At 70.7% G+C, this 54,899-nt stretch carries 58 protein-coding genes and 1 riboswitch; of the genes, 37 read left to right on the forward strand and 21 right to left on the reverse strand.

Going from position 1 to position 54,899, the window contains the following annotated elements; genetic code table 11:
- Positions 1-121: 121 nt before the first annotated feature.
- Positions 122-1,057, reverse strand: coding sequence for a metal ABC transporter solute-binding protein, Zn/Mn family (locus QM595_RS06990; RefSeq protein ID WP_415170816.1), 936 nt, complete (start codon positions 1,055-1,057; stop codon positions 122-124).
- A gap of 152 nt (positions 1,058-1,209) precedes the next feature.
- On the opposite strand from QM595_RS06990, the gene QM595_RS06995 reads away from it, so the two are divergent.
- Positions 1,210-1,503: an ArsR/SmtB family transcription factor gene (locus QM595_RS06995; RefSeq protein ID WP_415170817.1), complete on the forward strand. Its 294-nt coding sequence runs from the start codon at positions 1,210-1,212 to the stop codon at positions 1,501-1,503.
- A complete protein-coding gene (locus QM595_RS07000; RefSeq protein WP_415170818.1) occupies positions 1,500-1,820 on the forward strand; it encodes a hypothetical protein in 321 nt (106 codons plus the stop codon). The genes QM595_RS06995 and QM595_RS07000 overlap by 4 nt, the downstream gene beginning before the upstream one ends.
- 4 nt (positions 1,821-1,824) lie before the next feature.
- On the opposite strand, the gene QM595_RS07005 is transcribed toward QM595_RS07000, so the two are convergent.
- The 7 genes from QM595_RS07005 to QM595_RS07035 all read right to left on the reverse strand — a co-directional run bounded on the left by QM595_RS07005 (position 1,825) and on the right by QM595_RS07035 (position 5,055).
- Positions 1,825-2,595, reverse strand: coding sequence for a class I SAM-dependent methyltransferase (locus tag QM595_RS07005; RefSeq protein ID WP_415170819.1), 771 nt, complete (start codon positions 2,593-2,595; stop codon positions 1,825-1,827).
- A 61-nt stretch (positions 2,596-2,656) separates the two neighbouring features.
- The gene (locus tag QM595_RS07010; protein ID WP_415170820.1) at positions 2,657-2,938 is read right to left on the reverse strand and encodes an HU family DNA-binding protein; all 282 of its coding nucleotides are present in this window, start codon (positions 2,936-2,938) and stop codon (positions 2,657-2,659) included.
- A 153-nt stretch (positions 2,939-3,091) separates the two neighbouring features.
- Positions 3,092-3,214, reverse strand: coding sequence for a type B 50S ribosomal protein L36 (gene ykgO / locus QM595_RS07015; protein ID WP_345262226.1), 123 nt, complete (start codon positions 3,212-3,214; stop codon positions 3,092-3,094).
- An 8-nt stretch (positions 3,215-3,222) separates the two neighbouring features.
- A complete protein-coding gene (gene rpsR / locus QM595_RS07020) occupies positions 3,223-3,453 on the reverse strand; it encodes a 30S ribosomal protein S18 (RefSeq protein WP_415170821.1) in 231 nt (76 codons plus the stop codon).
- Positions 3,454-3,465: 12 nt separating this feature from the next.
- The gene (gene rpmF, locus QM595_RS07025) at positions 3,466-3,642 is read right to left on the reverse strand and encodes a 50S ribosomal protein L32 (RefSeq protein WP_415170822.1); all 177 of its coding nucleotides are present in this window, start codon (positions 3,640-3,642) and stop codon (positions 3,466-3,468) included.
- A gap of 52 nt (positions 3,643-3,694) precedes the next feature.
- Complete coding sequence (locus QM595_RS07030; protein WP_415170823.1) at positions 3,695-4,795, reverse strand: CobW family GTP-binding protein; 1,101 nt, start codon at positions 4,793-4,795, stop codon at positions 3,695-3,697.
- Complete coding sequence (locus QM595_RS07035) at positions 4,792-5,055, reverse strand: type B 50S ribosomal protein L31 (RefSeq protein WP_415170824.1); 264 nt, start codon at positions 5,053-5,055, stop codon at positions 4,792-4,794. The genes QM595_RS07030 and QM595_RS07035 overlap by 4 nt, the downstream gene beginning before the upstream one ends.
- 69 nt (positions 5,056-5,124) lie before the next feature.
- On the opposite strand from QM595_RS07035, the gene rpmB reads away from it, so the two are divergent.
- From rpmB to proB, 18 genes are all read left to right on the forward strand, one after another.
- Entirely contained in the window at positions 5,125-5,361 is a 237-nt protein-coding gene (gene rpmB, locus QM595_RS07040; protein WP_415170825.1) for a 50S ribosomal protein L28, read from the forward strand.
- The gene (gene rpmG / locus QM595_RS07045) at positions 5,361-5,531 is read left to right on the forward strand and encodes a 50S ribosomal protein L33 (protein WP_415170826.1); all 171 of its coding nucleotides are present in this window, start codon (positions 5,361-5,363) and stop codon (positions 5,529-5,531) included. The genes rpmB and rpmG overlap by 1 nt, the downstream gene beginning before the upstream one ends.
- Entirely contained in the window at positions 5,531-5,836 is a 306-nt protein-coding gene (gene rpsN / locus QM595_RS07050) for a 30S ribosomal protein S14 (RefSeq protein WP_415170827.1), read from the forward strand. Before rpmG ends, rpsN begins: the two co-directional genes overlap by 1 nt.
- Positions 5,837-5,902: 66 nt before the next feature.
- The gene (locus QM595_RS07055) at positions 5,903-7,855 is read left to right on the forward strand and encodes a TIGR03960 family B12-binding radical SAM protein (protein ID WP_415170828.1); all 1,953 of its coding nucleotides are present in this window, start codon (positions 5,903-5,905) and stop codon (positions 7,853-7,855) included.
- A 154-nt stretch (positions 7,856-8,009) separates the two neighbouring features.
- A complete protein-coding gene (locus QM595_RS07060) occupies positions 8,010-8,639 on the forward strand; it encodes a GntR family transcriptional regulator (RefSeq protein ID WP_415170829.1) in 630 nt (209 codons plus the stop codon).
- Between the two features lie 88 nt (positions 8,640-8,727).
- A complete protein-coding gene (locus tag QM595_RS07065) occupies positions 8,728-9,369 on the forward strand; it encodes a fumarylacetoacetate hydrolase family protein (protein ID WP_415170830.1) in 642 nt (213 codons plus the stop codon).
- Positions 9,366-10,271: a polysaccharide deacetylase family protein gene (locus QM595_RS07070; RefSeq protein ID WP_415170831.1), complete on the forward strand. Its 906-nt coding sequence runs from the start codon at positions 9,366-9,368 to the stop codon at positions 10,269-10,271. Before QM595_RS07065 ends, QM595_RS07070 begins: the two co-directional genes overlap by 4 nt.
- The gene (locus QM595_RS07075; protein ID WP_415170832.1) at positions 10,268-11,035 is read left to right on the forward strand and encodes a hypothetical protein; all 768 of its coding nucleotides are present in this window, start codon (positions 10,268-10,270) and stop codon (positions 11,033-11,035) included. Before QM595_RS07070 ends, QM595_RS07075 begins: the two co-directional genes overlap by 4 nt.
- Complete coding sequence (locus QM595_RS07080) at positions 11,032-12,297, forward strand: flavin-dependent oxidoreductase (RefSeq protein WP_415170833.1); 1,266 nt, start codon at positions 11,032-11,034, stop codon at positions 12,295-12,297. Before QM595_RS07075 ends, QM595_RS07080 begins: the two co-directional genes overlap by 4 nt.
- A complete protein-coding gene (locus QM595_RS07085) occupies positions 12,294-13,073 on the forward strand; it encodes an ABC transporter ATP-binding protein (RefSeq protein WP_415170834.1) in 780 nt (259 codons plus the stop codon). The genes QM595_RS07080 and QM595_RS07085 overlap by 4 nt, the downstream gene beginning before the upstream one ends.
- Entirely contained in the window at positions 13,070-13,888 is an 819-nt protein-coding gene (locus QM595_RS07090; protein WP_415170835.1) for an ABC transporter permease, read from the forward strand. The genes QM595_RS07085 and QM595_RS07090 overlap by 4 nt, the downstream gene beginning before the upstream one ends.
- A 154-nt stretch (positions 13,889-14,042) precedes the next feature.
- Positions 14,043-15,095 carry an ABC transporter substrate-binding protein gene (locus tag QM595_RS07095; protein WP_415170836.1) on the forward strand — a complete coding sequence of 351 codons (1,053 nt, stop codon included), beginning with the start codon at positions 14,043-14,045 and terminating at the stop codon, positions 15,093-15,095.
- A 24-nt stretch (positions 15,096-15,119) separates the two neighbouring features.
- Entirely contained in the window at positions 15,120-15,821 is a 702-nt protein-coding gene (locus tag QM595_RS07100; protein WP_415170837.1) for a TIGR03936 family radical SAM-associated protein, read from the forward strand.
- 362 nt (positions 15,822-16,183) lie between these two features.
- On the forward strand, positions 16,184-19,198 hold the full coding sequence (locus QM595_RS07105) for a translation initiation factor IF-2 N-terminal domain-containing protein (RefSeq protein WP_415170838.1): 3,015 nt from the start codon (positions 16,184-16,186) through the stop codon (positions 19,196-19,198).
- Between the two features lie 179 nt (positions 19,199-19,377).
- The gene (gene rplU / locus QM595_RS07110) at positions 19,378-19,680 is read left to right on the forward strand and encodes a 50S ribosomal protein L21 (RefSeq protein WP_415170839.1); all 303 of its coding nucleotides are present in this window, start codon (positions 19,378-19,380) and stop codon (positions 19,678-19,680) included.
- Between the two features lie 37 nt (positions 19,681-19,717).
- Entirely contained in the window at positions 19,718-19,975 is a 258-nt protein-coding gene (rpmA, locus tag QM595_RS07115) for a 50S ribosomal protein L27 (RefSeq protein ID WP_415170840.1), read from the forward strand.
- An 87-nt stretch (positions 19,976-20,062) separates the two neighbouring features.
- A complete protein-coding gene (obgE, locus tag QM595_RS07120; protein ID WP_415170841.1) occupies positions 20,063-21,604 on the forward strand; it encodes a GTPase ObgE in 1,542 nt (513 codons plus the stop codon).
- A complete protein-coding gene (gene proB / locus QM595_RS07125; protein WP_415170842.1) occupies positions 21,601-22,710 on the forward strand; it encodes a glutamate 5-kinase in 1,110 nt (369 codons plus the stop codon). The genes obgE and proB overlap by 4 nt, the downstream gene beginning before the upstream one ends.
- 29 nt (positions 22,711-22,739) lie before the next feature.
- Here the strand turns inward: proB and QM595_RS07130 are convergent, their stop codons facing one another.
- The 4 genes from QM595_RS07130 to QM595_RS07145 all read right to left on the reverse strand — a co-directional run bounded on the left by QM595_RS07130 (position 22,740) and on the right by QM595_RS07145 (position 27,010).
- Positions 22,740-23,225 carry an ABC transporter permease gene (locus tag QM595_RS07130; protein ID WP_415170843.1) on the reverse strand — a complete coding sequence of 162 codons (486 nt, stop codon included), beginning with the start codon at positions 23,223-23,225 and terminating at the stop codon, positions 22,740-22,742.
- Between the two features lie 196 nt (positions 23,226-23,421).
- Positions 23,422-25,917: a hypothetical protein gene (locus tag QM595_RS07135; RefSeq protein WP_415170844.1), complete on the reverse strand. Its 2,496-nt coding sequence runs from the start codon at positions 25,915-25,917 to the stop codon at positions 23,422-23,424.
- 38 nt (positions 25,918-25,955) lie between these two features.
- Complete coding sequence (locus QM595_RS07140) at positions 25,956-26,660, reverse strand: ABC transporter ATP-binding protein (RefSeq protein ID WP_415170845.1); 705 nt, start codon at positions 26,658-26,660, stop codon at positions 25,956-25,958.
- The gene (locus QM595_RS07145; RefSeq protein WP_415170846.1) at positions 26,654-27,010 is read right to left on the reverse strand and encodes a hypothetical protein; all 357 of its coding nucleotides are present in this window, start codon (positions 27,008-27,010) and stop codon (positions 26,654-26,656) included. The genes QM595_RS07140 and QM595_RS07145 overlap by 7 nt, the downstream gene beginning before the upstream one ends.
- Positions 27,011-27,203: 193 nt before the next feature.
- Here QM595_RS07145 and QM595_RS07150 point away from each other — a divergent pair, with 193 nt between their 5' ends.
- The 3 genes from QM595_RS07150 (at position 27,204) to QM595_RS07160 (ending at position 29,389) form a co-directional block, all read left to right on the forward strand.
- Positions 27,204-27,698, forward strand: coding sequence for a peptidase inhibitor family I36 protein (locus QM595_RS07150; RefSeq protein WP_415170847.1), 495 nt, complete (start codon positions 27,204-27,206; stop codon positions 27,696-27,698).
- Between the two features lie 67 nt (positions 27,699-27,765).
- The gene (locus QM595_RS07155) at positions 27,766-28,281 is read left to right on the forward strand and encodes an RNA polymerase sigma factor (protein ID WP_415170848.1); all 516 of its coding nucleotides are present in this window, start codon (positions 27,766-27,768) and stop codon (positions 28,279-28,281) included.
- Positions 28,265-29,389, forward strand: coding sequence for a hypothetical protein (locus QM595_RS07160; RefSeq protein WP_415170849.1), 1,125 nt, complete (start codon positions 28,265-28,267; stop codon positions 29,387-29,389). Before QM595_RS07155 ends, QM595_RS07160 begins: the two co-directional genes overlap by 17 nt.
- A gap of 122 nt (positions 29,390-29,511) precedes the next feature.
- On the opposite strand, the gene QM595_RS07165 is transcribed toward QM595_RS07160, so the two are convergent.
- Together QM595_RS07165 and QM595_RS07170 are read right to left on the reverse strand one after the other, a co-directional pair.
- On the reverse strand, positions 29,512-29,913 hold the full coding sequence (locus QM595_RS07165; protein ID WP_415170850.1) for a type II toxin-antitoxin system VapC family toxin: 402 nt from the start codon (positions 29,911-29,913) through the stop codon (positions 29,512-29,514).
- Positions 29,910-30,164 (reverse strand): FitA-like ribbon-helix-helix domain-containing protein, encoded by a 255-nt coding sequence (locus tag QM595_RS07170; RefSeq protein WP_415170851.1) that lies wholly within the window; start codon positions 30,162-30,164, stop codon positions 29,910-29,912. Before QM595_RS07170 ends, QM595_RS07165 begins: the two co-directional genes overlap by 4 nt.
- 67 nt (positions 30,165-30,231) lie before the next feature.
- On the opposite strand from QM595_RS07170, the gene QM595_RS07175 reads away from it, so the two are divergent.
- From QM595_RS07175 to QM595_RS07205, 7 genes are all read left to right on the forward strand, one after another.
- The gene (locus tag QM595_RS07175) at positions 30,232-30,855 is read left to right on the forward strand and encodes a nucleotidyltransferase domain-containing protein (RefSeq protein WP_415170852.1); all 624 of its coding nucleotides are present in this window, start codon (positions 30,232-30,234) and stop codon (positions 30,853-30,855) included.
- A 136-nt stretch (positions 30,856-30,991) separates the two neighbouring features.
- Positions 30,992-32,203 carry an inorganic phosphate transporter gene (locus QM595_RS07180; RefSeq protein ID WP_415170853.1) on the forward strand — a complete coding sequence of 404 codons (1,212 nt, stop codon included), beginning with the start codon at positions 30,992-30,994 and terminating at the stop codon, positions 32,201-32,203.
- A gap of 67 nt (positions 32,204-32,270) precedes the next feature.
- Positions 32,271-32,585 carry a hypothetical protein gene (locus QM595_RS07185; RefSeq protein WP_415170854.1) on the forward strand — a complete coding sequence of 105 codons (315 nt, stop codon included), beginning with the start codon at positions 32,271-32,273 and terminating at the stop codon, positions 32,583-32,585.
- Entirely contained in the window at positions 32,585-32,890 is a 306-nt protein-coding gene (locus tag QM595_RS07190; RefSeq protein WP_415170855.1) for a DUF3349 domain-containing protein, read from the forward strand. Before QM595_RS07185 ends, QM595_RS07190 begins: the two co-directional genes overlap by 1 nt.
- Positions 32,891-33,138: 248 nt before the next feature.
- Entirely contained in the window at positions 33,139-34,314 is a 1,176-nt protein-coding gene (locus QM595_RS07195; RefSeq protein WP_415170856.1) for a cysteine desulfurase family protein, read from the forward strand.
- A gap of 199 nt (positions 34,315-34,513) precedes the next feature.
- A complete protein-coding gene (gene mnmA / locus QM595_RS07200; protein WP_415170857.1) occupies positions 34,514-35,611 on the forward strand; it encodes a tRNA 2-thiouridine(34) synthase MnmA in 1,098 nt (365 codons plus the stop codon).
- Positions 35,608-36,585, forward strand: coding sequence for a methionine synthase (locus tag QM595_RS07205; protein ID WP_415170858.1), 978 nt, complete (start codon positions 35,608-35,610; stop codon positions 36,583-36,585). The genes mnmA and QM595_RS07205 overlap by 4 nt, the downstream gene beginning before the upstream one ends.
- On the opposite strand, the gene QM595_RS07210 is transcribed toward QM595_RS07205, so the two are convergent.
- From QM595_RS07210 to QM595_RS07220, 3 genes are all read right to left on the reverse strand, one after another.
- Positions 36,586-38,226 (reverse strand): MFS transporter, encoded by a 1,641-nt coding sequence (locus QM595_RS07210; RefSeq protein WP_415170859.1) that lies wholly within the window; start codon positions 38,224-38,226, stop codon positions 36,586-36,588. It abuts the gene before it with no gap.
- The gene (locus tag QM595_RS07215) at positions 38,223-38,846 is read right to left on the reverse strand and encodes a TetR/AcrR family transcriptional regulator (protein ID WP_415170860.1); all 624 of its coding nucleotides are present in this window, start codon (positions 38,844-38,846) and stop codon (positions 38,223-38,225) included. Before QM595_RS07215 ends, QM595_RS07210 begins: the two co-directional genes overlap by 4 nt.
- 162 nt (positions 38,847-39,008) lie before the next feature.
- Positions 39,009-39,275, reverse strand: a complete 267-nt coding sequence (locus tag QM595_RS07220) for a MerR family transcriptional regulator (RefSeq protein ID WP_415170861.1) — start codon at positions 39,273-39,275, stop codon at positions 39,009-39,011.
- A 95-nt stretch (positions 39,276-39,370) separates the two neighbouring features.
- Here QM595_RS07220 and QM595_RS07225 point away from each other — a divergent pair, with 95 nt between their 5' ends.
- The 6 genes from QM595_RS07225 (at position 39,371) to QM595_RS07250 (ending at position 47,444) form a co-directional block, all read left to right on the forward strand.
- Entirely contained in the window at positions 39,371-39,817 is a 447-nt protein-coding gene (locus tag QM595_RS07225; protein ID WP_415170862.1) for an Hsp20/alpha crystallin family protein, read from the forward strand.
- Between the two features lie 68 nt (positions 39,818-39,885).
- Positions 39,886-42,168 (forward strand): NAD-dependent DNA ligase LigA, encoded by a 2,283-nt coding sequence (gene ligA, locus QM595_RS07230; protein ID WP_415170863.1) that lies wholly within the window; start codon positions 39,886-39,888, stop codon positions 42,166-42,168.
- 75 nt (positions 42,169-42,243) lie between these two features.
- Positions 42,244-42,543, forward strand: a complete 300-nt coding sequence (gatC, locus tag QM595_RS07235) for an Asp-tRNA(Asn)/Glu-tRNA(Gln) amidotransferase subunit GatC (RefSeq protein WP_415170864.1) — start codon at positions 42,244-42,246, stop codon at positions 42,541-42,543.
- Positions 42,540-44,048, forward strand: coding sequence for an Asp-tRNA(Asn)/Glu-tRNA(Gln) amidotransferase subunit GatA (gene gatA / locus QM595_RS07240; protein WP_415170865.1), 1,509 nt, complete (start codon positions 42,540-42,542; stop codon positions 44,046-44,048). The genes gatC and gatA overlap by 4 nt, the downstream gene beginning before the upstream one ends.
- Positions 44,045-45,541 carry an Asp-tRNA(Asn)/Glu-tRNA(Gln) amidotransferase subunit GatB gene (gene gatB, locus QM595_RS07245; protein ID WP_415170866.1) on the forward strand — a complete coding sequence of 499 codons (1,497 nt, stop codon included), beginning with the start codon at positions 44,045-44,047 and terminating at the stop codon, positions 45,539-45,541. The genes gatA and gatB overlap by 4 nt, the downstream gene beginning before the upstream one ends.
- 129 nt (positions 45,542-45,670) lie before the next feature.
- Positions 45,671-45,794, forward strand: a riboswitch (cobalamin riboswitch).
- 69 nt (positions 45,795-45,863) lie between these two features.
- A complete protein-coding gene (locus QM595_RS07250) occupies positions 45,864-47,444 on the forward strand; it encodes a prenyltransferase/squalene oxidase repeat-containing protein (RefSeq protein WP_415170867.1) in 1,581 nt (526 codons plus the stop codon).
- 88 nt (positions 47,445-47,532) lie between these two features.
- Here the strand turns inward: QM595_RS07250 and QM595_RS07255 are convergent, their stop codons facing one another.
- The 4 genes from QM595_RS07255 to QM595_RS07270 form a co-directional block, all read right to left on the reverse strand.
- A complete protein-coding gene (locus QM595_RS07255; protein WP_415170868.1) occupies positions 47,533-48,462 on the reverse strand; it encodes an alpha/beta fold hydrolase in 930 nt (309 codons plus the stop codon).
- Between the two features lie 66 nt (positions 48,463-48,528).
- The gene (locus QM595_RS07260) at positions 48,529-49,374 is read right to left on the reverse strand and encodes an EamA family transporter (protein ID WP_415170869.1); all 846 of its coding nucleotides are present in this window, start codon (positions 49,372-49,374) and stop codon (positions 48,529-48,531) included.
- A gap of 73 nt (positions 49,375-49,447) precedes the next feature.
- Positions 49,448-51,991 (reverse strand): glycoside hydrolase family 65 protein, encoded by a 2,544-nt coding sequence (locus QM595_RS07265; protein WP_415170870.1) that lies wholly within the window; start codon positions 51,989-51,991, stop codon positions 49,448-49,450.
- An 8-nt stretch (positions 51,992-51,999) separates the two neighbouring features.
- Positions 52,000-52,695, reverse strand: coding sequence for an HAD family hydrolase (locus QM595_RS07270; RefSeq protein WP_415170871.1), 696 nt, complete (start codon positions 52,693-52,695; stop codon positions 52,000-52,002).
- Between the two features lie 222 nt (positions 52,696-52,917).
- On the opposite strand from QM595_RS07270, the gene ilvD reads away from it, so the two are divergent.
- Positions 52,918-54,765 carry a dihydroxy-acid dehydratase gene (ilvD, locus tag QM595_RS07275; RefSeq protein ID WP_415170872.1) on the forward strand — a complete coding sequence of 616 codons (1,848 nt, stop codon included), beginning with the start codon at positions 52,918-52,920 and terminating at the stop codon, positions 54,763-54,765.
- Positions 54,766-54,899 lie beyond the last annotated feature (134 nt).

The raw sequence follows: 54,899 nt of genomic DNA on the forward strand, positions 1-54,899 counted from the left end.
GGTCCCGACCCGGCGGGGCTCTCCCACGAGGTCGCCCCCGGCCCACAAGGTGCGCTCACCGTGACTGACCCGAGCCCCGCGGAGCTCGAGGACTGGGTTCACGCTGTCTTCATTCCGGAGCTCACTTCGCCAGTGCGGCGCCGAGGGCGTCGACGTTCTGCTGCATCCAGCCAACGTAGTCCAAGCCGTCGGGCAATGTCTCGGTGACGGGTACGACGGGGATGCCGGCGTCCGAGGCGGCCTTCTCGACCTTCTCGGTGATCGGGCCGGAGGTCTGCTCGTTGTAGACCAGCGCGGCGACCTCCTTGTTGGTGTAGAGGTCGAGGGTCTCCTTGAGCACGGCGGCCGACACGTCGTCACCCTCCTCGATCGCCTCGCTGAACTCCTCGGGGGTCTTGTTGACCAGGCCGGCGGCCTCGGTGAGGTAGAGCGGCACCGGCTCGGTGATGCCGATGGCCTCGCCGTCGTACTTGCTCTTGAGGTCGGCCTCGGCGGAGACGACCTGGTCCACCATGGACTTGAACGTCGAGGCGTTGGCGGTGAACGTGTCGGCCTCGTCGGGCGCGAGGGTGCCGAGCTGGGCGGCGATCTCGTCGGCCACCTTCTCGGCGGTGGGCAGGTCGTACCAGACGTGCTCGTTGAGCTCGCCGTCCTCGGGGGCGGTCTTGCCGGAGATGTCGACGGCGTTGAGGACGGTCGCCGAGGAGTCGTGGGCGTCGAGCAGCTGGTCCATGAAGTCGTCGTAGCCGCCGCCGTTCTCGATGACCAGCTGGGCCTTGGTGAGGATCAGCGCGTTGGAGGCGCTGGCCTCGAAGGAGTGCGGGTCCTGGTCGGGGCTGCTGATGATCGAGGTCACCTCGACCGCGTCGCCGCCGACCTGCTCGGCGATGTCGCCCCACACGTTGGTGGAGGCCACCACGACGATCGGCTCGCCGGTGGCCGCGGTCGAGGTGGAGGTCTCGGCGCCGGTGCCGTCACTGTCGGAGCCGCAGCCGGCCAGGGCGGCCGTGGCAAGCCCGAGCGCCAGCGCGGCGAGGGAGGCTCGTGTCTTCGTCATCTGAGGTGTGTTCCTGTTCTGCTCCGCCGGGCGGGACTGGGGCTCGGCACCTTCTCGGGGTCTTCAACAGAATGATAACGGGAACGGTTCTCAAACAACGAATGGGGGCCGACTCGCTTGACATGCAGACTTTCTTATATAAGACTTCTTGCATGAATGAGGAGCCGGTCGACTATCGCCCGGTCACCGAATTCTTCGGGGCTCTCGCATCGCCAGTGCGGGCAGCCATCGTGCATCTGCTCACCGATCGACCACGCAACGTCTCGGAGCTCGGCGAGGCGCTCGGCGTCTCCCAGCCGCTGGTCTCTCAGCACCTCAGGGTGTTGCGAGAGACCGGGCTGGTGACGGCGCAGCGCACCGGCCGCAGCACCACCTACGAACTGACCGACGACCACATCGCGCACGTCTTCCTCGACGCGCTCATCCACACTCAGGAGAAGTCATGACCACCACGCACAGCGCCGCCGAGGCGCACCACCACACCCACGGCCCGGGCTGCGGCCACCTGACCGTCGTCCACGGCAACCACGTCGACTATGTCCACGACGGCCACCTGCACCACGAGCACGACGGCCACTACGACGAGTGTGACGCCTGCTCGTGTGAGCACTGCGCCGACAACTGTGCGCTGTGCGCCTGCGACGACTGCGCGTGCCCGACCTGCAACCACGGCGTCTGCGCCTGCGAGCACTGTGGCGGCGAGCCGTGCACCTCGTGCGTGTGCGCCGACTGCACCTGCGCGACCTGCGCGCACGCCGCCTGATCAGCTACGGAATCCGGCGGGCGGAGACCAGGAGGTACTCCGCCGCCGCGGTGACCCGGCCAGTGGCGTCGGCATAGCCGGCGAGATGCTCCTCGACGGCGTCCATCATCGCCTCGCCCTCCGGGCCGGCGGCCGCGATCGCCGCAATGTGGGCGGGGGAGACGCGGGCCAGCCAGTGCCGTCCCGCGGCGGCGGTGGGGAACGCCCACGGCAGCGCGCGTCGCTCGATCTCCAGGTCGAGGAAGCGCGGTCCCAGCAGCTCGCGCAGGAATGACGCCGAGCCCCAGCGGCCGGGTCGGGGGCCGGGCCCGGGATCCGGCAGGTACGCCGTCATCGCCGCCGTCATCCCGGCCATATAGCCGTCGTCGGTCCAGGCCGTGAGAACGAGCCGCCCGGCTGGGGTCAGCACCCGGGCCACCTCGGCCATGGCCGCCTCGGGATCCGGCGCGAAGATCAACCCGAAGGACGAGGTCACCAGGTCCTGGGAGGCATCCTCGAACGGCTGCTCGGCGAGCTCCGCGACCCGCCACTCGACGTCGTGACCGGCGTCGCCGGTCGCCGCCTCGCCGAGCCGCACCATCCCCGGCGCCGCGTCAGTGGCGGCCGTCCGCCAGCCGGAGTCGGCCAGCCGCAGCGCGACGCTGCCGGTCCCGGCCGCGACGTCGAGCGCGAACCGTCCCCGACCGGGGCCGGCCGCGGCGACGATCGCCGCCGCGGCCGGCTCCAGGCGCCGGGCGAGAGCCGGGTAGTCGCCCAGCTCCCAGAGGTTGCTCACGACCGCCCTCCTCGCTGCGCTCGTGGTCGGCGTGCTGCCCTCGGTTCGCTCGCAAGTTCGCTCACGACGTCGCCGTCAGCGCCGCCTTCAGCGCGCTGGCCGGCTTGAACGCCACCGTGGTGCTGGGACCGATCTCCATCGGCTCGCCCGTCTGCGGGTTGCGGCCGCTGCGGGCGGCCCGGGTCCGCGTCTCGAAGGTGCCGAAGCCGGGCAGCGACACCTTCTCGCCCTTGCCGAGCGCGTCGGCGACGGCGCTCAGCGCCGCGTCCACGGCCGCCGTCGCGGCGGCGGTGTCGAGGTCGGTCCCGGCGGCCACGGCCGCGACGAGGTCACGCTTGTTCATTCTGATCGCTCCTGAGGAGTGGTGGTGAGGAGCCCGGCCGGACGGCCGGACCCACGAGTCAGCGGCGGACGCGCAGCCATTTCGTGATCGCGCCGCCGGACGAGGGGCAGTTCGGGACCTCTCGAGGGGCAGTTCGGGACCTCTCGGCGGGGCTCAGCCCTGGCGGGCCTTGAGACGCGGGTTCTGTTTGTTGATCACGTAGAGGCGGCCGCGGCGGCGCACCACCTGCGAGCCGGGCTGGTTCTTCAGTGACCGGAGCGAGTTGCGGACCTTCATGGCGACTCCTAGTGGCTGGTGTAGGGGAGGAGGGCGAGCTCGCGGGCGTTCTTGACCGCCCGGGTGACGGCGCGCTGCTGCTGCGGCGTCAGGCCGGTGACCCGCCGCGAGCGGATCTTGCCGCGGTCGGAGATGAACTTGCGGAGCAGGTCCACGTCCTTGTAGTCGACGTGGGTGACGTCGGGCGCCAGCAGCGGCTTGCGGCGCTTGCGGAACGGCTGGACGGGCTTCTTGGGCACGATCGGGTCCTCTCAGCGTCGGCGGGACGGGTCGACATAGCCACGCTCGACGGCCCGGAGCAGCCGGCGCGGCACCTTGTAGGACTCGCCGTCGAGGGTGATCGGCACCAGGTCCTCGGCAACGGCCTTCCAGGCCGATCGCCGGTGGCGGGTGTTGCTGCGTGAGAGGCGTCGCTTGGGGACGGCCATGTGAGTCTCCTCGGGTTGGTGGGCGGGTGGGTGGGTCCAGTGATTAGTCGGCTCAGGCGACCCGGTCGATCGGGCCGAGCCAGGGCTCCAGGCCGTCCCAGGACTCGTCCCAGATCCGGCCGCGGTCGGCGAGCTCGGCGTCGGTGAGCAGGCAGCGCTCGAAGGCGTCGGTCACCTCGGCAGGGGTGTCGTCGAGGCCGATCACCACGATGCGGGTCAGCGGCGGCTCGCCCCGTCCCCAGTGCTGGGTGGTGCCGACGCTGGCCTGGCCGCCGGCGCCGTCCCAGACGCAGATGTCGTCGGGCCGGGTCGGCAGCCAGAAGCAGCCCCGTGAGCGGCGCGGGCCGCCGCCGAGGGTGCCGAGCTCGTCCTGGAAGCGGGCGGGGTGGAACGCCCGCTCGGAGCGCAGGTCCAGTCGCCAGGCGCCGGGCAGGGCCAGCGGGGGCAGCGGCTCGCGTCGTACCTCCGCGACCCAGGCCTCCACGGCCTGGTGGCGGTGTACGCCGGCCACCAGCCCGGCCGCGTCGAGCAGCGCCGGATCGGTGACGACCGGGACCCGGGGGCGGGCCAGCGCGGCGAGCAGGGCGTGCTCGTCCTCGTCCGGCTCCTCGGTGAGGCAGACCACGTCGGCGTACTCCACCATCGCGCAGGCGACCTCGGCGACGCCGCGGCGGTCGTCCTCGGAGGTCTCCAGACCGCGCTCGTCGACCAGGTCGTCACCGAGCAGGTCCTCGGCGACGTGGGCGCCGTCGAGCGCGGCGACCACGGCCGCGATCGACACGTGCGGCGCGTTGCGCGGCGCCCAGGCGAGCACCCGGCAGACCTGGACCGCCTCGGCGGCGAGCGGCAGCCCGGCCACGATGGCGCCCCAGCGCTGCTGGGCGGCCAGCCGCTCGAGGGTCGGCACGATGTCCTCACGGACGGCGCAGGCGACACAGGCGTGCGCCAGGTCGACCTCCTCCCGCTCGATCACCCCGGTCAGGTCGCTGACGATCCGGGTCAGCACCTGGCGCCCGGGGTCGATGGTGTGCCGGACGGAGACCGCGTCGGGCAGGCCGAGCTGCAGCGAGAGCGTGGTCGACCCCAGCGCGTCGTCGCTGACGCCGGTGACCAGCAGCACCGGCGTGCGCCGGCGCCCCAGTTGGCGGCTCATCGGTCGCTCCCGTAGCGCCGCCGGAACTTCTCCACGCGTCCCTCGGTGTCGACCACCCGGCCTCGGCCGGTCCAGAACGGGTGGCTGGCGCTGGAGACGTCGACGTCGACGACCGGGTAGCTCTCGCCGTCCTCCCAGGTGACCTGCTCGTGGCCGGGGGAGAGTCGCTCGACGATCGTCGAGCGGGTGAGGAAGAGGGCGCCGGCGGACCGATCACGGAAGACGACGGGGCCGTAGGCGGGGTGGATGCCGTGCTGCATCGGTGGGCTCCTCGCGGATGGCTGGTGTAGGATGTAGATAACGATTCTCATTCTATACACAAGGAAGCCATGTCTCGCATCTGCCAGGTCACCGGGACCACGCCGTCCTTCGGCAACTCGGTGTCCCACTCGCACCGGCGCACCAAGCGCCGCTTCGACGTCAACGTCCAGTCCAAGCGCTACTGGGTGCCCTCGCTGGGTCGCCACGTCACCCTGACGGTGAGCGCCCGAGGCATCAAGACCATCGACCGTCGCGGCATCGAGGCGGTCGTCGCGGACCTGCTCGGCCGAGGGGTCAGGCTCTGATGGCCAAGCGAGGCAACGAGCTGCGTCCGATCGTGAAGCTGCGCTCCACCGCCGGGACCGGGTTCACCTATGTCACCCGCAAGAACCGTCGCAACGACCCCGACCGGCTCCGGCTGCGCAAGTACGACCCCGTCGTACGCCGCCACGTCGAGTTCCGGGAGGAGCGCTGATGGCCAAGAAGAGCAAGATCGTCGCCAACGAGCGCCGCAAGGCCATGGTCGAGCGCTACCGCGAGCGTCGCGAGGTGCTGCGGGCCGCCGGCAAGGACGCCGGGCTGTCGCTGGAGGAGCGGATGGCCGCCGCCCGGGCGCTGTCGCGGTTGCCGCGCGACTCCGCGCCGGCACGGGTGCGCAACCGGGACCAGGTCGACGGCCGTCCCCGGGGCTATGTCGGCAAGGTCGGGCTGTCGCGGATCAGCTTCCGGGGCGCCGCCCACCGGGGCGAGCTGCCGGGGATCACCAAGTCCAGCTGGTAGCCGCGGCGGCCGGCTCCGTCACGCCAGATCGGCCGGGTGGCCACACCCCGTCTAGACTTGGTCGCCATGTCAGGGGAGTCGGTGTTCTCGCGCCTCGAGCCGCACTTGGGGCGGGTCTCGAAGCCGATCCAGTACGTCGGGGGAGAGCTCAACTCGACCGTCAAGGACTGGGACTCGGCGGACGTGCGGTGGGCGCTGATGTACCCCGACGCCTACGAGGTCGGCCTGCCCAACCAGGGCGTCGCGATCCTCTACGAGATCCTCAACGAGCGCGACGGCCTGCTCGCCGAGCGCACCTACTCGGTGTGGCCCGACCTCGAGGCGATCATGCGCGAGGAGGGCATCCCGCAGTTCACCGTGGACGGCCACCGCCCGGTGCGCGACTTCGACGTCTTCGGCGTCTCCTTCTCCACCGAGCTCGGCTACACCAACCTGCTCAACGCCCTCGACCTGGCCGGCATCCCGCTGCACACCGAGGACCGCGGCGAGGAGGACCCGATCGTGGTCGCCGGCGGCCACGCCGCCTTCAACCCCGAGCCGATCGCCGACTTCGTCGACGCCGCCGTGCTCGGCGACGGCGAGGAGGTGGTGCTCGCCATCTCCGAGGTGGTCCGCGAGTGGAAGGCCGAGGGTCGCCCCGCCGGCGCCATGGCGAGCGGCCGGGACGAGCTGCTGCGCCGGCTAGCGGTGAGCGGCGGCGTCTACGTGCCGCGCTTCTACGACGTCGGCTACGGCCCCGACGGTGCCGTCGAGGCGGTGGTGCCCAACCTCCCCGACATCCCATGGCGGGTGCGCAAGCACACCCTGATGGACCTCGACGCCTGGCCCTACCCCGCCAAGCCGCTGGTGCCGCTCGCCGAGACCGTGCACGAGCGATTCTCGGTGGAGATCTTCCGCGGGTGCACCCGCGGCTGCCGGTTCTGCCAGGCCGGCATGATCACCCGCCCGGTGCGCGAGCGCTCCATCAACACCATCGGCGACATGGTCGAGAACGGCATCCGCAAGTCGGGCTTCGAGGAGGTCGGCCTGCTCTCGCTCTCCAGTGCCGACCACACCGAGATCGGCGACCTCGCCAGCGGCCTCGCCGACCGCTACGAGGGCAGCAACGTCTCGCTCTCGCTGCCCTCGACCCGGGTGGACGCCTTCAACATCTCACTGGCCAACGAGTTCTCCCGCAACGGCCGCCGCTCCGGCCTCACCTTCGCCCCCGAGGGCGGCTCGGAGCGGATGCGCAAGGTCATCAACAAGATGGTGACCGAGGAGGACCTGATCCGCACCGTCGCCGCCGCCTACTCCCACGGCTGGCGGCAGGTGAAGCTCTACTTCATGTGCGGGCTGCCCACCGAGACCGACGACGACGTGCTGCAGATCGCCGAGCTGGCCAAGAAGGTCATCGCCAAGGGCCGCGAGGTCACCGGCCACAACGACATCCGCTGCACCGTCTCGATCGGCGGCTTCGTGCCCAAGCCGCACACGCCCTTCCAGTGGGCCGCCCAACTGGACCACGAGACCACCGACGAGCGGCTCAAGAGGCTGCGCGACGTGGTCCGCGCCGACAAGCGGTTCGGTCGCGCCATCGGCTTCCGCTACCACGACGGCAAGCCGGGCATCATCGAGGGGCTGCTGTCCCGCGGCGACCGCCGGGTCGGCGCGGTCATCGAGCAGGTCTGGCGCGAGGGCGGCCGGTTCGACGGCTGGAGCGAGCACTTCTCCTACGACCGCTGGGTCGCCGCTGCCGACAAGGCGCTGGCCGGCACCGGCGTCGACCTCGCCTGGTACACCACCCGCGAGCGCGGCTACGACGAGGTGCTGCCCTGGGACCATCTGGACTCCGGCCTCGACAAGGACTGGCTGTGGGGCGACTGGGAAGACGCCCTGGCCGCAGCTGAGGGCCAGGACATCGAGATCGAGGACTGCCGTTGGACGCCCTGCTACGACTGCGGCGTGTGCCCGGAGATGGGCACCGAGATCCAGATCGGACCCACCGGGCAGAGACTCCTCCCGCTCAGCGTCGTCTGAGTCAGGCCGAGAACGCGTTCGCGTGTAACGGTCTCGCGTCGCCCGAGTAAAAACTGCGAGCTCGGTCTTATCCCAAACGCATACAACGTATACGTTGAGTACATGGAAGACTTTGGATGCTGGACTCAGGTTTGCCGGGTACGAGGAGTGGTGCGTGAACGCCGTCGAAGCGACCTATCGATCCCTGCGGCAGATGATCGTGGACGGCGCGTTCCTGCCGGGTCAGCGGCTGAAGGAACCGGATCTGGTCATCGAGCTGGGCGTGAGCCGTACGCCGCTTCGGGAAGCGCTGCGGGCCTTGGGGTCGGACGGTCTGGTGACCTTGTCGGGTCGCGGGGCGACGGTGTGGCTGCCGTCGTTGGAGGAGGTGCGGGACCTCTACGCCTATCGAGCGGTGTTGGAGGGGTTCACCGCGGAGCAAGCCGCCCAGCGCCATGCGGCGGGGGAGCTGGCGCCCTCACAGCTTCGCCGGCTTCACGAGCTCATGGACGCCGTGGAGTCGACGGACGGCTCGAGCCGGGTGAGCGCGAATGTCGCCTTCCACACGCACATCGCCGAGCTGTCGGGCAATCGGAACGCTCAGCACTCGCTGTCCCGGGTGTGGGCGCAGATCTCCGTTGTCAGCAGCCAGAACTTCCAGGCACCGAGTTGGCCCTCGGCGGCCTTCGAGGCGCATCGGCAGATCGTCGTCGCGATCGAGGAGGGCGAGCCGGACGTCGCGGCGCGGCTCGGACGGGAGCACGTCGAGCAGGCCGCCTCGGTCTACGGTCACGCCGGCTGCTGACGCTCTCGGCCGAGGTCCGTGCGACCTCGGTGGCGGGGTGGGCCCGATGAGCGCGCTGTGGGCCGTCCCGCGAGCGTCACTCGCTGTCGTGGGGAGCGATGACCGGTTCCCGGTGCGACGGATCTACTGCGTCGGTCGCAACTATGTCGACCACATCCGCGAGATGAAGGAGGGCGACGAGCGCGATCTGCCGTTCTTCTTCCAGAAGCCCACCGATGCCCTGGTGGAGTCGGGCGGGACCGTGCCCTATCCGCCGGAGACCTCGGACCTCCAGTACGAGGGCGAGCTCGTGGTCGCGATCGGCGCGCCGGGAGAGAGCCTGCCGCTGGACCAGGCCACCGAGATCGTCTTCGGGTACGCCGCGGGCATCGACCTGACCCGCCGGGACCTGCAGCGAGACGCCGTACGTGCCAGCCGGCCCTGGGAGATGGGCAAGTCCTTCGACCACAGCGCCCCGTGTGGGCCGATCACCCCCGCAGAGGACGTCCCCGACATCGCCACAGGAGAGCTGCAGCTGCTCCTCAACGGCGAGCGCAGGCAGGCCACCAACTTCAGCCTGATGATCTGGAAGGTCCCCGAGATCATCTACCACCTGTCCCGGCAGTACCGCCTCGAGCCGGGCGACCTGATCTACACCGGCACCCCCGCCGGCGTGGGGCCGACCATCGCCGGCGACTCCGTCGCCGTCTCCATCTCGGGTCTCGCACCCGTGGAGGTGACCATCCGATGACCGCACTGGAGCGCTCTCCCCAGCTGACCCCCGCCGACCGGATCGCCTACGACCCCATCAGCAAGCGACCGCCACTGGCGCTGCCCGACGGCAAGAAGGTCGCGATCTGGGTGATCGTCAACGTCGAGGAGTGGTCGATCCACGAGACCATGCCCCGCACCGTGCTCACGCCCCCGGCGGGTGGCCAGCCCGTGCCGGACATCCCGAACTGGGCCTGGCACGAGTACGGCAACCGGGTCGGGTTCTGGCGTCTGCTGGAGATCCTGGACTCACTCTCGATCAAGGCGGTGCTCGCGATCAACGGCCAGGCCGTCGATGCCTATCCCGACATCGCCGAGGCGGCCATCGAACGTGGCTGGGAGTTCATCGGCCACGGTCTGACGCAGAAGAACATGCAGAAGGTCGCCAACGAGACCGACGACATCGCCAAGACCACGGCGACGATCGCGGCCGCCACCGGCCGCGCCCCCCGTGGCTGGCTCGGGCCCGGCCTCACCGAGACCTGGGAGACGCCTGACCTCCTGGTCGAGGCGGGCTACGAGTACGTCTGTGACTGGGTGCTCGACGACCAGCCGGTCCTCCTCGGCACCCGCGACGGCGGCTCGATCGTCTCGGTGCCCTACACCCAGGAGTGCAACGACGTGGCCATGATGCTGATCCAGCATCACCCGGCGAGCGAGTACGAGCGACGCGCGATCGACCAGTTCGACCAGCTTCTCGCCGACGCCGAGTCAGGCGGGTCGGCCCGGGTGATGGCTCTCGTGCTCCATCCCTACATCATGGGAGCACCGCACCGTGCCAAGTACGTCAAGGGCGCACTCGGCTACCTCGCCGCGGCGCAGGACGCGGTCTTCATGACCGGCGAGGAGATCCTCGACTGGTACGCCGAGGCCGGCCAGTGAGCTCGCCGGTTCTGGGGCTGCTGATCCCCTCCACCAACACCACCGCCGAGCCGGAGTACCACCGGCTGGCCCCGGCCTCGGTGCGGGTGCAGACCGGCCGAATGCTGGTGCGGGACGCCACGATCAGCGACGACGCCTCCTATCTCAACCTCACCCGTCAGATGTACGACGAGGCCGAGCCCGCCGCGCGGATCCTCGCCACCGCCGAGCCCGAGCACGTCTCCTACGGGATGGCGGCGACGAGCTTCATGGGTGGCCCGCCGGCCGACGAGGCCCTGCGCGAGCGACTCCAGGAGCTCTGCGGCTGCGCCGTCACGAGTGCGCCGCAGGCGTTCCTGGCGGCCTTCGCCGAACTGGGCATCGACACGATCGCCGTGCTCAGCCCGTTCCAGCCGGCGGTCGAGGCCGAGGTGGTCGGCTACTTCACGGGCTGCGGCATCGAGGTGGCCGTGATCGACAGCTTCCGGCCACCGAGGACCACCGAGATCGCCCGCGTCGGCGAGGCGCGGATCGAGGCGGCGCTGCGAGCCGCCGACCGTCCGAAGGTGCAGGCCATCGTCCAGCTCGGCACCAACCTGCCGGCCTCGCGCTTCGCGGCCTTCGCCCTCGCCGAGCTCGGCAAGCCGTTCCTGCATGTCAACACCGTCATGCTGTGGCACTCGCTCCGCAGCCTCCACGGCGTCGACGCGGACGCTCCCACCATCGACCTGCCTGCCACGGCCGACCCTCCCGAACCGACCGACACTCCCAAGGACCAGTCATGAACCCCCAACGAGACCGAGTGGTGATCGTCGGCGGCGGCATCGCCGGCCTGACTCTCGCCCTCCAACTGCACGCGCGAGACATCCCCTGTCGGGTCTACGAGGCGGCAGCCGAGTTCCGCCCGCTCGGGGTGGGCATCTCGCTCCTGCCGCACGGCACGAAGGCGTTGACGGAGCTCGGACTGCTGGACCGGCTCAAGGAGCGCGCGATCGTCTTTCGCGAGTCCTACTTCTTCACCTCCCGCGGTCAGCTGGTCCACCGCGACCCGGCGACCTCCGAGTTCCCCCAGTTCCTCATCCACCGGGCCGAGCTGCACGCGATCCTCTACGACGCGGTCGTCGAGCGCCTGGGCGCCGACGCGGTCGTCCTCGGGCAGACCTGCACCGGGGTCGTCGAGGAGGCAGACGGCGCCACCGCGACCTTCATCGACACCGTCGGCAGGGGGGAGTCGGAGCCGCAGTCGGGAAGCGCCGTCATCGCCTGCGACGGGATCCACTCGAGGATCCGGGCGCAGTTCTACCCCGAGCAGGGGCCGCCGGTCTTCTCGGGCGTCAACATGTGGCGAGGGACCACCATCCACCGGCCGATCCTCTCCGGAGGATGCCACATCCGGGTCGGCACCGTGGAGCACGGCAAGATGGTGATCTACCCGATCCTCGACAACGTCGACGCCCAGGGCAACCAACTCGTCAACTGGGTGGCCGAGATCCGCCAGGAGGACGCCGGACCGGGCGACTGGAACGTCCCCGGCAAGGTCGAGGACTTCATCGGCGCCTTCCAGGACTGGACCTTCGACTGGCTCGACGTGCCCGCGCTGATCCGCGACGCCACCATGATCCTGGAGTACCCGATGTCGGATCGGGATCCGGTGGATCGCTGGGCCTTCGGCCATGTCGCCCTCGTCGGCGACGCGGCCCACCCGATGATCCCGCGGGGCAGCAACGGGGCGATGCAGGCGATCCTCGACACCGTCGTACTCGCCGACGCGCTCGCCGCGGACGCCGACGTCGTGGCCGCCCTGGCTCGCTACGAGGAGGTGCGCAAGGACGCGGTCAACGCCGTCGTCGTCAAGAACCGCACCACACCGCCCGACCATCTCATCGAGGTGGTGGAGGCCCGCACCGGCGGTGGCGTGTTCGACGACATCGACGACGTCATCTCGGCTGCGGAGATCGACGCCATCCTGAACAGCTACAAGTCGGTGGCCGGCTACCACCGCAGCGCACTTGCCGGAGGACAGACCGAGAAGGAGCAGGCCTCATGACCGCGGCCATCTCCGTGCGGCACCTGGGCAAGGTCTACCAGACCAAGAGCGGCCTCGTGGAGGCGGTCAAGGACGTCACCTTCGAGGTCCAGCGCGGTGAGTTCGTCTCGCTCGTCGGCCCGAGCGGCTGCGGCAAGTCGACCATCCTGCACATCGTCGCGGGCCTGCTCGACCACACCAGCGGCTCCGTCGAGGTCGTCGGCGTACCGGCGCGGGCCGGGCGCCGTGACGTCGGCATCATGCTGCAGCGACCGGTCCTGATGCCCTGGCGCTCCGTGATCGACAACATCATGCTCCCGGCCGAGCTCTTCAAGCTCGACCGCAAGGCGGCTCGGGCGCGAGCCGAGGAGCTGCTGGAGCTCGTCGGCCTGGAGGCGTTCGCCCACAAGCATGTCTGGGAGCTCTCGGGAGGAATGCAGCAGCGGGCATCTCTTGCCCGGGTCCTGGTGGCCGAGCCCGAGATCCTCTTGATGGACGAGCCGTTCTCGGCACTCGACGAGTTCACGCGTGAGCGACTCAATGCCGAGCTGGCACGCCTGCACGAGAGCCTCGGCCGCTCGTCCCTCTACGTCACTCACCACATCGCCGAGGCGGTCTTCCTCTCCGATCGGGTGGTGGTCCTCAGGCCACGGCCGGGCGAGATCGTCGAGATCGTCGAGGTCTCGATCCCACGACCCCGCCGGATCGAGTCGATCACGTCGCACGAGTCGACGGAGCTTGCTGCCGGCATCCGCAACCTCCTCGGCTTCCGCGACCAGGAAGCGAGCGCACGATGACCTCGAATGCCATCAAGACCCCACCGACGGCGCCGGCGGGGCTGCGCCGACTGACCTCCAGCCCGCTCGCCGCCAGCGTGGGCTGGCCGAGCCTGGCGGTCGTCGTCTTCCTGCTCGTCTGGGAGGGCGCCTCCCGCGGCGACCTCGTCGACGAGACCACCGTCCCGCCGGCCTCGGAGGTCGCGAGGGCGATGTGGGACCTGGGCAGGCAGTCCTACTTCTGGACGGCGACTCGCATCACCGTCCAGGAGACTCTCGTCGGCTTTGTCGGCGGCGTCGTCGCGGCGTGGATCCTCGGCACCCTCATCGGCGTCTCGACCCGATTCCGGCTGGCGTTCTATCCCTTGATCGTCGCCTTCCAGATCATGCCGCGCATCGCTCTCGCGCCGCTCTTCCTGACCTGGTTCGGCTTCGGCATCACCTCCAAGATCGTGATGGCGGGAACCATCTGCTTCTTCCCCGTGCTGATCGGAGTCATCGTCGGCATGAACACCGTCGACGCCGACGCGAAGACCCTGATGCGGTCCCTGGGCGCCTCGCGATGGGAGACCTATCGCAAGCTCTCCCTGCCCTCCTCCCTTCCGGTGATCTTCGCGGGGATCAAGACCGCCATGACGCTCGCGCTCATCGGCGCCGTCGTCGGGGAGTTCGTCGGGGCCTCCGAGGGCATGGGCGTCCTGGTCGAGACCTTCAACCAGCAGCTCCAGGTGGCCGAGGGATTCGCCGTCATCCTGGCGCTCTCGGCCGTCGGCCTCGTGCTCTACGCGATCACCGAGCTTGCCGAGCGCAAGCTCATCTTCTGGGCCGGCCACTAGTGGTCGTCTCTTCCGGAGACGACCACTAGCGCCAGACCCTCCCTCTCGGACCAGTTTCGAGCTGCAACGACGCGGCTCAGGTGCAAGCGCTCATCACCTCGGTGGGCATGTCCGCACCGGCCACCCCTCTATCGAGCTCGTTAGGACGAACACGATGGCAATTGCAACAAGCAGGCTCGCGGCGGCCGTACTCGCCGTCATCTCCACGGCATCGCTCGCGGCGTGCGGCGGCAGCTCCGACTCCTCGGGCGGGGACGGCGCCGGCGGCAGCGTATCGGTGATGTTCCCCTTCCCCGACTCCATCATCTGGACCGGCTACGAGGTCGCCCGGTCCTCGATCTATCCCGAGCTGGGTCTCGAGCCCAAGACGGTCGCCGGCGACGGCAACTCCTCGACCATCCAGCAGCTCGCCGCCGGGAAGGTGCCCTTCGCCGTCTCCGGCGCGGCCGAGCTGATCGAGGCCGCGGCCCAGGGCCGGGACCTGGTCGGCATCGCCAACCTCAACGCCGATCTGTTCAGCATCCGTGCGGTCGCCGGTTCGAACGTCACCTCGGTCGAGGACCTGAAGGGAAAGAACCTCGGCGTCCCGTCGATGAGCGACGGCGTCATCCCGCTGGTGAAGGCGGCGCTGGCCGCCGCCGGACTGACGCCGAACGAGGACGTCTCCCTCGTCGTCGTCGGCGATGCGGGCCCGGCGGTCGCCCAGGCGCTCGAGAGCGGGAAGATCGACGCACTCGCGGGCGCCATCCCCGACGTAGCCGCGATGGCGGCCTCGGGCGTCGAGCTCACGCCGATCCTGTCCGACGAGTTCACCGGCATCCCGTCCAACGAGATCGTCGTGACGCGCGAGACCCTCGAGGACCCCGAGGCGCTCGAGCAGGCGATCGACTTCGCCGCCGGCTGGTTCGCCGGCGTCCTCGCCGCCCAGAGCGACCCCACCGGCTCGCTGGCGGGGATCTGCAAACTCGTCCCGTCGAACTGCGAGGACATGTCGACCGCCACGAGCCTCTTCGATGCGGCCGTGGGCATCCAGGCCGGTCCTGCCGCCGCGGCGGGAGAGCATGACCTCGCCAAGTTCGAGACCGTTCGCGACACCATCCTGGGCGAGAGCCTGACCGACGCCGACTCCGTCGACCTCTCGAAGGTCTTCACCAACGACTACGTCTCGCAGATCAAGGAGGCGATGGCGAAGGGATCCGCGTCCTGAGCCGGGGCGCCGTACCCTCTCCTCGTGGTCCGTCAGCAGCCTGAGCAGCAAGCACCGCCGGTCCAGCGGCTCCGGATCCGCTACGCCAAGCGCGGCCGGCTCCGGTTCACCTCGCACCGCGACTTCTCCCGAGCCTTCGAGCGCGCCGTCGCCCGGGCCCGGGTGCCGATGGCCTACTCCAGCGGCTTCAACCCGCACCCGCGCATCTCCTACGCCGGCGCGGCACCGACGGGCGCGGCCAGCGAGGCGGAGTACGTCGAGATCGCGCTCGCCCGGGTCGTCGAGCCCGAGTCGGTGCGGGTCGCCCTGGTCGAGGCGCTGCCGCCCGGGCTCGACGTGCTGGCGGTGGTGGAGTCGGCCGGTGGCTCGCTCGCCGACCTGCTGCAGGCGTCGTCGTGGCTGATCGACCTGCCGCTGGACCTCGCGACCGTCGAGCAGGCGGTCGCGAGGTTCCTCGCCGCGCCCGAGGTGCTGGTCGAGCGGATGACCAAGAAGGGGCTGCGCGGCTTCGACGCGCGCGGCGCCGTGGTCTCGCTCAGGACGAGCGCCACCGAGTCCGGCAGCCGGCTCGAGCTGCTGCTGCGCCACGGCGTGCCGGCGGTCCGGCCCGACGACGTCGTGACCGGCCTGGGCCTCTCGCTCGGCACTGCCCTGCCGCTCTACACCCGGCTCGCCCAGGGCCCCTTCGACGAGGCCTCCGGCACGATCGGCGACCCGCTGGGGTAGCGCGCGGAGTCGGGCTCTGGCGACGTGATGTGCGATACTCGCCGTGGTCGACTTCGGGCAACGGTCCCAGATCGCGTGCCGGAGAAGACCCGACGACTCATCCGTCGGCTCGTGCCCACCACCCTCGGGAGGCGATCCGACACGGTGACGGCGCGAATCGTCGCCCGACGCGACGCGGCCCGGCAGGTTGGTGACAGCGACCCGCCACCAGGGCAGGCGACCGCGGCAGGCGAACGGAGCGCACCGCTGCCGCCGCGTAGGCGGGACGGGTCGCCGCCCTGACAAGCTTTTACGCCACCGGCCCCGGTCGGACGGCGTCGGACCTGCCCGGCCGCACCACGCGGTGGGCATAGGAGCAGCACATGGCTGACGACGTCACCGTCGACACCCCGATCACCACCACGACCCGCGTCCGGGTCTCCCAGCTCGCCAAGAGCTACGGCATCAAGAGCGCCGACGCGCTGGCCCGGCTGAGCGCCCTCGGCATCACCGCCAAGACCGCCTCGTCCAGCATCGACCAGGCCGCCGTCCAGGCGTTCGAGGACGCCTACGGCGCCGAGCTGCGACCCGCCGAGTCGGCAGAAGTGTCCACTCCAGAACCTGCCGAGTCGGCAGAAGTGCTGGCCTTTGAGGTGCCGGACGCCGAGGTGTCACCCGCCGAGGCGCCGGCGAAGAAGGCCCCCGCGAAGCGGTCCCGCCGCAAGAAGCCGGCCGCGGCTGCTGAGGCTGCTGAGACCGCCGAAGCCGCCGGCGACGAGAGCGGCGAGCAGGCCGCCCCCGCCGCGCCGCCGGTGCTGTTCCAGGCACCCGACCCCAAGCCGGCCCGCCGCCGCGCCCGCAAGGCAGCGGCGCCCGCCGAGCCGGCCGAGGCCACCGAGTCTGCCGAGGCCACCGAGTCCACCGGGGAGGAGCCGACCGAGGACGCCACCGCTGCCGAGGAGCAGGCGCCCGCCACCGAGGAGACCGGCTCGACCGAGGCCACCGGGACTGCCGAGTCCAGTGACGAGGGCGAGGAGGAGAGCGAGGACGACACCACGCCCGCCCGCCGTCGTCGCCGCCGGGGCGGTCGTCGCCGCCGCAAGCCGGCCGGCACCGCCGACGCCGGCGAGGAGGCCGGCGAGGAGCAGGCCGAGACCGACGACGACGAGTCGGCGACCGCCGAGGAGAGCGAGGCCGAGGGCACCGCCGACGGCGGCTCCTCACGTCGCCGTCGGCGCCGTCGTCGCTCCGGCGAGGGATCGGGCGAGTCCGAGGACGACCCGGAGAACACCGTCGTCCGGGTCCGCGAGTCGCGACCTCTCGAACAGCAGATCACCGCCGTATCGGGCTCGACCCGGCTCGAGGCCAAGAAGCAGCGCCGCCGCGAGGGCCGCGAGGCCGGTCGCCGCCGCGCCCCGATCGTCAGCGAGGCGGAGTTCCTGGCCCGCCGCGAGTCCGTCGAGCGGATCATGGTCGTGCGCCAGCGCGGCGACCTGACCCAGATCGGCGTGCTGGAGGACAAGGTCCTCGTCGAGCACTACGTCGCCCGCGAGTCGCAGACCTCGCTGATCGGCAATATCTACCTCGGCCGCGTCCAGAACGTGCTGCCCAGCATGGAGGCCGCCTTCATCGACATCGGCAAGGGCCGTAACGCGGTCCTCTACGCCGGCGAGGTCAACTGGGCCGCGCTGGGCCACAAGGACGGCCAGCCCCGCAAGATCGAGTCGGTGCTGAGCAGCGGCCAGACCGTCCTGGTCCAGGTCACCAAGGACCCGATCGGGCACAAGGGCGCCCGACTCACCTCGCAGATCAGCCTGGCCGGCCGATTCCTGGTCTACGTCCCCGACGGCACCACCTCCGGCATCTCCCGCAAGCTGCCCGACACCGAGCGCAACCGGCTCAAGACGCTGCTGAAGGAGATCGTCCCCGACACCGCCGGCGTCATCGTCCGGACGGCGGCCGAGGGCGCCTCCGAGGACGAGCTGACCCGCGACGTCGAGCGACTCAAGGCCCGCTGGGAGGACATCGAGGCCAAGAGCAGGGGCAACGCCCCGCAGCTCCTCTACGGCGAGCCGGACCTCACCCTCAAGGTGGTCCGTGACCTGTTCACCGAGGACTTCGCCAAGCTCGTCGTGCAGGGCGAGGACGCCTGGGACACCGTCAAGGGGTACGTCGACCACGTCGCCCCCGACCTCGCCGACCGGCTCGAGAAGCACGAGAGCGACCCCGGCAAGGCCGACCTGTTCGCCGTCTACCGGGTCGACGAGCAGATCGCCAAGGGCCTGGACCGCAAGGTCTGGCTGCCCTCGGGCGGCTCGCTGATCATCGACCGCACCGAGGCGATGACCGTCGTCGACGTCAACACCGGCAAGTTCACCGGCTCCGGGGGCAACCTCGAGGAGACCGTCACGAAGAACAACCTGGAGGCGGCCGAGGAGATCGTCCGCCAGCTCCGGCTGCGCGACATCGGCGGCATCATCGTCGTCGACTTCATCGACATGGTGCTGGAGTCCAACCGCGACCTGGTGCTGCGCCGGCTGGTCGAGTGCCTGGGCCGGGACCGGACCCGTCACCAGGTCGCCGAGGTCACCTCGCTCGGCCTGGTGCAGATGACCCGCAAGCGGATCGGCACCGGCCTGCTGGAGGCCTTCTCCGAGACCTGCACCCACTGTCAGGGCCGCGGCCTGATCGTCCACGACCACCCGGTCGCATCCGGCGGCTCCGGCGTCGCCCCCGACGAGCCGCGCGGCCGGCGCCGCCGCGGCGGCCGGGGCAAGAGCGCCGCCGCCGAGGAGACGACCGAGGCCAAGCCGCTGGTCCCCACGCCCAAGGACATCGCGGCGCTGCCGCGCCACGAGCCGGGCGAGGAGGTCCTCCTCACCGACGAGACGACGACCGAGCCCGACGACGACGTGGCCGACGAGCTGGCGGACGAGCTGGCCGACGAACTGGCGGAGGGCCTGGTGGCGGAGGTCGCGGAGAGCCTGGTCGAGGCGCTCGCGACGACGTCCGCCGACGAGCCGCTGGACCCGATCGAGGCCCCCGAGCCGGAGGCTGTCACCGAGCCCGAGCCCGAGCCCGAGGTCGTCAGCGCGGAGGAGCCGGCCGCGCCGACGGTGGTGACCCGCAGCCGGGGCCGCCGCGGCGCCAGCCGGTCGGTGATCTCGACCGGTGAGCCTGCCGTCGTCGAGATCGTCGCCGAGCCGGCGGCGGTCGCCGTCGACGCGGTCGAGCCGCCCAAGGTCGTCACCCGCGCCCGCCGCGGCGCCAGCCGCGAGGTCGTCCACGCCGGCGGGGCCGCCGTACTCGATGCCGAGCAGTCGACGACGCCCGACGGCGTCGAGTCGGGCGAGGAGGCCCATCTCGAGCACGTCCCGATCAAGAAGAAGCGCCGCTAGAAGCGCCGCTAGCGGCCCGAACGGGTCACCGCCGTTTTGTCGGGACCGGCGGCGATCCGTAGTATTGACCCTCGGTGTGCTCGACCGCGCACCACTCGCGCGCATCCCACACCGATCCCCGGTGCCGCGGCATGTCGCGACACAAGACTTTTGACGCAGTTCGGACGAAGGAGACCGCGGTGTACGCGATCGTGAAGGCTGGCAGCAAGCAGCAGAAGGTTGCCGTCGGCGACGTCATCGCCATCGACAAGATCGACGGCGAGGACGGCACCTCGGTCAGCCTGCCCGTCGTGCTGCTCGTCGACGGCGAGAAGGTCACCGCGACCGGTCTGGACAAGGCCTCCGTCGCCGCCGAGATCGTCGGCGCCAGCAAGGGCCCGAAGATCGTCATCCAGAAGTACAAGAACAAGACCGGCTACAAGAAGCGCCAGGGTCACCGCCAGAAGTACACCCAGGTCAAGGTCACCGCGATCAACGCGTGACCCACTTAAAGACGACACACGAGCAAGGACTGAAGAGATGGCACACAAGAAGGGCGCGGCGTCCTCGAAGAACGGCCGCGACTCCAACGCCCAGCGCCTCGGTGTGAAGCGCTTCGGCGGTCAGGTCGTCAACGCCGGCGAGATCCTGGTCCGCCAGCGCGGCACCAAGTTCCACCCCGGCGACAACGTCGGCCGTGGCAACGACGACACCCTCTTCGCGCTCTCGGCCGGTGCCGTGGAGTTCGGCACCAAGCGTGGCCGTCGGGTCGTCAACATCGTCCCGGCCGCGGAGTGACGCTCCGCGACTGAGGTCTACTGAGAAGGGCGTCCCAGATCCGGGGCGCCCTTCGCGCATTTCCCCGACTACCGAGAGAAGCCACCCATGGCAGTGCCCACCTTCGTCGACCGCGTCAGGCTTCACGTGAGCGCCGGCCGCGGCGGGCACGGCGTCGCCTCGGTGCACCGCGAGAAGTTCAAGCCGCTGGGCGGCCCCGACGGCGGCAACGGCGGCCCGGGCGGCTCGGTGATCCTGCGGGTCGACCCCGACGTCACCACCCTGATCGACTACCACCACAGCCCCAAGCGCAAGGCCACCAACGGCGGCCAGGGGGCCGGCGGCCACCGCAACGGCGCCCACGGCGAGGACCTGGTGCTGCCGGTCCCCGACGGCACCGTCGTCACCGACGCCCAGGGCAACGTGCTCGCCGACCTGGTCGGCCCGGGCACCGAGCTCGTCATCGCCGAGGGCGGCCGCGGCGGCCTCGGCAACGCCGCACTGGCCAGCGCCAAGCGCAAGGCGCCCGGCTTCGCGCTGCTGGGCGAGCCCGGCGAGGAGCGCGAGATCGGCCTAGAGCTCAAGGTCGTCGCCGACGTCGGACTGGTCGGCTTCCCCAGCGCCGGCAAGTCCTCGCTGATCGCCGCGATCAGCCGAGCCCGGCCCAAGATCGCCGACTACCCCTTCACCACGCTGGTGCCCAACCTCGGCGTCGTACGCGCCGGGGACGTCACCTTCACCGTCGCCGACGTCCCCGGCCTCATCGAGGGGGCCGCCGAGGGCCGCGGCCTGGGACACGAGTTCCTGCGCCACATCGAGCGCTGCGCCGCGCTGGTACACGTCCTCGACAGCGCCTCCGTCGAGCCGGGCCGCAACCCCGTCGACGACCTCGAGATCATCGAAGCGGAGCTGGCGCGGTACGGCGGCCTGGAGGATCGGCCCCGGCTGGTCGCGCTCAACAAGATCGACGTGCCCGACGGCCGCGACATCGCCGAGATGACGATCGACGACCTCCGGGCTCGTGGCTACCGGGTCTTCCCGATCTCCGCGGTCTCCGGGGAGGGCACCCGCGAGCTGATCTTCGCAATGGCCGCGCTGGTCACCGCGGCCCGGGTCGAGCGCCCCGCCGTCGAGTCGAAGCGGATCGTGCTGCGGCCGAGCGCCGTCGGTGCCGTCGGCGCCGAGTTCGAGATCACCCAGACCCAGGACGGCTACGTCGTGCGCGGCGACAAGCCCGAGCGCTGGGTGCGGCAGACCGACTTCGGCAACGAGGAGGCCGTCGGCTACCTCGCCGACCGGCTCAACCGGCTCGGCATCGAGGACCGGCTGGTCCAGCTGGGCGCCGAGGAGGGCGACGCCGTCATCATCGGACCGGCCGACAATGCGGTCGTCTTCGACTTCCGGCCCTCGATCCAGGCCGGTGCGGAGATGCTCGGCCGACGCGGCGAGGACCAGCGCTTCTACGAGGAGCGGCCCGCCGCCGGCCGGCGCCGCGCCATCCAGGAGGGCTGGGAGGAGCGCGCCGAGGGGGAGGCCCGCGCCGACGTCGCCCGCCGGGTCGGCGCGAGCCCGGTCTCCTACGAGATCGGCTCCGGCGACGACCCCGATCTCTTCGACCTCTCCGAGGACGATCCGGGAGCCGAGGAGTGAGAGCCGCGGTCACCGAGGCCAGACGGATCGTCGTCAAGGTCGGCTCCTCCTCGCTGACCGGCCCTCGGGGCGGCATCGACCAGGACCAGGTCAGCAGCCTCGTCGACGCCCTCGCCGCAGCCCGGCGACGAGGCGCCGAGGTGGTGCTGGTCTCCTCGGGAGCCATCGCCGCCGGGCTCGCCCCGCTGCGGCTCAAGAAGCGACCCAAGGGGCTCGCCATCCAGCAGGCCGCCGCCTCGGTCGGCCAGGGCCTGCTGGTCCACCGCTACACCGAGGAGCTGGCCCGCCACGGCCTCACCGCCGGCCAGGTGCTGCTCACCGTCGACGACGTGACCCGGCGCAGCCACTACCGCAACGCCTACCAGACCTTCGCCAAGCTGCTGGAGCTCGGCGTCCTGCCGATCGTCAACGAGAACGACACCGTCGCCACCACCGAGATCCGGTTCGGCGACAACGACCGGCTCGCCGCGCTGGTGGCCCACTTGGTCCATGCCGACCTGCTGGTGCTGCTCAGCGACGTCGACGGGCTCTACGACGCCCCGCCCACCCAGCCGGGCGCCCGCCGCGTCGACGAGGTGCACGACCTCGCCGAGCTGGCCGGCGTCCGGGTCGGCAAGGCCGGCCCCGCCGGGGTCGGCACCGGCGGGATGCGGACCAAGCTCGAGGCGGCCCGTATCGCCGTCGAGGCCGGCATCCCCGTCGTACTCACCGCCGCCACGGCCGCCGCCGCCGCGCTGGCCGGCGAGGAGACCGGCACCCTGTTCCACGCCACCGGCCGCCGCCGGCCCACCCGGCTGCTGTGGCTGGCCCACGCCACCGAGGCGCTCGGCACGCTGAGGCTCGATGCCGGCGCGGTCCGCGCGCTCACCCAGCGGGGTGCCTCGCTGCTCGCCGCCGGGGTCACCGGCGTCAGCGGCGGCTTCCACGCCGGCGACCCGGTCGACCTGGTCGGTCCCGACGGCACCGTCGTGGCCCGTGGCCTGGTCGCCTTCGACGCCGAGGAGATCCCGCAGCTGCTGGGCCGCTCGTCGGGGGAGCTGGAGACCGAGCTCGGGGCGACGTACGCCCGCGAGATCGTGCACCGCGACGACCTCGTCCTGCTCTGAACCTGCCATGAGCACGAGCGGACGATCGCTCATCGCTGGAAAAGATCCGGACGGCTCGCCAGCCTCCGGCTGGCGACGTAGGCGGCTGCAAGCATCGCGGCGACGATCGTGCCGAGAAGGATGAGGATCTCGGTCCAAGGGATGACGAGGACCAGACCTGCCACGCCGGATTCGGTGAGCACGAGCGCACCGATGCGTCGCCTGGTCCAACCCATGGCCGAGCGGAGGCCGAGTTCGCGCAACCGCTGGTGAACAGAGAGCATCAGCGTGTTCGCGACCGCCATCACCCCGCGCATGATGATCTGGGCGTCGGCATCTTGAGCGGTGCCCGCGGGCGCGACGCCGATCTCCTTGGCGAGGTCCTCGCCCACCCACACCACCTGCGAGGTCTCGGTCTTCGACAACAGGTCCGCCGACGGCCCCGCTACCGTCCGTGTGCCGGTGGCTCTCAGGCCGCCCGGGTCCGCCACGATCACCGGGGCCGTGGACTCGTTGACGGGAGTCGAGCGGCTCACCGGGGCGGAGTCGAGCCAGATCGAGAACTCCCCGATGCTGGCGACCGCCAGCGTGATCCCCGAGATCATGCCGATGGTGTGGCCTGGCCGCTGGATGAGCGATGCAGCGGCGTCAGCCGCGAGCCCGGTTGACTCCGCCACCTATGACATCGCGGGGAGACGCCCAAATCTGTCGCCGCTGGCCCGTAGTTCAAGGCTATGGCTCGAGCCTCGGTCGGAGTCGGATGCTGCTGGTGAGGACGGCGATGAGACAACCAGCCCAGAACGCTGCAATCAATGCCGAGACCTGTGCCCAGGGAACCTGGAGGACGTATTGACCACCGGCTGTCCGACTGAAGATCCACAGCGGAACGAGCGCGGTCAACAAGGCCCCGGCGGTGCCTGCCAGCATCAGGGTCGCGTGCTGGATCAGGAGCACGCTCCTTCCCCAGCGAGGCGGTAGCCCGATCGCCAGCAGCCGTCCAAATTGGCGGCGAAGCGTCGCGACGCCGGATCCCGTGGCAGCAACGAGCACCAGCGCCGCCAGTGCCGTCAAGCCAATGGTCGTGGCAACCAAGGCAGCGGGTGTCAGGGGAGGCCGAGGATCAGAGAAGACGAGCACGGTTCGCGGGTCGACTCCTGCTGCCACGAGCTCGCGCCGAGCAGTCGCAACCTGCTGCTCACTGAGGCCGGCATACAGGTGTGGACCTTCCTGCATGGGAAGCTTGAGTGCATCCGCTCCGGTGGTGAGCATCAGTCCACCGGCGGAGCTCAGCCAGTCGAGTGCCGGCCTGTGAAGCGCGACGCCGGGGACCATCGCCCGACGTTCGGTGTCGGTGACGGTGATGGGGTACGACTGCGGTGGCCCGTCGTCGTCAGCCAGGACCAACACGCCGCCGGCGGAGAGGGCAGTCGCGGCTGCCCCCGGGAGAGATCTGCCCAGCAGCGTCTCGACATCCTCCACACTCGGGACCGTGAAGATCTCACCACTCGCTCCCGCCACATTGGCGAAGTGGCCCGATGGGCCACCTGGCCGGAAGTCGGTGAGCACACGCACGTCGATGTCGGTGGCTGATGCCAGGGTGGTGTTGACCACCGCTGCTCTGGTCGACTGACTCGGAGGGAGGAAGTCGACCTGCCGGTCCACGAGCATCAGCTGTCCCGGCAGCACCTCGGGTCGCGCATCGTCGGCGACGGCGGCGCGGAGCATCGCCAGTAGGACGACGAATCCCACGGCACCGCCCATCAGCGCGGAGAGCGCAGCCACCGTGAAGCACGAGCGGACCCACTGGGTGGTGATGAGGCGACCCGCCAGCCGACCACGGGCGCCGTGGCCAGCAAGGAGACGACGGCTCGCGGCCAGTAGCTCCGCAGAGAGCAGCATGATCAACACCAGGCACGCCCCGGAGAGCCACATGGCCGCGATCCCGTCGTCGACCAGACGCAGGCACCACAGCGCCCCGGCCGCCATTGCCACTGCGGCCACTTGGCGGACATCTGTGAGATTGATCGTCAGCCGACGTGTTGACGCTCCGGCATCCGCTGTCGTATTCGCGGTGGCCGCGATCTGACCCGCGCCTCCGACGCTCGGTGTTCGGAAGACGAGCAAGGGCAGGATGGAGACGGCTACCAGCACTCCCAGCAGGATTCGTGCCGTCACCGGGAGAACGTCGAGGTCAAGTGCGAGGGGGTGGTCGGCGACGCGGGCGAGCAGCGGCTTGGTCGCCGTGAAGATCAAGATGCCAACGCCGCACCCCCCCAGCGCGGCAATGAGCAGGGGAAGGGCGAGCGCAGCGATCAGGCCCGCCTGCGCCGGTCGCGGCGTGACCCCGAGACGGATGAGGAGCTCCGCTCGTCTGCGAAGCGAGGGCCGACGCAGCGAACCCACCAGTGCCGTGGCCAACACGGGCGTGATGAATGACGGAAGAGTGTAGCCGGCCGGCACGAGTTCGATCCAGGAGCGGGGCACCGCAGCCGATGCCTCGTCTGCAGTGAGGACCGACCGCCGGAACTGTCGCTCGAGCCGGGCCGGGCTCTGCCTGTCCGCACCGAGGGCGGCGAGGGTGTTGCCGAGCCCGGCGGCCACCACACCGACGGGCGGCCCGCTCCACAGGACGACGGGGTCTGCCTCGGTCAACTGGTAGCGCTCGACGACAGCTGGGTCGAGGGACTCCCAGGTGCCTGGACCGAGGAGGTACGTCGGTCGATGCCTTGCCGGGAACAGGTCTTCGACTTCCCCGACGACGTCGAGTTGTAGGTCGCCACCGAGAGCCTGGCGTGTCGAGCCAGGGATCGCCGCGGTCTCGCCCGCGATCGCAACCTCTCGGGGGCCGGTGGGCCAGCGCCCGGCGACCAGTCGATACCGGTCCGGCAGGGGCTCGGCGTTCCAACGTCCCTCCAGTGCTACGGCATGGGTGTCCAAGCCGACGGTCAGGTTCTGGATCGAGAGGAACACGAAGGATCTGCTGACGCCCACATCGGCGAGCGCGGCCTCGATGGGCTCCAACGAGGCCCTCCCCGGAGAGGCTGCCACCACGCCGAAGCCGCCGTGGTAGTCGTAGGGGCCGAAGTCCCGATCTCGAATCTGGGTGGCGTTGAGGGTCAGTGCCGTTAGGGCACAGTAGAGCCACACCAGGCACAACGATGTGGCGGCGACCGGCCAGCACGCCTGCCAGCCGGTGCGATCGCGGGCGAACCTCCTGGTGTAGGTCATGACCTGCCGAGTCGCCCTGACGGTCTTCATCACTGAGCTCACGAGCGGTCAGGGGTCAGATCGTCGGCGGGCGCGGACAGCCGACCATCGACCATGACCCGGTGGGACGTCGCATAGTCCCTGCAGATCGGGTCGTGTGAGGCGACGATTGCTGCCACGCCGTGCGAGCAGAGGTCAGAGACCAGTTGGAACAGGCTTCGGGAGTTCTTCGAGTCCAGGGCCCCGGTCGGCTCGTCGGCGAGCAGGATCTCCCGCCCTCCGACAACACCACGCGCCACGCCTACCCGCTGTCGCTCGCCTCCCGACATCTCCGAAGGGAATCGTTCACTCAGGTCCGCGACGCCCACCTGCTCCAGGACCCGGATCGCCTCGCTCCGGGCGACCTCGGTGGGCACACCCTGGGCCTCCAGCGGCAGGGCGACGTTCTCCCACGCCCTGAACTCCTCGAGCAGGTTGTCGGACTGGAAGACGACGCCGAGGTGCTTCAGCCGTACGCTCGCCGCGAAGCCGACAGTGGCGGCGCCGATCTCGTTGCCCGCGACACAGATGCGGCCGGCGTCAGGTGGCGTGATCCCGGCCAGCAGCCCGAGGAGAGTCGACTTCCCCGAGCCGCTGGCACCCGAGAGGCAGATGAACTCGCCCGGTCGGAGGCTCAGGCTCACTCCGGCGACAGCGGTGACGACGCTGGGCCCGTCTCGAAAGGACTTCGTCAGGCCCTCCGCGACGAGAACGGCGTTCAGCATCCGGTCTTCGTCGTCGCCGACTCCTTGTCGTCGCTGTTCCACGGCGCGACGTCGTCATCGTTGTGGTTGTGCTGCCAGTTGTCGGTGTCGCCGGTCCCGTCGAGGCCGTCATAGCCACACGCGTCGTAGACATCGGAGTTGTTAGCCCATGAGTCCAAGGTGTTGCGGTTGCCCACCGCGAAGTTCCAGAGCGGCTTGTTCTCCTCACGCTCCGAGAACTTGGCTTGGAACCCGTTGTCTTTGTACAGACAGAGCTTTGTGCCGCCGCAGCCTGAGACGTCAGCAGCGAAGGCAGGGGCAGCTCCGACGATGCCGCTGGCGAGCAGACTGATCACAAGAAGTCGCTTCATCCAACTCTCCTCATCACTTGGCGCGTCTCAACGCGGACGCGAACTGGCTTGAAGGTGCACACCTCCAAGGACGATGGATGCCTGATCGGTCCGATGATCGCGGCCGATCCTGCTTCCACCTATGACATCGCGGGGAGACGCCCAAATCTGTCGCTTACCTCAGAGAAAGATTTGAAGTTCTTGTGACGACGTCATGGGTATGGACATCAATCGACGCGGACTCCTTCCCCTGTTTTCCCTCTGGCTGGCGCTCATGTTTTGCCTGGTCACGCCCGTCTGGGCCAGTGCCGACGGGACGCCGTCCTCGGTGGAGCGGGCTATCGCGGCACAGTTGGAGCTGCGGCCCGGCGGCACGGTCATCGGCAATCGAATCGAGTATCCCGACGGCAGTGGGTTCGTCGCCGTCGATGTCGGGGTGCAGTCACTGGGCGAGTGCGGCAGTGGGTGGTTCTGCACCTGGCCGAATGCAAGCTATGTCGGTTCGCTCAGCTACGTCTCCGGTACTGGGCCCAAGACGCTGACGGCATTCGTCGGGTCGTTCTACAACAATCGCAGTGGTACGGCGCGCCTGTTCAACAACGGTGGGAGTGCTTGGACCTGCTACGAGGACGGTGCCATGAAGTCGAGTGTCGCGACGGGCTACCAGAACTCGCCCAAGGTCAGGCTGATGAGCAGCGTCGACTGTTGACGCGGCGCCGGCGTTGGGCTGCCCGATGACTCTCGTTGCGCTAGGTTGCGCGGCAGGAGGGCAGCGAGTGGATCCCGGGGCATTCGAGCAGTTCGTCGTGCTGACGTACACACGGCTGAGATCCCAGGTTGCCAAGCGAGTGCCGGCCGCCGACGTCGACGACGTGCTGCAGGAGACCCTGAAGAGCCTCTGGGAGTCCGACCAGCCGAACCCCACGTCCGACGACGACGTGGATCGGCTGCGGGCCCTTGCCTATCGCCTTGCCGAGCGGCGTATCGCCGACCATTGGCGGACGGCCTCCAAGCGGGAGAGATCCCTCGGGGCCGCGCGGCAGGGCTATGTCGAAGCTGTCACGCCGAGTGCTCTGGACTCCTTGCTCACCCAGACACCTCCAGAGTGGCTCCGCGAGCTGTCCAGTGAGGCATTGGAGGTGCTGACGCGCTACTTGAGAGGCTTCGGCGTCCAGGAGATAGCGAACGAGTTGGGTCTGACTCCCAACGCCGTGAGTCTGCGGCTCAAGCGCATCAGGGAACGGCTGCTGGTGGTGCTGGAGAAGGAGGTGGCCGGTGAGCTCGACTCCTGACGAGGTCCCCGACGACCTCGCCGACCTGCTGCGCCGGTCCGGGGTGAGGGCCGAGCACGTCGAACAGGTCCTCGCCGAGCGGCGTGCCGCCGAGGCGATGGTCGCCCGGGTCACGGCCAACCCGTCCAAGGGCTCGCCGCGCCCTGCCGGACGGACTCGGGCTCGACGGGCTCGGGTGGGCTGGCTTCGTGCCGGTGTCGCGGTGCTGGCGGTGGTGGTGCTGGCCGTCGTACTGGGCTTCGTCGACCTCACAGGTCACCGATCCAACACGGCCAGTGCCGGCCCGACGCCGCCCTTGCCCACCTTCACCGGCGTCGAGCCCGGTGAGCTCCCCGCGCAGGGGCAGCCGGCCGCCGAGGAGTTGGAGCGACTCGCCGCCAAGGCGGCCGCTCAGGATGCTCCGCTCTCGAACGGCCCCGTTCAGCACGTGCGGCAGATCGGCTGGTCGAGCGTCCCCGACGGCCCCAACGGCCCCAACGGCCCCGACGGCATCGCCGGGCAGCCGGGGGTGTTGCTGCCATCCGTGGCCGACACCTACTACTTCCCCGACGGCACCATGCGTCGCGTCGAGTTCGTCGGGAAGCCGCTCGACCAGGACGGACATGTCACCGACCGGCAGGGCACCTGGTCCGACAACCCGCCCCTGGTCGACGAGACCTTCGACGCCAGCGACCCGGGCCCCGGCCATGCGGACCTGCTCGACACCAATTCCCCGTCCGCCCTGGTCATGCAGCTGCTGGGCGAGCCCGATCCGTGCCCCGGCTATCGAGGCGGCTGCCTGCTCCACAACGTGATGGACCTCCACCTTCTCTACGTGCTGAGCCCGGCGCTGCAGGCCAACCTCTGGCGGGCCCTCGCCACCGAGCCCTCGATCACCTACCTCGGCGCCACCCGGGACCGGCTCGGCCGCCCGGCGGTCGCCTTCACCACCGCCGAGAACCGCTACTACCAGATCGTCGCCTACGCCGACCCCAAGACCGGCGCCTGGCTCGGCAGCGAGCGGATCCTGGTCAAGGAGACCGGCGACTACGCCTTCAAGCCCCCCGCCGTTGTCGAGTTCCTCGGCATCGCCGAGTCCGAGTGCATCGCGGCCGCCGACGTCCCGTGAGTGGCTTGGGCTGACACCGCTTAACACGACGGAGACCTCGACGAGAAGGCGGCCGTCACGGCCGCGATCGACGCCGCTTGCCGTGAGGTCGTCCACCGCGACGACCTCGTCCTGCGCTGACGCTACGGACTGACGATCCGAACCTTCGACACGCCGCTCAGCGAGCGACGCAGGCGGTCGTCGTACGTGACGAGTTCTGCGTCCAGGCTTTCTGCCAGAGCGACATAGGTGGCGTCGTAGGGCGTGAGGTTGTCGCGGAGCGACCAGATGCGCGGCAGCAGCTGGTCGGCCGGCCAGCGGATCGCGGGGAAGGTGGTAAGAGTCGCGAGCGCCGCCGTTGCTCTCTCCTCGGTGATCCTCCTCCCGCGAAGCCACCCACGCAGCGTCGAGGTCGTCTCGATGACGGCCAAGTGAGGAATGTGGCGGCCTCCACTGCTTGTCCGCAGATGCCTGTCGACCAGGCTGCCGAGGTCGGAGAACACCACGAGCTCCGCAAGGGCGGATGCGTCGACGACCGTCGTCACTCGCTTGCGACACTCAGCTGCTGGTCGCGCTCAGCGCGCGTCTCGCGAAGGACATCGACGGCGGAGATGCCAGGATCGGACGGGCCGAGGGCGCGCAGACGATCGCTCCACTCCTCATACGTCGGCTGCTCCGCCAGCCGGGTGAGCTCGCCTCGCACATAGTCGGACAGGCTCATGCCCGCGCGTGCCGCGCGGGCCTTGAGGACCGTGCGCAGCTCCTCGGGGACGTCGCGGACCTGGAGCGTGCTCATAGCCCAACGATACATGCATTGTGCATGTGACACGGTGAAGGGGCCGGGTCGTGGTTGGATGACCGCGATGGACGACGAGGAGTTCGAGCGGCTCTACGGCCCGTGGCGGCCACCCTCGCCCGTCGGCGTCGCCGACCTGCTCGGCGACTTCGCGGGGCCGTGGTGGATCGCGGGCGGCTGGGCGATCGAGGCCCGCACCGGCGTACGCCGCCCGCACGAGGACGTCGACGTCGCCATCTTCTGGCGGGACCTGCCGCTGCTGCGCACGGCCCTCGCCGGCCGCTACCACCTGTGGTCGGCCGGGTCGGGCGCGCTGCGCCCCGTCAACGACGACTTCCCCGACCTGGCGCCCGGCGCCGAGCAGGTCTGGGTGCGCGAGCACGCCCGGGCGCCGTGGCTGCTCGACGTCCTGCTCACCCCTGACGCCGACGGCGACTGGGTCAACAAGCGCGACCCCGAGCACCACGCCCCGCTCGAGGAGGTCACCAGTGTCATCGATGGCATCCGTTACCTCGACCTCGAGATCGTGCTGCTCTTCAAGGCCAGGCTCGCCCGCCCCAAGGACGACGCCGACCTGGCGGCGGCGCTGCCGCTGCTGAGGCCGGCGGAGGTGCGCCGGCTGGCCGAGACGATCGCCCGGCAGGCGCCGGACCATCCCTGGCTCGCGAGGCTGGGCTCGGCGGCGTCCTGACACCTGTCGGCCGGCGTACTCGATGCCGGGGCCGACCGGGAGGCCGACCGGGTGCTCTCGGCAGCCAGGTGAACATCCGTCGAACTTCATTGCCGGCACCTTCCCGAGTCACAGGCCGGAGCGCCACGCTCGCCATGTGACTACCGAGACCCTCGTCCTGGTGCTGGTCGTGGTGACCGCCCTCGGGTTCGACTTCACCAACGGCTTCCACGACACCGGCAATGCGATGGCGACCTCGATCGCCACCGGTGCGCTGCGGCCCAAGGTGGCCGTCGCGCTCTCCGCCGTGCTCAACCTGGTCGGCGCGTTCCTGTCGGTCGCGGTCGCGCTCACCGTGACCAACGCCGTCGTGAAGACCTTCGACGCCGAGGCGTCCTCGGCCTCCCAGGCGCTGACCGTGGACGGCGACGGGCTGCTCTCGATCGTGCTCGCCGGCCTGATCGGCGGCATCGTCTGGAACCTCCTCACCTGGCTGCTCGGCCTGCCGTCGAGTTCCTCCCACGCCCTGTTCGGCGGCCTCATCGGCGCCACCATCACCAGCCTCGGCTGGAACGGCGTCAACTGGGTCGGCGACGGCACCAAGCTCGACGGCGTCGTCGGCAAGGTGTTGCTGCCCGCCGTCGCCGCGCCGGTGGTCGCCGCGATCGTGGCGGGCGTCGGCACCTGGATGATCTATCGCATCACCGTGGGCGTCGCCGAGCGGTTCACCAACTCCGGCTTCCGCTGGGGCCAGATCGGCACCGCCTCGCTGGTCTCGCTGGCGCACGGCACCAACGATGCCCAGAAGACCATGGGGGTGATCACCCTGGCCCTGATCGCGACCGGGGACTGGGACCACACCGACGCCATCCCGCTGTGGGTCAAGGTGGTCTGTGCCCTCGCCATCGCGCTGGGCACCTACCTGGGCGGCTGGCGGATCATCCGCACCCTCGGCAAGGGCCTGGTCGAGATCGAGTCGCCACAGGGCGTCGCCGCCGAGGCCTCCTCGGCGGCGGTCATCCTGGCCTCCAGTCACCTCGGCTTCGCGCTCTCCACCACCCACGTCGCCACCGGTTCGATTCTCGGGACCGGTCTGGGTCGGCCCGGCGCGGCGGTGCGCTGGGGTGTCGCCGGCCGGATGGTCACCGCCTGGCTGCTCACCCTCCCGGCCGCCGGCATCGTCGGTGGCCTGATGTGGGTCATCGGCCACCTGTTCGGCCTCGGCGGCGGCTCGGTCGTGGAGTTCGTCATCCTGGTGGCGCTGGCCGGCTACCTGTTCTGGCACTCCCGCAAGCAGCCGGTCGGTGCCCACAATGTCAACGACGAATGGGAGTCGTCGCAGGCTCCGGAGCTGGAGGTGGCCCGATGAGCGAGCGAACAATCCAAGACAGCGTGCGTCGAGCCTCATCGGCGCCCGGAGCGAAGCGAGGACGTCGATGAGCGGGTTTGGTCACGATCTGCAGTTCGCCGGCGAGGCGATCTGGAAGGTGCTGCTCGTCAGCCTGGTGCTCGGCGCCGGGCTCCCGGCGGTCTTCGCACTGGGCATCCGCTCGCTCGCCTCGGGCACCGGCGGCGACGCCGAGGTCGACCACGCGCCGGGCAATCCGGCCGGCAAGATCCTCGCCGCGATCCTCTTCCTGATCGTCGCCTACGGCATCGTCAGCGGCATCCTGTTTGTGGTCGCCTCCGGCCAGGGCAAGGTGCTCGACTTCTCGACGGTGATCCCGACCTTCGCCGAGCCGAGCAACTGATGGCCGCGCCGATCGCCCGCATCCTGGAGTGGCTCAAGTCCGGCTACCCGGACGGCATCCCGCCGACCGACTACCCGCCGGTGCTCGGCGTGCTGCACCGCAATCTCACCGACGCGGACATCGAGGCCATCGCCGACGAGCTGGCCGTGGCCTCGATCGGCAATGGCGTCGAGCCGATCACCGCCGACGACGTACGCCGGATGGTGCGCGAGCAGGTCTTCCAGAGCTGCACCCCCGACGATCTCCGCCGGGTCTCGGCGACCCTCGCGCTGGGCGGCTGGCCGCTCGCCGCCGACCTCACCTGATTCGCCGAGAGGTCCCTTTTCGCCCCTCGAGAGGTCCTAGATCGCCCTCCGAGAGGTCTCTGACTGTCCGTACGAAGGTCAATCGGAGACCTCTCGGAGGGCGAAAAGAGACCCTTCGTGGGGCAATCAGGGACCTCTCGGCGGAGGTTGTCAGTTGCCCACCGGGTCGATGCTCCGCCGCACGACGAGCGAACGCGAGGTGGCGCCCTTTCCGCTTGCCCAGCCCGGCGCCGTACCCTTGACGGAGCATGACAACGCCGACCGTCTACCTCGACCACGCCGCGACCACCCCGATGGTCCCCGCGGCGATCGAGGCCATGACGACCCAGCTGCGTGAGACCGGCAACGCCTCCGCGCTGCACGCCTCGGGTCGCCGCGCCCGCCGGGTGGTGGAGGAGTCCCGCGAGACGATCGCCCAGGCGCTGGACTGCCGGCCCGGCGAGGTCGTCTTCACCGCGGGCGGCACCGAGGCCGACAACCTGGCCCTCAAGGGCGTCTTCTGGGCCCGCCGCGCCGAGGACCCGCGCCGGGTACGGGTGCTGGCCACCGCCGTCGAGCACCACGCCGTGCTCGACCCGCTGCACTGGCTCGGCGAGCGCGAGGATGCCGTCGTGGAGCTGCTGCCGGTCGACGGCGACGGGCGGCTGCGCGTCGAGGCGCTGCGGGAGTCGGTTGAGCGCGACCCCGGCTCGGTCGCGCTGGTCTCGGTGATGTGGGCCAATAACGAGGTCGGCACCCTCCAGCCGGTCGCCGAGGTGGTCGAGATCGCGGTGGCGCACGGCATCCCGGTCCACACCGATGCTGTCCAGGCGGTTGGCGCGGTGCCGGTCTCGTTCGCCGCCGCCGGCGTCGACGCGCTCTCGCTCACCGGACACAAGCTCGGCGGCCCGCTGGGCGTCGGCGCGCTGATCGCCCGCAAGGAGCTGCCGGTCGCGGCGCTGGTGCACGGCGGCGGGCAGGAGCGCGACATCCGCAGCGGCACCTTCGATGCGCCGGCGATCGCCGGGTTCGCCGCCGCGGTCGAGCTGGCGGTCAAGGAGCAGACGGAGTACGCCGCCCGGGTCGGCGCGCTGCGCGACGAGCTGATCGGCGGCGTACTCTCGGCGGTGCCGACGGCGGTGCTCAACGGACATCCCACCGAGCGGCTGCCCGGCAATGCCCACTTCTCCTTCCCCGGCTGCGAGGGCGACTCGCTGCTGATGCTGCTCGACGCTCGCGGCGTGGAGTGCTCCACCGGCTCGGCCTGCTCGGCAGGCGTGCCGCAGCCGTCGCATGTGCTGCTGGCGATGGGCCGCGACGAGCGGATGGCGCGATCCTCGCTCCGCTTCTCGCTCGGCCACACCTCCACCAAGGCCGACATCGAGGCGCTGGTCGCAGCGATCGGACCCTGCGTCCAGCGCGCCCAGGCGGCAGGCCTGCGATGACCCCGACTCGGCAGAAGTGCTGGCCTGGGAAGCGCCGAGTCGGCAGAAGTGCTGGCCTGGGAAGCGCCGAGTCGGCAGAAGTGCAGGTCGCGGACCTGCACTTGCGCCGACTCGAGCCCTCTCACACCAGCACTTCTGCCGACTCGCGCCCTGTGGGACCTGCACTTCTGCCGACTCGGCGGGGTGGGGGGTGGCGACGGTGAGAGTCCTGGCCGCCATGTCGGGCGGCGTCGACTCCGCGGTCGCCGCGGCGCGGGCTGCCGAGGCCGGACACGACGTGACCGGCGTACACCTCGCGCTCTCGCGCAACCCCGCCTCCTACCGCTCCGGCGCCCGCGGCTGCTGCACCATCGAGGACAGCAACGACGCCCGCCGGGCCGCCGACGTCATCGGCATCCCGTTCTACGTCTGGGACCTCTCCGAGAGGTTCCACGAGGACGTCGTCGAGGACTTCATGGCGGAGTACGCCGCCGGCCGCACCCCCAACCCATGCCTGCGCTGCAACGAGAAGATCAAGTTCGCCGCAGTGCTCGACCGGGCGCTCGCGCTGGGCTTCGACGCGGTCGCCACCGGCCACTACGCGGTGCTGAAGCCCGGCCCCGACGGGGTCGAGCTGCACCGCTCTGCCGACGCCGCCAAGGACCAGTCCTACGTGCTTGGCGTCCTGACCCAGGACCAGCTGGCCCATTCGCTCTTCCCGCTCGGCGACACCCCCAAGCCGCTGGTGCGGGAGGAGGCCGCCCGCCGCGGGCTGCTGGTGGCCGACAAGCCCGACTCCCACGACATCTGCTTCGTCGCCGACGGGGACAACGCCGGCTGGCTGCGCGAGAAGCTGGGCGACCGGCTCCCCAACACCGGCGGCGCCATCGTCGACGAGGACGGCGCCGAGCTCGGCCACCACGACGGCACCGTGGGCTTCACCATCGGGCAGCGCCGTGGCCTGAGACTGGGTCGCCCGGCGCCGGACGGGAAGCCCCGCTTCGTGCTCGACATCGAGCCGGTCTCCGGCACCGTCACGGTCGGTCCTCGCGAGCATCTCGCGGTCGACCACATCACCGGCATCCGGCCGCGCTGGTCCGGCGCCGCGCCGGGCCGCCTCGAGGGCACCGTCCAGCTGCGCGCCCACGGCGCCGAGCACCGCGCCGTCGTCACGGTGACCGGCGACGAGGTCGAGATCGAGCTGCTCGACCCCGCCTTCGGCATCGCCCCCGGACAGGCGGCGGTCGTCTACGACGGCACGAGGGTGGTCGGCTCGGCCACCATCGCCGCCACCCGACGTGCGGCCGTCACCGCATGACCGTCGCGACCGGGGTCGGCTCGCTACCGGGCACCGACTACGCCGAGGCCGTCAAGCTGGTGCTCGGCGAGCTGCCCGACCTGCCGCACGTCCCCGAGCTGCCCGCACGTGGCGCCATCGCCTCGATGGTCGGGCGGACCTTGGCGCTGCTGCCGCTGGACGCCGATCTGCAGCCGGCCGGCTGGCGACTGACCGGCTCGGCGGGCTCCCCGGCGATCGACCAGCGCCGGGCACGCTCGCTGCTGGCCCAGGACCTCGACGTCGTCGAGGAGACCGCCGATGGCTATGGGGGCGTCTTCAAGCTCCAGGTCACCGGTCCGTTCACCCTCGCTGCCACCGTCGAGCGGCCTCGTGGCGACAAGCTGCTCGCCGACCACGGCGCCCGCCGTGAGCTGGCCCAGGCGCTGGCCGAGGGGTTGAGCGACCACGTCAAGGACGTACGACGGCGGGTGGCGGCCACCCGGCTGATCGTGCAGCTCGACGAGCCCGCGCTGTCCGCCGTGCTCGCCGGCCGGGTGCCGACGGCATCGGGCTACGGCCGGCACCGCAGCGTGGACCTTCCGGAGGCCAGCGACCTGCTGCGCACGGTGATCGACGCAGTCGACGGCGAGGTCTGGGTGCACTCCTGCGCCCCCGACACCCCGCTCGGCCTGCTCCGTGGCGCCGGCGCGACCGGGCTCTCGGTCGACCTGGCCATGCTGAAAGCGAAGGATCACGACGATCTCGCCGAGGCGCTGGAGGCGGGCGCGAGCGTCGCTCTGGGCGTCGTACCGACTCTCGAGCCGGCGCGACGCGAGACCGACAAGGAGGTCACCGAGCGGGTGCTGCGCTGGTTCGACCTGCTCGGGCTCGACCCGGAGCGGGCCGGCGAGCAGCTGGTGCTGACCCCCGCCTGCGGGCTGGCCGGCACCAGCGGCGGATATGCGAAGGCCGCGCTCGCCCTGGTGCGGACGAGCGCGGCCTCGCTGGGGTGATCAGCCCACGTGGACGGCCTCGGGGCCGTCGGTCGCCAGCTCCTCGTGCTTGACGTTGAGGAAGAGCCAGATCACCAGCGAGGCGACCAGCATCATCCCCGAGCCCACCATGAACGCGTGGACGGCGCCGTCGGTGAACGTGGCATAGAACGTCGAGCCCGCCAGGTAGGTCTGGTCGCTGCCCGGCACCAGGGCGTTGGGGTCGATGCCGGCCTGCTGCAGTCCCTGCACCAGTTGGGGAGCGGTCTCGGCCGCCCGGTCGTGCGTGAAGTGCAGCGCCACCGTCGAGAGGGTGGCGAGGCCGAGCGCGCCGCCGACCTGCTGCATGGTGTTGAGCACGCCCGAGCCGACGCCGGAGTCGTGGCTCTCCAGGTGGTGCACCGCGGTGAGCGTCAGCGTGACGAAGGTCAGCCCCATGCCGAACGACATGACCACGACCCACGGGAAGATGTGCGCCCAGTAGTTGAGGTCGGCGCCCGGCGTCGAGCCGCCGGCGAGCGCCTGCAGCACCCCGGCGGGGCTGTCGTCGACGTCGAGCCGCGAGAACATGAACAGCGCCAGTGTCGCCAGCAGCGTGCCGACGCCGGCGAGGTATCGCGGGTTGATCCGGCTGACCAGGTTGGAGGCCAGCGTGGCGCCCGCGACGATGCCGAGCGAGAACGGTAGGAACGCGAAGCCGGCGCGCAGCGGCGAGTAGCCCACGATCTGCTGGATGAACAGGCTCAGGAAGTAGAACATCGCGAACATCGCCGCCGGGGCGACCATGAAGGCGATGAAGCTGACCGCCCGGGTCCGGTTGAGGAAGACCCGGATCGGCAGCAGCGGGTGCTCGACGCGGGACTCGACGAAGACGAAGACGGCGAGGAGTACGACGCCCGCCACCAGCGCGACGATGGTCTGCGTCGCGCCCCAGCCGTAGGCCTCCTCGCCGGCGCGGGAGAGGCCGAAGACGATGCCCAGCAGCCCGAGCGTGCCGGTGATGGCACCGGGGATGTCGAGCTCGCCGGTGTGGCGCTCCGACTCCGCGAGCAGCCGTGGCGCGGCGAACGCGGCGGCCAGGCCGATCGGCACATTGATCAGGAAGGTGAGCCGCCAGCCGTCGACGTCGATGCCGAGGAAGGAGTCCAGGCCGGTGAGCCAGCCGCCCAGGATCAGGCCGACGGCGGCGCCGGCACCCGACATCATGGCGTAGACGGCGAACGCACGGTTGCGCTGCGGTCCCGCCGGGAACGTCGTGGTGATCAGCGCGAGCGCGGCGGGAGAGGCCAGCGCGGCGCCGAAGCCTTGGAGGCCCCGGGCGGCGAGCAGCAGCCCCTCGTTGGTGGCCAGGCCGCCGAGCAGCGAGGCGACCGCGAAGGTCGCCAGACCGAGAGCGAAGACCCGGCGCCGGCCGTAGAGGTCGCCGAGCCGGCCGCCGAGCAGCAGCAGACCACCGAAGGCCAGTGCGTAGCCGGTGACGATCCAGGTCAGGTTGGCCTCGGAGATGTCGAGATCCCGGCCGATATAGGGAAGCGCGATGTTGGCGATGGTGGCGTCGAGGACGACCATCAGCTGCGCGATCGAGATGAGGACGAGTGCCCAGCCGAGACGGCGGTGGCCGTCGGCTGTCTCCTCGCGCTCAGCGTTCTGCAGGGAAGTCATTCAGAGTCCTTTGTGAGGTGATCGGTTGCCGCAGGGGTCACGGCGGGGAGGATGACCTGGTCGATGACGCGTGCGACCAGGTCGGGTGTCGGCAGGTCGCCGAGCAGGAACTGGCGGTGGAGCACGATGCCGGGCAGCGCCGGAATCAGGACGTCGAAGTCGATGTCGTCGCGGACCTCGCCCCGAGCGAGGGCGCGCTCGAAGATGACGCGGGCGATCTCGGACTTCGGGCCGATGAACTCCCGCCGGAAGGCCTCGGCGAAGTCGGCGTCGCGCGCGATGGCGGTGACGACGCTGCCGAGGATGGCGACCTGGTGGGCGTCGGTGAGCCCACCGTGGCCGCAGAACGTGGCGAGCAGGTCGCCACGCAGGGAGCCGGTGTCGTGGTCGCCGACCTCCTCCTTCTGGGAGAGGAGGGCGTCGATCACCAGGTTGGCCTTACCGGCCCAACGGCGGTAGAGCGTCGCCTTCGACGCTCGCGCCCGAGTCGCGACGGCATCCATGGTCAGCCGGTCGTAGCCGACCTCGGCCATGACCTTCAGCGCGGTCTCGAGGATCTGCTGCTCGCGGTCGCCTTCGACGCGCGGGCGGTGGATCGCGTGGTGGAGCTTGCTGATCACGGGATGCCCTTCGACAAGATGAAACGAAACGGTTTCGTTTCATCGAACCGATGAGACAGGCTGATTCATCCCGACCCGAGAAGATTCCCGAGCCGGTCTAGACCAGTTCCTGTCCGTCGTACCGAAAGCCTCTCGCGAGGCGCGGACAGCTTCGGTCCGCTGTCAGTCGAGCATCGCTCGCAGGGCGGCGTTCTCGGCCTCGAGGTGGAGCACCAGCTCGATGCCGGCCAGATTGAGCCCGGCCGCGAGCAGCTCGGTGATGCGGCGCAGTCGGTCGATGTCGGCCTGGCTGTAGCGCCGGGTCCCACCCGCCGTACGGAGCGGTGCGACCAGGCCGCGGCGCTCGTAGACGCGCAGGTTCTGGATCGCGGTGCCGGCGAGCTCGGCGGCCACCGAGATGGCGAAGACGGCATGTCCTCGGTCGGTCATCTCTTGCCTCCGATCGATCTGAGTGATATAGGAAATATATAGCAGCCGTTAAAGGTTGTTCCGTTGAAGACATCGTCTCCCTGGAGGTGAACACCATGTTGATGCGTACCGACCCGTTCCGTGACTTCGACCGCCTGGCCCAGCAGCTGCTCGGCAGCGGCACGACCTCCCGTCCCGCCATCATGCCGATGGACGCCTGGCGAGAGGGCGACCACTTCGTTGTCGAGTTCGATCTGCCCGGCGTCGCTCCGGACACCCTCGACATCGACGTCGAGCGCAACGTGCTGACCGTGAAGGCCGAGCGCCCGGCCCGCAGCGGCGACTGGGAGCCGTTGGCGAGCGAGCGGCCCAAGGGCCTGTTCAGCCGGCAGCTCGTGCTCGGGGACAACCTCGATCTCGACCGTGTCGACGCCCACTACGACGCCGGGGTTCTGCGGCTCACCATCCCGGTGGCGGAGAAGGCCAAGCCGCGCAAGATCGGCATCCGTACCGGCGTCGGCGAGGTCGACGCCGCCGAGACGCCGGAGGCCATCACCGCCTGACACGGTGACGGCGGCCCGGCGCGCCAGCAGACGAGCCGGGCCGCCGTCACAACGGGCAAGATAGGACCGTGCCCGACCAGACCGACGTACGTGCCCGCCACCACGAGCTGACGCAGGTGATCGAGGAGGCGCGCGCCCGCTACTACGGCGAGGACTCGCCCGCCCTCTCCGACGCGGAGTACGACGCCCTGTGGCGTGAGCTCGTCGCCCTGGAGGAGGCCAACCCGGAGCTGGTGACCCCCGAGTCGCCCACCCAGACCGTGGGCGGCCAGGCCACCAGCGGCTTCGCCTCGGCCGATCACCTGGTCCGGATGGAGTCCCTCGACAACGCCTTCACCCTCGAGGAGGTGGCGTCGTGGCATCAGCGGGTCGTGACCGACTCCGGCACCTCGCCCGAGTTGCTGTGCGAGGTGAAGGTCGACGGGCTGGCGATCAACCTGCTCTATCGCGACGGGGCGCTGGTGCGGGCGCTGACCCGCGGCGACGGGACCACCGGCGAGGACGTCACCGCCAACGTCAAGACGATCGCCTCGATCCCGCACCGGCTGACCGCCACCGAGGAGCTCCCGGTGCCGGCCCTGGTCGAGGTGCGCGGCGAGGTCTACCTGCCCGAGTCGGTCTTCGAGGAGATCAACGCCGCGCAGGCCGCAGCCGGCAAGGCGCTCTACGCCAACGCCCGCAACACCGCCGCCGGGTCGCTGCGGCAGAAGGATCCCGAGGTCACCCGCTCCCGGCGGCTCTCGATGGTCTGCCATGGCATCGGCGCCCGCGAGGGCTTCGAACCCGAGTCGCAGTCCCACGCCTATCAGGCGCTCGCGGCCTGGGGGCTGCCGACGGCCGGCACCGTCAAGGTCGTCCCCGACCTGGCCGGCGTGACCGACTACATCGACTACTTCCTCGAGCACCGCCACGACCGGTCGGTCCTCGCCCACGAGATCGACGGCGTGGTGATCAAGGTCGACGCCATCGCGTTGCAGCGCTCGCTGGGCTCCACCTCGCGGGCACCGCGCTGGGCGATCGCCTACAAGTACCCCCCCGAGGAGGTGCATACCCGGCTGCTCTCGATCGAGATCGGCATCGGGCGCACCGGCCGGGCCACGCCGTACGCCGTCATGGAGCCGGCCCGCGTCGCCGGCTCGACGGTGCGGCAGGCGACGCTGCACAACCAGGAGGTCGTCAAGGCCAAGGGGGTGCGCATCGGCGACGTCGTGGTGCTGCGCAAGGCCGGCGACGTCATCCCGGAGATCCTCGGCCCCGTGCCGAGCGCCGCGGCCGACGGCTACCCGCGCAGCGACTTCGTGATGCCCGAGCGGTGCCCCGAGTGCGGTACGCCGCTGCGGCCGATGAAGGAGGGCGACATCGACCTGCGCTGTCCCAACGCCCGCTCCTGCCCGGCCCAGGTGCGTGGCCGGGTCGAGCACATCGGCTCGCGCGGCGGGCTCGACGTCGAGGCGCTCGGCGAGGTGACCGCGGCCGCGCTGACCCAGCCGGAGGTGCCGGAGGTGCCGCCGCTGGAGACCGAGGCCGGGCTCTTCGACCTCACCCTCGAGCAGCTGATGCCGATCGAGGTGATCGTCCGCGACGTCGAGACCGGGATGCCCAAGGTCGACGACAGCGGTGAGGCGAGGCGGCGTACGCCGTTCCGGAAGAGGGTCACCTACACCAAGGCGCGCCGCGCCGAGGCCGAGGCGGCCGGCGAGGAGCTGCCGGTGTGGGAGCCGACGGCGCAGGCGACCAAGCTGCTCGACGAGCTGGAGAAGGCCAAGGCCAAGGAGCTGTGGCGCAAGCTGGTCTCGCTCAACATCCGCCATGTCGGACCGGTCGCCGCTCGCGCCCTGGCGAGCTGGTTCGGCTCGGTGGCGGCGATCCGGGAGGCGAGCCCCGAGGAGCTCGCCGCCGTGGATGGCGTGGGGCCGGTGATCGGTGCCGAGGTGATCGCCTGGTTCGAGGTCGACTGGCATCGCGACATCGTCGCGGCCTGGGAGCGGGCCGGCGTCGAGCTCGCCATTCCCGGCCACCCGGGCCCCGCTGCGATGGCCGAGCAGGCCGCGGCCGGACAGGTCGACGCCGGCCCGCTGGCCGGGCTGACGATCGTCGTCACCGGCTCGCTGGAGGGCTACTCGCGCGATGGGGCCAAGGAGGCGATCATCGCCGCCGGCGGCAAGGCCGCCGGCTCGGTCTCGAAGAGGACGTCCTATGTCGTGCTGGGGGACAACGCCGGCGCCAAGGCCGCCAAGGCCGAGGAGCTGGGGGTGCGGATCCTCGACGAGGAGGAGTTCACCCAGCTGCTGGAGGGCGGCCCGGAGGCTGTGGAGGCGCCCCCGCATGGGTCGGGGAAGCGTGGCGTGTGAGGCGCACCAGGCGCGCCTCACACTCCAGACATCACCACCCGGAGCCTGGCGCGCGGGGTCCCCTACGATTGCGCCATGCCTGAGATCACTCGTGACGAGGTCGCGCACCTGGCCGACCTCGCCCGGATCGACCTCTCCGATGCCGAGCTGGACCACCTCGCGCCCCAGCTCAACGTCATCCTCGAGGCGGTCGCGTCCATCCAGGGGGTTGCCGGTGACGACGTCGCCCCGACCTCGCACCCGCTGCCGCTGACCAACGTCTTCCGCGACGACGTGGTGCGCCCCGGCCTCACCCCGGAGCAGGCCCTCGCCGGCGCCCCGGCGGTCGAGGACCAGCGGTTCAGCGTGCCCCGGATCCTGGGGGACGAGCAGTGACCGACTGGACCCGGAAGACCGCCGCCGAGCTGGCCGGCGCGCTCGCCGCCGGCGAGACCACCAGCGCCGAGCTGACCCAGGCCCACCTCGACCGCATCGCCGCCGTCGACCCCGAGGTGCACGCCTTCCTCCACGTCGACGCCGAAGGCGCGCTCGCCCAGGCCGCCGCGTCCGACGCCCGCCGCGCCGCCGGAGCGCCCGCGCACGCGCTCGACGGCGTGCCGGTCGCGGTCAAGGACGTGCTGGCCACCACCGGGCTGCCCACCACGTGCGGGTCCCGCATCCTGGAGGGCTGGGTCCCGCCGTACGACGCCACCGTGGTCGCCCGGCTCAAGGCCGCCGGCCTGCCGATCCTCGGCAAGACCAATATGGACGAGTTCGCGATGGGCTCCTCCACCGAGCACTCGGCCTACGGCCCGACCCACAACCCGTGGGACCTCGACCGCATCCCCGGCGGCTCCGGCGGCGGCTCGGCCGCGGCGGTGGCCGCCTTCCAGGCGCCGCTCGCGCTCGGCACCGACACCGGCGGCTCGATCCGCCAACCAGGCGCGGTCACCGGCACCGTCGGCGTCAAGCCGACCTACGGCAGCGTGTCCCGCTACGGCCTGGTGGCACTCGCCAACAGCCTCGACCAGGTCGGCCCGGTCACCCGCACCGTGCTCGACGCGGCGCTGCTGCAGGAGCTGATCGGCGGCCACGACCCGCTGGACTCCACCAGCGTCACGACCGAGGTCACCGGCCTGGTCGACGCGGCCCGCCAAGGTGCGGCGGGCGACCTCACCGGCCTCCGCGTCGGCGTGATCAAGGAGTTGGCCGGCGAGGGCTGGCAGGCCGGCGTGATGCAGCGTTTCGGGGAGTCGGTCGACCTGCTCACCAAGCTGGGCGCCGAGGTCGTCGAGGTCTCCACCCCGAGCTTCGTGCACGCGATGGCCGCCTACTACCTCATCCTGCCCGCCGAGGCGTCGAGCAACCTGGCGAAGTTCGACGCGATGCGCTACGGACTGCGGGTGACGCCGCCGGGGAGCCCGAGCGCCGAGGACGTCATGAAAGCGACCCGCGACGCCGGCTTCGGCGACGAGGTCAAGCGCCGCATCATCCTGGGCACCTACGCCCTGTCGTCCGGCTACTACGACGCCTACTACGGCCAGGCGCAGAAGATCCGCACGCTCATCATCGAGGACTTCAACCGCGCCTTCGAGTCCGTCGACGTGCTCGTCTCGCCGACCGCGCCCACCACCGCGTTCCGGCTGGGGGAGAAGCTCGACGACCCGCTGGCGATGTACCTCAACGACCTGGCCACCATCCCCGCCAACCTCGCCGGCACCCCCGGCATCAGCGTGCCGGCCGGGCTGGCGCCCGAGGACGGCCTGCCCGTCGGCGTACAGCTCCTCGCGCCGCTGCTGGAGGACGCCCGGCTCTACCGCGTCGGCGCCGCCCTCGAGACCGCCCTGACGGGAGAGTGGGGCGGCCCGCTCGTTCCGCCGGCCTACCAGGAGTCGAAGTGACCACCGAGACGCTCATCCCGTTCGACGACGTCCTGACGGACTTCGACCCGGCCCTGGGCCTGGAGGTCCACGTCGAGCTCAACACCGCGACCAAGATGTTCTGCGGCTGCCCCACCGAGTTCGGCGCCGAGCCCAACAGCCAGGTCTGCCCGACCTGCCTGGGACTGCCCGGCGCGATGCCGGCCGTCAATGCGAAGGCCGTCGAGTCGGCCATCCGGATCGGCCTGGCGCTCAACTGCGAGATCGCCGAGTGGTGCCGGTTCGCCCGGAAGAACTACTTCTACCCGGACATGCCCAAGAACTTCCAGACCTCGCAGTACGACGAGCCGATCGCCTTCGAGGGCTACCTCGACGTGGACGTGGACGGGGAGACCTTCCGGATCGGCATCGAGCGGGCGCACATGGAGGAGGACACCGGCAAGACCACCCACATCGGCGGCGCCACCGGACGGATCCACGGCGCCGACCACTCCCTGGTCGACTACAACCGAGCCGGCATCCCGCTCATCGAGATCGTCACCAAGCCGATCACCGGCGCCGGAGCCAAGGCGCCGCTGGTGGCGCGGGCCTACGTCGCCGCGCTGCGCGACATCATCCTCGCGCTCGACGTCTCCGACGCCCGGATGGAGCAGGGCTCGATGCGCTGCGACGTCAACCTGTCGCTGGCACCGGCCGGGTCGGGAGTGCTCGGCACCCGCACCGAGACCAAGAACGTCAACTCGCTGCGGTCGGTGGAGCGCGCGGTCCGCTTCGAGATGAGCCGCCACGCCGGCGTACTCCTCGGCGGCGGCAAGGTGCTGCAGGAGACCCGCCACTTCCACGAGGACACCGGCACCACCTCCGCCGGCCGGGAGAAGTCCGACGCCGAGGACTACCGCTACTTCCCCGAGCCCGACCTGGTCCCGGTCGCGCCGTCGCGGGAGTGGGTCGAGTCCCTCCGTGCCACCCTCCCGGAGCCACCCGCCGAACGCCGGGCCCGGCTGCAGGCCGAGTGGGGCTACTCCGACCTGGAGATGCGCGACGTGGTCGCCGCCGGCGCGGTCGGCCTGATCGAGGAGACCGTCGCCGCCGGCACCGCGCCGCAGCCCGCCCGCAAGTGGTGGCTGGCCGAGCTCTCCCGGGTCGCCAACGAGCGCGGCGTCGAGCTCGCCGAGGTCGGCGTCACGCCCACCCAGGTGGCCGAGGTGCAGGCGCTGGTCGACGCCGGGACGCTCAACGACAAGCTCGCCCGGCAGGTCTTCGAGGGCCTGCTCGCCGGGGAGGGCACGCCCGCCGAGATCATCGAGGCCCGCGGCCTGGCGCTGGTCTCCGACGACGGCGCGCTGACCGCCGCGATCGACGACGCCATCGCCGCCCAGCCAGCCGTCGCGGAGAAGATCCGCGGCGGCAACCACGCCGCCGCCGGCGCCCTCATCGGCGCGGTCATGAAGGCCACCGGTGGCAAGGCCGACGCCGCCCGGGTCCGCGAGCTGATCCTGGAGAAGCTGACCTGATGGCTGCGGCCGAGGACGACGGCTCCGCAACCAGCGCCCCCAGGTAACTGGTGTCGTACGGCGCCTCTAGCAGCCCTCCGAGTGCCGATCGCCACCAGTGAGTGGAGTAGGCTGCCTCCGCTACATCTTCATATCCATCACGCCCGTGGACGGGGGAAGCCGGTGAGATTCCGGCACTGACCCGCAACCGTGAGGCCGCTGTCCCGAGATCAGCGGTCGAGTCGGAGCACCCGCCACGGTGCGTCAGACCACCACGCTGTCGAGGAAAACGGCGGGAGTCGCATCGTTCGAGACTTCCGTCGGCAGCAGCCGAAGGGATCTCATGCACATCGCGTCCAAGCGCATCGCCGCCGTCCTTGTTGGAGGAACGCTCGCGACCAGCGCCGTTACCGTCGGGTCGGCCCATGCCGTCGCCCCCGGGGCGACCACCCCCGCCACCCCCGCCGCCGAGGCCGCCGCCAACTGGCTCGGCGCGAAGGCCGCCTCCCAGGAGGGCGGCCTGCTGGGGTCCTACTACGACGGCACCTTCTACACCAATGTCGGTGCGACCATCGACTTCGGGATCGGCCTGGTCGAGACCGGGGCCGCCTCGAGCACTCTGACGGCGGTGTCCAGCGCCGTCGAGGCCGGCATCGCCGACTATGTCGGGGACGGCACCACGTCGTCGTACGCCGGTCAGCTCGCCAAGGCGTCGGTGTTCCTGCAGAGCACCGGGGAGGACCCGGCCGACTTCGACGGGACCGACCTCATCGAGCGGTTGGAGGACCGGGTTCAGGCCTCCGGTCGAATCGAGGACCTGAGCGCGTACGGCGACTATGCCAACGCGATCTCGCAGACGTTCGCCGTCGCCGCGCTGGAGACGGCGGGCTCGGCCAAGGCGGAGGCCGCCACCGACTTCCTGCTGGGCCTGCAGTGTGCCGACGGCGGGTTCTGGAGCGCGAGTTTCAGCGGAACCGACGTCAGCTGTGACTCCGGCGACGCCAGCAGCGTCGACGCCACCGCCTACGCCGTGCACGCGCTGCTGTCGCAGGAGTCGGACCCCGACATCGCGACCGCTCTCGACGAGGCGGTCGACTACCTGAAGGCGGCGCAGAGCACCGACGGCGGCTTCACCGACGGCACCGCCGTCAACGCCAACTCCACCGGTCTGGCCGGTTGGGCGCTCGGCTCCGCCGGCGAGACCGCTGCCGCGGCGACGGCCGCTGAGTGGGTCGCCGCTCACCAAGTGCTCGCGCTGACCGCCTGCGGAGCCTCGAAGCTCGACGGTGACGCCGGCGCCATCGCCTACAGCGACGAGGTGCTCGCCACCGGTCAGGCCGACGGCATCACCGAGGCGACCACCGGGTCGTGGCAGGTCGCCGGCGCCCAGGCGCTGGCCGCGCTCGCCTACCTGCCCACCAGCGCCGCGACGCTGACCGGCCCGACCGGCTTCGTCGAGGCGGGCACCGCCGTAACGCTCACGGCCGCCGGCCTGCGCGCCACCGAGAAGGGCTGCCTGTCGGGCGCCGGCGCCGCCAAGGCGCTCACCGGCCCCGGTGAGCTCACCGCCACGCTCCCGGCGGCCACCGGTGACTACACCTTCACCCTCGCCACCGTCGGCACGCCGGTGACCACCACGGTCAAGGCGCTCGGTGCCGCCGACCTCGGCGTCAAGGCCAAGAAGAAGATCAAGGTCAAGAAGAAGCTGACCGTGACCGCCTCCGGCCTGGCCGCCGGCGAGCAGGTGACGGTGACCTTCCGCGGCAAGCAGGTCGCCACCGGCGTCGCGGCGGCCGACGGCACCTTCAAGGCGACCTTCAAGGTCACCAAGAAGCTGGCCAAGAAAGCCAAGAAGGGCAAGATCGTCGTGGCCGGTCAGTTCGCCGACCGCAGCGGCAAGACGAGCGTGAAGATCAAGCGCTGAGCCGATGCCCCGCGGCGGGGCGGCTCCCACGTCAGAGGACTGGGGACCGCCCCGCCGAGTCGGCGCCGCGCGCTGCGGGCGCGACGCGTCAGGGCTGCGCCGGCTCGCTGACCCGGGCCAGGAAGTCCAGCAGCAGCGCGTGCACCCGCTCCGGGTGCTCCAGCGGGATGAAGTGGCTGGCCCGCAGCTGGACATAGCTGGCGTCCTTCAGCCGGGCCGCCGCCGAGGCCATCTGACGCGACCCGGCGAGCAGGTCGAAGGTGCCGCCCACGAACATCACCGGCACCCGGATCCGGCGCAGCGAGACCCGCTGGTGCCGGGAGGTGTGCAGGGCGAGGTGGAAGTACCACTCCACCGGCGTCGTCAGGAACTCGGCGAAGGCCAGCGCCGCCAGCTCCGCGTCGGGGATGTGCTTGACCAGGCCGGTGCGGGAGAGCCACCTGATCGTGGTGGCGCCGACCGGCAGCCGCGAGGTGAGCGGGGTGACCAGCTTGCCGGTGTGCTTGAGATAGCGCGACCAGGACACGGTGATCGCCCGGGCCAGCGGCCGGGGCAGCCGCAACGGCGCCAGCATGGTCGCGAAGGTGTCGCCCGGCACGCCCGCCACCGCGAACAGGCCGGTGACCCGCTCGGGGTGCTCGGCGGCGAGCTCGAACATGGTGTTGACGCCCATCGACCAGCCCATCAGCACGGTCCGTTCGATGCCGAAGTGGTCCATCACCGAGAGGCCGTCGCTGACGAAGTCGGGGATCGCCACCCGGGAGCGGTCGGCGGGTCGCGCCGAGCCGCCGGTGCCCCGGTGGTTCCACGACACCACCCGTACGCCGCAGTCGGGCGAGAGCAGCGCCGGCCAGGCCCACGGGTTGGTGCCCAGGCCGTTGCAGAGCAGCACCGTCGGCCCGTCGATGAGCCCGTCGGGGTCGTTGGTCCAGGCGCGCAGCATGGTCCCGTCGTCGGAGAGGACGTCGTGATAGGCGACCGGCGCCAGCGCGGCGGTGGTGGAAGGAGTGGTCCGCATGAACGGATTGTGCCCGAACCGCGGCTCTGCCTGCGTCCGGCTATGACCCGGGTCACTCGCGGTGAGTCACACCGCGAGCCGCTCCCTCCCGGACCGGGTCATCCCCACGCTGGCGATCACCACGCACGCCATGGCGAGCCATTGCACCCACGAGAGCACCTCGCCGACGACCGCCCAGCCGGCCAGCGCGGCGGCCGCCGGGTCGAGCGAGACCAGCACTCCGAAGACCGCCGGCGACAGCGAGCGCAGCGCGACCAGCTCGGCGGAGTAGGGGATCACCGAGGAGAGCACGCCGACCAGGGCGCCGACCAGGACGATGTGGCCGGTGAGCTCGCCGGCGTACCCGGCCATCAGGGGCGTCAGCAGCGCCAGTGCCACCACGCTCGCCACCGCCAGGCCGTCGAGGCCGGGCCAGCGTCGTCCGGTGCGCGCCGAGAGCAGGATGTACGCCGCCCAGGCGGCCCCGGCGAGCAGCGCGAACAGCACCCCCACCGGGTCGAGCGAGGTCCGTTCGAAGCCCAGCAGCACCACGCCGAGCGCCGCCAGTCCGATCCAGACCAGGTCGCCGCGCCGCCGCGACCCGGCCACGGCGAGCAGCAGCGGCCCGGCGAACTCGATGGTGACCGCGAGGCCCAGCGGGATGCGGGCGAAGGACTGGTAGATCGACCAGTTCATCAGCCCCAGCGCCGCGCCGAAGCCGACCACCACCAGCCAGTCCGAGCGTGACCTGCCGCGCAGCGCAGGCCGGGCCACCAGCATCAGCAGCACCGCCGAGGTGGCCAGCCGGAGCCATACGATGGTGGTGGGCGAGGCGGCGTCGAACAGCGACTTGGCGAAGCCGGCGCCGACCTGCACCGAGACCACCCCGAGCAGCACCAGCCAGACGGGGCCGAGGCTCGGTCGGGTGGGCACCCGCACAGGCTAGTGGCCCCTCAGAGCGCGTTTGAGAACTCGGAAGCGCGACGCCGAGTTCTCAAACACGCTCTCAGGTCGTCTCCGGCGCCGCCGGGACCGGCACGATCGGGATCTCGCCGGTGAGCGGTCCGGTGCTCGGCTCGGGCACCGTCGAGGTGGTGGTGGACCCGTCGGGACGGACGCCGTGCAGGATCGGCATGTCCCCGAGCGTGCCGTCGATGCGCGGGCCCTGGTGGGACAGCGCCACCGACACCGGGGCCTCGCGGGTGACGTCGTAGGCGATGCCCCGGACCGTCAGCGGCACCGGCTCGACGCCCTCCTCGACGGTGAAGGTGATCGTGTCCTGGGTCAGCCGCACCAGCAGTCGGCTCTCGCGCCAGCGGACCCGGAAGTCGAGCGAGTCCCAGGACTTGGGCAGCCGGGGGTCGAAGGAGAGCCCGCCGGCGTCGCGCATCCCGCCGAAGCCGAACACCAGCGCGCTCCACAGGCCGCCATTGGAGGCGATGTGCATCCCGTCGACGGTGTTGTCGTGGAGGTTCATCAGGTCGACGTAGAGGGCGTCGTAGAAGTAGCGCAGCGCCACCTCGTGGTAGCCCACCTCGGCCGCCATGATCGACTGCACCACCGCGGACAGCGTGGAGTCGCCGGTGGTGATCGGGTCGTAGTACTCGAAGTCGGCCTGCTTCTGCTCTGCGGTGAACCGGTCGCCCTGGAGGAAGAGCGCCATCACCACGTCGGCCTGCTTGAGCACCTGGAACCGGTAGATCACCAGCGGGTGGTAGTGCAGCAGCAGCGGCCGCAGCTCGGCCGGCGTGTTCGGCAGGTCCCACACCTCGCGCTCAAGGAAGAGGTCGTCCTGCGGGTGGATGCCGAAGCTCTCGTCGAAGGGGATCACCATGCCCTCCGCGCAGCGCTCCCACTCCTCGACCTCGTCGTCGGTCAGCGACAGCCGGGAGCTGACCTGGCCGAACTCGATCGGATGGTCGCCGGCGATGCGTCGTACCGCGGCGACGGCCTGCTCGAGGTTGTAGCGCGCCATCACGTTGGTGAAGAGGTTGTTGTTGACGACGGTGGTGTACTCGTCCGGCCCGGTGACGCCGTGGATGTGGAACTCCTCGCCGGTGTCGGTGGAGCGCCAGAAGCCCAGCTCGGCCCACATCCGCGCGGTCTCCACCAGGATGTCGATGCCCTCGCGGATGAGGAAGCCGAAGTCGCCGGTGGCCTGGACGTATCTCGTCAGCGCGTAGGCCACGTCGGCGTCGATGTGCATCTGTGCGGTGCCGGCGGCGTAGTAGGCGGAGGCCTCCTCGCCGTTGATGGTGCGCCACGGGAACAGCGCGCCCTTCTGCGCCATCTCGGCGGCCCGGTCGCGGGCGGCCGGCAGCATCACCGACCGGAAGTGCAGGGTGTTCCGCGCCACCGTGGGGCTGGTGTAGGTCAGGAACGGGATCACGTAGATCTCGGTGTCCCAGAAGTAGTGGCCCTCATAGCCCGACCCGGTCACGCCCTTGGCCGGTACGCCGACCCCGTCGGTGCGCGCGGTGGCCTGGGCGAGCGAGAACAGGTTGAACCGGATCGCCTGCTGCAGCGCCTCCATCTCCGGGCCTCGGCCGGCGATCTCCACGTCGGCGGCGGCCCAGAACCCGGCGTACCACTCTCGCTGCTCGTCCTGCAGGTGGCTCACGCCGAGCCGGGCGGCGCGGTCGAGCGTCCGGTCGCAGCGGTCGGAGAGCTCGCGGACCGCGACGCCCCGCGAGGAGTGGTAGGCGACGACCTTCTCCAGCCGCAGCGTGGTGCCGGTGCTGGCGTCGACGCGGAAGACGATCTTCGCGAGATCGTCCTCGGCGCGTACGACGGTCTCGTAGGCGTCGCTGGTGGAGAGCCGGTGGTCGGCCGCGACCGCGACGGTCATCCCCGAGTGCGCCGCCTGGTAGCCCAGCAGCATCCGGTCGTCGGTGGCATAGGACATCCGGGGCAGCAGCACCCGCTCCTCGAAGCTGGCCGCCTTGCGCGGGTCCATGCCCTGTGCCGCGGCGGGCTGGTGGTACTCGTCCTTGCCGTCTTGCCGGTTGAGCAGCTGGGAGGAGATCACGATCGGCGCCTCGCCGCTCAACAGGGTGATCTCCATGGTGAGCACCGCCAGGTGGCGTTGGGTCATCGAGACCATCCGGGTGGAGTCGATCCGCACCCGCTTGCCGGACGGCGTGCGCCACACCAGCGAGCGGCGCAGGATGCCATCGCGGAAGTCCAGCGAGCGCTCGTAGTGCTCCAGGTCGGCGGTGCCGAAGGTGAGCGGCTCGTCGTCGACATAGATCTTCAGGACCTTCGCGTCGGGCACGTTGACGATGGTCTGGCCGGTCTTGGCGAAGCCGAAGGCGTTCTCGGCGTGCCGGATCGGCCAGGTCTCGTGGAAGCCGTTGAGGAAGGTGCCGTGGGCGAACGCCGGCCGGCCCTCCTCGGGGTTGCCGCGCATCCCGAGGTAGCCGTTGGCGACCGCGAAGAGGGTCTCGGTCAGGCCGGTGTCGACGGGGGAGTAGCCGGTCTCCACCAGCCGCCACGGGTCGACCGGGAAACGGCCGTGGTCCATCGGGTCGGGGCCGACGTGGCTGAGCATGTTCTCTCCTAGACGAGTTCCGCGAGATCGGCGACGACGACGTCGGCACCGGCCTCGGTGAGGGCGGGTACGCCGGCACCGCGATCGACGCCGATTACGAGCCCGAACTCGCCGGCCCGGCCGGCGGCGACACCCGAGACCGCATCTTCCAGCACGACCGACTCGGCCGCGCTGGCGCCCAACAGCCGAGCGCCGTAGAGGAAGGTGTCGGGGTGGGGCTTGCCGGGCAACGACTCGGCCTTGGCGACCACGCCGTCCACCACCGCCGCGAACCGCCCGAGCAGTCCGGTCCTGGTCAGCACCGGCACGGCGTTGGCGGAGGAGGAGACCACGGCCATCGGGACGCCGAGCGCGCCGAGGTGGTCCAGCAGCAGCACCGAGCCCGGGTAGGGCTCGACCCCCTCGGCCTCGAGCACCTGGTTGAACGCGACGTTCTTGCGGTCGCCGAGCTCGATCACCTCCTCCTCGCTCAGTGCGATGTCGCGTGAGGCGAGAAAGGAGCGGACGCCGTCGTAGCGGGGCTTGCCGTCGACGTACGCGTGGTAGTCCGCGGTCGTGAACGGTGGCTGGGTCGGGTCGTGGGAGGCGAGGAACTCGTTGAACATGACCTCCCACGCCCGCAGGTGCACGGTGGCGGTGGGCGTCACGACGCCGTCGAGGTCGAAGAGGACCGCCCGACGCTCCGCCCAGTTGACTGCAGTCACGGTGCCAGACTAGGGGACCGAGGGGTGGGTTTTGCGTCGGGCGGATTAAAGGCCGTGGCTCCCAAGCCGGTCGCCTGCTACGCACCGTCCGGCACGCACGCTGGCTTCGTTGTCGTCAGTCGCCATGCCTTCGGCATGGCTCCCTCCTCCGCCTCGCCATCGCACGCACCGGACGTCGCTCGCGACGGCGCCGACTTGGGAGCCATGGCCTAACCTTGAGTGGTGGCAACTCTTCGATCCGCGACCTCCACCTCGGGCCGCAATATGGCTGGCGCCCGCGCGCTGTGGCGCGCGACCGGGATGACCGACGACGACTTCGGCAAGCCGATCGTCGCCATCGCCAACTCCTTCACCGAGTTCGTGCCCGGGCACGTCCACCTGCGCGACCTGGGCAAGATCGTCGCCGAGCAGATCGTCGCCGCCGGCGGGGTCGCCAAGGAGTTCAACACCATCGCCGTCGACGACGGCATCGCGATGGGCCATGCCGGGATGCTCTACTCGCTGCCCAGCCGGGAACTGATCGCCGACGCGGTGGAATACATGGTGGAGGCGCACCGCGCCGACGCGCTGGTGTGCATCTCCAACTGCGACAAGATCACCCCCGGCATGTTGATGGCCGCGCTGCGGCTCAACATCCCGGTCGTCTTCGTCTCCGGCGGCCCGATGGAGGCCGGCAAGACCCAGGCGATCGAGGGGATCGTCCACGCCAAGCTCGATCTCGTCGACGCGATGTCGCTGGCGGTCAACGAGAGCGTCACCGACGCGCAGCTCGACGTGATCGAGCGCAGCGCCTGCCCGACCTGCGGCTCCTGCTCGGGCATGTTCACCGCCAACTCGATGAACTGCCTCACCGAGGCCATCGGGCTCTCGCTGCCCGGCAACGGCTCCACGCTCGCCACCCATGCCAAGCGCCGTGCCCTCTTCGAGGAGGCCGGTCGGCTGGTCGTCGAGCTGTGCCGTCGCTACTACGGCGAGGACGACGAGTCGGTGCTGCCACGCAATATCGCCACCCACGAGGCCTTCGAGAACGCCTTCGCCCTCGACGTCGCCATGGGCGGCTCCACCAACACCGTGCTCCACCTGCTGGCCGCCGCCCGCGAGGCCGGCATGACCTTCTCGGTCGACGACATCGACGCGGTCTCCCGCCGCGTGCCGTGTCTGTCCAAGGTCGCCCCCAACACCCCGAAATACCACATGGAGGACGTCCACCGGGCCGGCGGCATCCCCGCGATCCTCGGCGAGCTCAACCGCGCCGGCCTGCTCAACCGCGACGTCCACGCGGTCCACGCGAGCACCCTGCAGGACTGGCTCGACGAGTGGGACATCCGCGGCGGCACGGCGTCCGAGGCCGCACTGGAGCTCTTCAAGGCGGCGCCCGGCGGCGTCCGTACGACGCAGGCATTCTCCACCTCCAACGAGTGGGCCTCCCTCGACGTCGACCAGGCCGAGGGCTGCATCCGCTCCGTCGAGCACGCCTACACCCGCGACGGCGGTCTGGCGATCCTCAAGGGCAACCTCGCCGAGGACGGCTGCGTGGTGAAGACCGCCGGCGTGCCGGAGGAGATCTGGACCTTCACCGGCACCGCGGTCGTCTTCGAGTCCCAGGACGCCGCCGTCCAGGGCATCCTGGACAAGACCGTCCACGAGGGCCATGTCGTGGTGATCCGCTACGAGGGCCCCAAGGGCGGCCCCGGGATGCAGGAGATGCTCTACCCGACCTCCTATCTCAAGGGCCGCGGTCTGGGCCAGAAGTGCGCGCTCATCACCGACGGCCGCTTCTCCGGCGGCACCTCGGGGCTCTCCATCGGCCATGTCTCGCCCGAGGCGGCCGGGGGCGGCCTGATCGCACTGGTCGAGGACGGCGACGTCATCTCCATCGACATCCCGCACCGCCGGATCTCGCTCGACGTCGACCCGTTGGTGCTCGACGAGCGCCGCGCTGCCCAGGAGAAGCGGGAGCGGCCCTACACCCCGCTGGACCGCGATCGGGTCGTCTCCGCCGCGCTGCGGGCCTACGCGTCGATGGCCACCTCGGCCTCCGACGGCGCCTACCGCCGCGTCCCGGACTGAGAGCGTCTTCGAGAACTCGGAAGCGCCGGCTCCGCGCCGCCCAGCACGCGCCCTGGCTGCGTTGTCGTCGGTCGCCATGCCTCCGGCATGGCTCCCTCCTCCGCCTTGCCATGACGCACGCTGGACAACGCCGA

Source organism: Nocardioides sp. (assembly GCF_047607185.1).
Lineage (GTDB): Bacteria > Actinomycetota > Actinomycetes > Propionibacteriales > Nocardioidaceae > Nocardioides.

Coding starts and splice junctions, on each gene's coding strand:
- QM595_RS07170 (WP_415170851.1), bottom strand. CDS start 30,164: ATGAGCACGCTCCAGGTCCGCGACGTCCCCGAGGAGCTGCGCACGGTC.
- QM595_RS07085 (WP_415170834.1), top strand. CDS start 12,294: ATGACCGCGGCCATCTCCGTGCGGCACCTGGGCAAGGTCTACCAGACC.
- rpmF (WP_415170822.1), bottom strand. CDS start 3,642: ATGGCCGTCCCCAAGCGACGCCTCTCACGCAGCAACACCCGCCACCGG.
- rpmA (WP_415170840.1), top strand. CDS start 19,718: ATGGCACACAAGAAGGGCGCGGCGTCCTCGAAGAACGGCCGCGACTCC.
- QM595_RS07185 (WP_415170854.1), top strand. CDS start 32,271: ATGAGCGGGTTTGGTCACGATCTGCAGTTCGCCGGCGAGGCGATCTGG.
- QM595_RS07090 (WP_415170835.1), top strand. CDS start 13,070: ATGACCTCGAATGCCATCAAGACCCCACCGACGGCGCCGGCGGGGCTG.
- QM595_RS07105 (WP_415170838.1), top strand. CDS start 16,184: ATGGCTGACGACGTCACCGTCGACACCCCGATCACCACCACGACCCGC.
- QM595_RS07140 (WP_415170845.1), bottom strand. CDS start 26,660: ATGCTGAACGCCGTTCTCGTCGCGGAGGGCCTGACGAAGTCCTTTCGA.
- QM595_RS07135 (WP_415170844.1), bottom strand. CDS start 25,917: ATGACCTACACCAGGAGGTTCGCCCGCGATCGCACCGGCTGGCAGGCG.
- QM595_RS07265 (WP_415170870.1), bottom strand. CDS start 51,991: ATGCTCAGCCACGTCGGCCCCGACCCGATGGACCACGGCCGTTTCCCG.
- obgE (WP_415170841.1), top strand. CDS start 20,063: ATGGCAGTGCCCACCTTCGTCGACCGCGTCAGGCTTCACGTGAGCGCC.
- QM595_RS07250 (WP_415170867.1), top strand. CDS start 45,864: ATGCACATCGCGTCCAAGCGCATCGCCGCCGTCCTTGTTGGAGGAACG.
- rpmG (WP_415170826.1), top strand. CDS start 5,361: ATGGCCAAGCGAGGCAACGAGCTGCGTCCGATCGTGAAGCTGCGCTCC.
- rpmB (WP_415170825.1), top strand. CDS start 5,125: ATGTCTCGCATCTGCCAGGTCACCGGGACCACGCCGTCCTTCGGCAAC.
- QM595_RS06995 (WP_415170817.1), top strand. CDS start 1,210: ATGAATGAGGAGCCGGTCGACTATCGCCCGGTCACCGAATTCTTCGGG.
- QM595_RS07055 (WP_415170828.1), top strand. CDS start 5,903: ATGTCAGGGGAGTCGGTGTTCTCGCGCCTCGAGCCGCACTTGGGGCGG.
- QM595_RS07175 (WP_415170852.1), top strand. CDS start 30,232: ATGGACGACGAGGAGTTCGAGCGGCTCTACGGCCCGTGGCGGCCACCC.
- QM595_RS07205 (WP_415170858.1), top strand. CDS start 35,608: ATGACCGTCGCGACCGGGGTCGGCTCGCTACCGGGCACCGACTACGCC.
- QM595_RS07190 (WP_415170855.1), top strand. CDS start 32,585: ATGGCCGCGCCGATCGCCCGCATCCTGGAGTGGCTCAAGTCCGGCTAC.
- ykgO (WP_345262226.1), bottom strand. CDS start 3,214: ATGAAGGTCCGCAACTCGCTCCGGTCACTGAAGAACCAGCCCGGCTCG.
- QM595_RS07255 (WP_415170868.1), bottom strand. CDS start 48,462: ATGCGGACCACTCCTTCCACCACCGCCGCGCTGGCGCCGGTCGCCTAT.
- QM595_RS07000 (WP_415170818.1), top strand. CDS start 1,500: ATGACCACCACGCACAGCGCCGCCGAGGCGCACCACCACACCCACGGC.
- QM595_RS07210 (WP_415170859.1), bottom strand. CDS start 38,226: ATGACTTCCCTGCAGAACGCTGAGCGCGAGGAGACAGCCGACGGCCAC.
- QM595_RS07150 (WP_415170847.1), top strand. CDS start 27,204: ATGGGTATGGACATCAATCGACGCGGACTCCTTCCCCTGTTTTCCCTC.
- QM595_RS07220 (WP_415170861.1), bottom strand. CDS start 39,275: ATGACCGACCGAGGACATGCCGTCTTCGCCATCTCGGTGGCCGCCGAG.
- QM595_RS07145 (WP_415170846.1), bottom strand. CDS start 27,010: ATGAAGCGACTTCTTGTGATCAGTCTGCTCGCCAGCGGCATCGTCGGA.
- QM595_RS07195 (WP_415170856.1), top strand. CDS start 33,139: ATGACAACGCCGACCGTCTACCTCGACCACGCCGCGACCACCCCGATG.
- rpsN (WP_415170827.1), top strand. CDS start 5,531: ATGGCCAAGAAGAGCAAGATCGTCGCCAACGAGCGCCGCAAGGCCATG.
- QM595_RS07080 (WP_415170833.1), top strand. CDS start 11,032: ATGAACCCCCAACGAGACCGAGTGGTGATCGTCGGCGGCGGCATCGCC.
- QM595_RS07035 (WP_415170824.1), bottom strand. CDS start 5,055: ATGCAGCACGGCATCCACCCCGCCTACGGCCCCGTCGTCTTCCGTGAT.
- QM595_RS07225 (WP_415170862.1), top strand. CDS start 39,371: ATGTTGATGCGTACCGACCCGTTCCGTGACTTCGACCGCCTGGCCCAG.
- QM595_RS07095 (WP_415170836.1), top strand. CDS start 14,043: ATGGCAATTGCAACAAGCAGGCTCGCGGCGGCCGTACTCGCCGTCATC.
- QM595_RS07030 (WP_415170823.1), bottom strand. CDS start 4,795: ATGAGCCGCCAACTGGGGCGCCGGCGCACGCCGGTGCTGCTGGTCACC.
- gatC (WP_415170864.1), top strand. CDS start 42,244: ATGCCTGAGATCACTCGTGACGAGGTCGCGCACCTGGCCGACCTCGCC.
- QM595_RS06990 (WP_415170816.1), bottom strand. CDS start 1,057: ATGACGAAGACACGAGCCTCCCTCGCCGCGCTGGCGCTCGGGCTTGCC.
- QM595_RS07010 (WP_415170820.1), bottom strand. CDS start 2,938: ATGAACAAGCGTGACCTCGTCGCGGCCGTGGCCGCCGGGACCGACCTC.
- QM595_RS07070 (WP_415170831.1), top strand. CDS start 9,366: ATGACCGCACTGGAGCGCTCTCCCCAGCTGACCCCCGCCGACCGGATC.